This is a genomic window from Ramlibacter sp. P4_H7 (assembly GCF_056400765.1).
Genome location: NZ_JBFUKP010000022.1, coordinates 1 through 56223, shown reverse-complemented (window position 1 = coordinate 56223; position 56223 = coordinate 1). Strand labels below are relative to the sequence as shown.

General features: G+C 70.4%; 52 protein-coding genes (1 of these 52 only partly in view). 25 read left to right on the top strand and 27 right to left on the bottom strand.

The window, feature by feature from the left end; all coding sequences use genetic code 11:
* On the top strand, positions 1-1084 hold the final stretch of the coding sequence (locus AC1DSA_RS22880) for a sensor domain-containing protein (RefSeq protein ID WP_477893203.1). Its footprint begins 1400 nt before the window's first position; 1084 of the gene's 2484 nt are visible here — the last part of the coding sequence; its start codon lies beyond the left edge, outside the window; the stop codon is at positions 1082-1084.
* Here the strand turns inward: AC1DSA_RS22880 and AC1DSA_RS22875 are convergent.
* A complete protein-coding gene (locus AC1DSA_RS22875; protein WP_477893202.1) occupies positions 1053-1796 on the bottom strand; it encodes a hypothetical protein in 744 nt (247 codons plus the stop codon). The two genes, AC1DSA_RS22880 and AC1DSA_RS22875, sit on opposite strands and share 32 nt — an antisense overlap.
* 194 nt (positions 1797-1990) lie before the next feature.
* Here AC1DSA_RS22875 and AC1DSA_RS22870 point away from each other — a divergent pair, with 194 nt between their 5' ends.
* The 3 genes from AC1DSA_RS22870 (at position 1991) to AC1DSA_RS22860 (ending at position 6738) form a co-directional block, all read left to right on the top strand.
* Positions 1991-3049 (top strand): sensor histidine kinase, encoded by a 1059-nt coding sequence (locus AC1DSA_RS22870; protein ID WP_477893201.1) that lies wholly within the window; start codon positions 1991-1993, stop codon positions 3047-3049.
* Positions 3046-3693: a response regulator gene (locus AC1DSA_RS22865; RefSeq protein WP_477893200.1), complete on the top strand. Its 648-nt coding sequence runs from the start codon at positions 3046-3048 to the stop codon at positions 3691-3693. The genes AC1DSA_RS22870 and AC1DSA_RS22865 overlap by 4 nt, the downstream gene beginning before the upstream one ends.
* Before the next feature lie 228 nt (positions 3694-3921).
* Positions 3922-6738: a penicillin-binding protein 1A gene (locus AC1DSA_RS22860; protein ID WP_477893199.1), complete on the top strand. Its 2817-nt coding sequence runs from the start codon at positions 3922-3924 to the stop codon at positions 6736-6738.
* An 86-nt stretch (positions 6739-6824) separates the two neighbouring features.
* Here the strand turns inward: AC1DSA_RS22860 and AC1DSA_RS22855 are convergent, their stop codons facing one another.
* The 3 genes from AC1DSA_RS22855 to fnr all read right to left on the bottom strand — a co-directional run bounded on the left by AC1DSA_RS22855 (position 6825) and on the right by fnr (position 9258).
* A complete protein-coding gene (locus tag AC1DSA_RS22855) occupies positions 6825-7823 on the bottom strand; it encodes an ABC transporter substrate-binding protein (protein WP_477893198.1) in 999 nt (332 codons plus the stop codon).
* A gap of 248 nt (positions 7824-8071) precedes the next feature.
* A complete protein-coding gene (locus tag AC1DSA_RS22850) occupies positions 8072-8311 on the bottom strand; it encodes a CsbD family protein (RefSeq protein WP_477893197.1) in 240 nt (79 codons plus the stop codon).
* Between the two features lie 182 nt (positions 8312-8493).
* On the bottom strand, positions 8494-9258 hold the full coding sequence (gene fnr, locus AC1DSA_RS22845) for a fumarate/nitrate reduction transcriptional regulator Fnr (protein ID WP_477893196.1): 765 nt from the start codon (positions 9256-9258) through the stop codon (positions 8494-8496).
* Positions 9259-9399: 141 nt separating this feature from the next.
* Here fnr and hemN point away from each other — a divergent pair, with 141 nt between their 5' ends.
* The 11 genes from hemN (at position 9400) to AC1DSA_RS22790 (ending at position 18266) form a co-directional block, all read left to right on the top strand.
* Positions 9400-10785, top strand: a complete 1386-nt coding sequence (hemN, locus tag AC1DSA_RS22840) for an oxygen-independent coproporphyrinogen III oxidase (RefSeq protein ID WP_477893217.1) — start codon at positions 9400-9402, stop codon at positions 10783-10785.
* Positions 10786-10795: 10 nt separating this feature from the next.
* Entirely contained in the window at positions 10796-11476 is a 681-nt protein-coding gene (locus AC1DSA_RS22835; RefSeq protein ID WP_477893195.1) for a sulfite exporter TauE/SafE family protein, read from the top strand.
* A gap of 96 nt (positions 11477-11572) precedes the next feature.
* Entirely contained in the window at positions 11573-12196 is a 624-nt protein-coding gene (locus AC1DSA_RS22830) for a hydrolase (RefSeq protein ID WP_477893194.1), read from the top strand.
* A gap of 119 nt (positions 12197-12315) precedes the next feature.
* The gene (gene cax, locus AC1DSA_RS22825; RefSeq protein WP_477893193.1) at positions 12316-13425 is read left to right on the top strand and encodes a calcium/proton exchanger; all 1110 of its coding nucleotides are present in this window, start codon (positions 12316-12318) and stop codon (positions 13423-13425) included.
* Between the two features lie 60 nt (positions 13426-13485).
* Positions 13486-13956, top strand: a complete 471-nt coding sequence (locus tag AC1DSA_RS22820; RefSeq protein ID WP_477893192.1) for a pyridoxamine 5'-phosphate oxidase family protein — start codon at positions 13486-13488, stop codon at positions 13954-13956.
* Between the two features lie 115 nt (positions 13957-14071).
* Entirely contained in the window at positions 14072-14518 is a 447-nt protein-coding gene (locus tag AC1DSA_RS22815) for an SRPBCC family protein (RefSeq protein WP_477893191.1), read from the top strand.
* 11 nt (positions 14519-14529) lie between these two features.
* A complete protein-coding gene (locus AC1DSA_RS22810; protein ID WP_477893190.1) occupies positions 14530-14934 on the top strand; it encodes a VOC family protein in 405 nt (134 codons plus the stop codon).
* A 22-nt stretch (positions 14935-14956) separates the two neighbouring features.
* Positions 14957-15679 (top strand): sulfite exporter TauE/SafE family protein, encoded by a 723-nt coding sequence (locus AC1DSA_RS22805; protein ID WP_477893189.1) that lies wholly within the window; start codon positions 14957-14959, stop codon positions 15677-15679.
* Between the two features lie 132 nt (positions 15680-15811).
* Positions 15812-16240, top strand: a complete 429-nt coding sequence (locus AC1DSA_RS22800; RefSeq protein ID WP_477893188.1) for a PaaI family thioesterase — start codon at positions 15812-15814, stop codon at positions 16238-16240.
* A 130-nt stretch (positions 16241-16370) separates the two neighbouring features.
* The gene (gene murQ, locus AC1DSA_RS22795; RefSeq protein WP_477893187.1) at positions 16371-17327 is read left to right on the top strand and encodes an N-acetylmuramic acid 6-phosphate etherase; all 957 of its coding nucleotides are present in this window, start codon (positions 16371-16373) and stop codon (positions 17325-17327) included.
* Positions 17328-17393: 66 nt separating this feature from the next.
* Entirely contained in the window at positions 17394-18266 is an 873-nt protein-coding gene (locus AC1DSA_RS22790; protein WP_477893186.1) for a hypothetical protein, read from the top strand.
* 60 nt (positions 18267-18326) lie between these two features.
* On the opposite strand, the gene AC1DSA_RS22785 is transcribed toward AC1DSA_RS22790, so the two are convergent.
* From AC1DSA_RS22785 to AC1DSA_RS22775, 3 genes are read right to left on the bottom strand one after another with little or no spacing between them, the layout of a single operon-like run.
* Positions 18327-19316: a tripartite tricarboxylate transporter substrate binding protein gene (locus AC1DSA_RS22785; protein ID WP_477893185.1), complete on the bottom strand. Its 990-nt coding sequence runs from the start codon at positions 19314-19316 to the stop codon at positions 18327-18329.
* Positions 19317-19346: 30 nt separating this feature from the next.
* On the bottom strand, positions 19347-20378 hold the full coding sequence (locus tag AC1DSA_RS22780; protein WP_477893184.1) for a hydroxyacid dehydrogenase: 1032 nt from the start codon (positions 20376-20378) through the stop codon (positions 19347-19349).
* Positions 20379-20382: 4 nt separating this feature from the next.
* Positions 20383-21060: an RraA family protein gene (locus AC1DSA_RS22775; RefSeq protein WP_477893183.1), complete on the bottom strand. Its 678-nt coding sequence runs from the start codon at positions 21058-21060 to the stop codon at positions 20383-20385.
* A gap of 141 nt (positions 21061-21201) precedes the next feature.
* Here AC1DSA_RS22775 and AC1DSA_RS22770 point away from each other — a divergent pair, with 141 nt between their 5' ends.
* Positions 21202-21891, top strand: coding sequence for a GntR family transcriptional regulator (locus AC1DSA_RS22770; protein ID WP_477893182.1), 690 nt, complete (start codon positions 21202-21204; stop codon positions 21889-21891).
* On the opposite strand, the gene AC1DSA_RS22765 is transcribed toward AC1DSA_RS22770, so the two are convergent.
* From AC1DSA_RS22765 to AC1DSA_RS22740, 6 genes are all read right to left on the bottom strand, one after another.
* The gene (locus AC1DSA_RS22765) at positions 21869-23146 is read right to left on the bottom strand and encodes an alpha-hydroxy acid oxidase (protein ID WP_477893181.1); all 1278 of its coding nucleotides are present in this window, start codon (positions 23144-23146) and stop codon (positions 21869-21871) included. The two genes, AC1DSA_RS22770 and AC1DSA_RS22765, sit on opposite strands and share 23 nt — an antisense overlap.
* 87 nt (positions 23147-23233) lie before the next feature.
* Complete coding sequence (locus tag AC1DSA_RS22760) at positions 23234-23689, bottom strand: ion channel (protein ID WP_477893180.1); 456 nt, start codon at positions 23687-23689, stop codon at positions 23234-23236.
* Complete coding sequence (locus AC1DSA_RS22755; RefSeq protein ID WP_477893179.1) at positions 23686-24729, bottom strand: DUF2955 domain-containing protein; 1044 nt, start codon at positions 24727-24729, stop codon at positions 23686-23688. Before AC1DSA_RS22755 ends, AC1DSA_RS22760 begins: the two co-directional genes overlap by 4 nt.
* Before the next feature lie 9 nt (positions 24730-24738).
* Positions 24739-25890, bottom strand: coding sequence for an HlyD family secretion protein (locus AC1DSA_RS22750; RefSeq protein WP_477893178.1), 1152 nt, complete (start codon positions 25888-25890; stop codon positions 24739-24741).
* On the bottom strand, positions 25887-27446 hold the full coding sequence (locus AC1DSA_RS22745; protein ID WP_477893177.1) for an efflux transporter outer membrane subunit: 1560 nt from the start codon (positions 27444-27446) through the stop codon (positions 25887-25889). The genes AC1DSA_RS22750 and AC1DSA_RS22745 overlap by 4 nt, the downstream gene beginning before the upstream one ends.
* Before the next feature lie 4 nt (positions 27447-27450).
* Positions 27451-28581 carry an AI-2E family transporter gene (locus AC1DSA_RS22740; RefSeq protein ID WP_477893176.1) on the bottom strand — a complete coding sequence of 377 codons (1131 nt, stop codon included), beginning with the start codon at positions 28579-28581 and terminating at the stop codon, positions 27451-27453.
* A 274-nt stretch (positions 28582-28855) separates the two neighbouring features.
* Here AC1DSA_RS22740 and AC1DSA_RS22735 point away from each other — a divergent pair, with 274 nt between their 5' ends.
* Positions 28856-29773 (top strand): NAD(P)-dependent oxidoreductase, encoded by a 918-nt coding sequence (locus AC1DSA_RS22735; RefSeq protein WP_477893175.1) that lies wholly within the window; start codon positions 28856-28858, stop codon positions 29771-29773.
* 57 nt (positions 29774-29830) lie between these two features.
* On the opposite strand, the gene AC1DSA_RS22730 is transcribed toward AC1DSA_RS22735, so the two are convergent.
* A complete protein-coding gene (locus tag AC1DSA_RS22730; RefSeq protein WP_477893174.1) occupies positions 29831-30853 on the bottom strand; it encodes a hypothetical protein in 1023 nt (340 codons plus the stop codon).
* Between the two features lie 74 nt (positions 30854-30927).
* Here AC1DSA_RS22730 and AC1DSA_RS22725 point away from each other — a divergent pair, with 74 nt between their 5' ends.
* Entirely contained in the window at positions 30928-31869 is a 942-nt protein-coding gene (locus tag AC1DSA_RS22725; protein ID WP_477893173.1) for a LysR family transcriptional regulator, read from the top strand.
* A 66-nt stretch (positions 31870-31935) separates the two neighbouring features.
* Here the strand turns inward: AC1DSA_RS22725 and AC1DSA_RS22720 are convergent, their stop codons facing one another.
* From AC1DSA_RS22720 to AC1DSA_RS22680, 9 genes are all read right to left on the bottom strand, one after another.
* Entirely contained in the window at positions 31936-32928 is a 993-nt protein-coding gene (locus tag AC1DSA_RS22720) for a tripartite tricarboxylate transporter substrate binding protein (RefSeq protein WP_477893172.1), read from the bottom strand.
* A 5-nt stretch (positions 32929-32933) separates the two neighbouring features.
* Positions 32934-33848 (bottom strand): alpha/beta hydrolase, encoded by a 915-nt coding sequence (locus AC1DSA_RS22715; RefSeq protein ID WP_477893171.1) that lies wholly within the window; start codon positions 33846-33848, stop codon positions 32934-32936.
* A 108-nt stretch (positions 33849-33956) separates the two neighbouring features.
* On the bottom strand, positions 33957-34607 hold the full coding sequence (locus AC1DSA_RS22710) for a class II aldolase/adducin family protein (RefSeq protein ID WP_477893170.1): 651 nt from the start codon (positions 34605-34607) through the stop codon (positions 33957-33959).
* Positions 34604-35875 (bottom strand): 3-oxo-tetronate kinase, encoded by a 1272-nt coding sequence (otnK, locus tag AC1DSA_RS22705; protein ID WP_477893169.1) that lies wholly within the window; start codon positions 35873-35875, stop codon positions 34604-34606. The genes AC1DSA_RS22710 and otnK overlap by 4 nt, the downstream gene beginning before the upstream one ends.
* Positions 35876-35882: 7 nt before the next feature.
* Positions 35883-36500 carry a hypothetical protein gene (locus AC1DSA_RS22700; protein ID WP_477893168.1) on the bottom strand — a complete coding sequence of 206 codons (618 nt, stop codon included), beginning with the start codon at positions 36498-36500 and terminating at the stop codon, positions 35883-35885.
* Complete coding sequence (locus AC1DSA_RS22695; RefSeq protein ID WP_477893167.1) at positions 36497-38719, bottom strand: hybrid sensor histidine kinase/response regulator; 2223 nt, start codon at positions 38717-38719, stop codon at positions 36497-36499. The genes AC1DSA_RS22700 and AC1DSA_RS22695 overlap by 4 nt, the downstream gene beginning before the upstream one ends.
* Complete coding sequence (locus AC1DSA_RS22690) at positions 38716-39171, bottom strand: N-acetyltransferase family protein (RefSeq protein WP_477893166.1); 456 nt, start codon at positions 39169-39171, stop codon at positions 38716-38718. Before AC1DSA_RS22690 ends, AC1DSA_RS22695 begins: the two co-directional genes overlap by 4 nt.
* Positions 39168-42254: an FAD-binding and (Fe-S)-binding domain-containing protein gene (locus tag AC1DSA_RS22685; RefSeq protein WP_477893165.1), complete on the bottom strand. Its 3087-nt coding sequence runs from the start codon at positions 42252-42254 to the stop codon at positions 39168-39170. The genes AC1DSA_RS22690 and AC1DSA_RS22685 overlap by 4 nt, the downstream gene beginning before the upstream one ends.
* Positions 42255-42276: 22 nt before the next feature.
* Positions 42277-42960: a GntR family transcriptional regulator gene (locus AC1DSA_RS22680; protein ID WP_477893164.1), complete on the bottom strand. Its 684-nt coding sequence runs from the start codon at positions 42958-42960 to the stop codon at positions 42277-42279.
* A 115-nt stretch (positions 42961-43075) separates the two neighbouring features.
* On the opposite strand from AC1DSA_RS22680, the gene AC1DSA_RS22675 reads away from it, so the two are divergent.
* The 5 genes from AC1DSA_RS22675 to AC1DSA_RS22655 all read left to right on the top strand — a co-directional run bounded on the left by AC1DSA_RS22675 (position 43076) and on the right by AC1DSA_RS22655 (position 47331).
* Positions 43076-44305: a pyridoxal-phosphate-dependent aminotransferase family protein gene (locus AC1DSA_RS22675; protein ID WP_477893163.1), complete on the top strand. Its 1230-nt coding sequence runs from the start codon at positions 43076-43078 to the stop codon at positions 44303-44305.
* Positions 44306-44361: 56 nt separating this feature from the next.
* Positions 44362-45327 carry a Bug family tripartite tricarboxylate transporter substrate binding protein gene (locus tag AC1DSA_RS22670; RefSeq protein WP_477893162.1) on the top strand — a complete coding sequence of 322 codons (966 nt, stop codon included), beginning with the start codon at positions 44362-44364 and terminating at the stop codon, positions 45325-45327.
* Positions 45324-46100 carry an enoyl-CoA hydratase/isomerase family protein gene (locus tag AC1DSA_RS22665; RefSeq protein WP_477893161.1) on the top strand — a complete coding sequence of 259 codons (777 nt, stop codon included), beginning with the start codon at positions 45324-45326 and terminating at the stop codon, positions 46098-46100. Before AC1DSA_RS22670 ends, AC1DSA_RS22665 begins: the two co-directional genes overlap by 4 nt.
* Positions 46101-46356: 256 nt before the next feature.
* A complete protein-coding gene (locus tag AC1DSA_RS22660) occupies positions 46357-46530 on the top strand; it encodes a hypothetical protein (protein WP_477893160.1) in 174 nt (57 codons plus the stop codon).
* A 15-nt stretch (positions 46531-46545) separates the two neighbouring features.
* The gene (locus AC1DSA_RS22655; protein WP_477893159.1) at positions 46546-47331 is read left to right on the top strand and encodes an alpha/beta fold hydrolase; all 786 of its coding nucleotides are present in this window, start codon (positions 46546-46548) and stop codon (positions 47329-47331) included.
* 24 nt (positions 47332-47355) lie between these two features.
* Here AC1DSA_RS22655 and AC1DSA_RS22650 read toward each other — a convergent pair whose 3' ends face one another.
* The 4 genes from AC1DSA_RS22650 to AC1DSA_RS22635 form a co-directional block, all read right to left on the bottom strand.
* The gene (locus tag AC1DSA_RS22650; RefSeq protein WP_477893158.1) at positions 47356-47829 is read right to left on the bottom strand and encodes a hypothetical protein; all 474 of its coding nucleotides are present in this window, start codon (positions 47827-47829) and stop codon (positions 47356-47358) included.
* A 149-nt stretch (positions 47830-47978) separates the two neighbouring features.
* Positions 47979-48446 carry a GNAT family N-acetyltransferase gene (locus AC1DSA_RS22645; RefSeq protein WP_477893157.1) on the bottom strand — a complete coding sequence of 156 codons (468 nt, stop codon included), beginning with the start codon at positions 48444-48446 and terminating at the stop codon, positions 47979-47981.
* 58 nt (positions 48447-48504) lie between these two features.
* Positions 48505-48894 (bottom strand): DUF4345 family protein, encoded by a 390-nt coding sequence (locus AC1DSA_RS22640; RefSeq protein WP_477893156.1) that lies wholly within the window; start codon positions 48892-48894, stop codon positions 48505-48507.
* Between the two features lie 131 nt (positions 48895-49025).
* Positions 49026-49769, bottom strand: coding sequence for a Crp/Fnr family transcriptional regulator (locus tag AC1DSA_RS22635; protein WP_477893155.1), 744 nt, complete (start codon positions 49767-49769; stop codon positions 49026-49028).
* A gap of 128 nt (positions 49770-49897) precedes the next feature.
* Between AC1DSA_RS22635 and AC1DSA_RS22630 the strand changes: the two genes are divergently transcribed.
* Both AC1DSA_RS22630 and AC1DSA_RS22625 read left to right on the top strand, forming a co-directional pair.
* Entirely contained in the window at positions 49898-50029 is a 132-nt protein-coding gene (locus AC1DSA_RS22630) for a hypothetical protein (RefSeq protein ID WP_477893154.1), read from the top strand.
* 31 nt (positions 50030-50060) lie between these two features.
* Positions 50061-56223, top strand: a 6163-nt coding sequence (locus AC1DSA_RS22625; protein ID WP_477893153.1) for a glucoamylase family protein, incomplete at its 3' end; no start/stop codon positions are given.

The following is a 56223-nucleotide window of genomic DNA, read 5'->3' as shown; positions in this document are numbered from 1 at the left end:
GGAGAACACGCCGGAGAAGCCGCTCGACCCGCTGACGGCGGCGCAGGTCGTGAGCCAGCGCATCCTGGACGCCCTCGGCGAGTCGTATGTGCTGCCGGGCTACCTGCACCACAGCACCTGCAGCATCGGCGTCACGCTGTTCGGCCGCACGCCCTCCAGCGTGAGCGAGCTGCTGAAGCAGGCGGACCTGGCCATGTACCAGGCCAAGGCGGCGGGGCGCAACACGGTGCGCTTCTTCGATCCGGAGATGCAGGCGGTGGCGAGCGCCAACGCGGCGCTGGCGGCGGACCTGCGGCAGGCCTGGAACGACCGCCAGCTGCGCATCGAGTACCAGCCGCAGGTGGGCATGGACGGCCGCACGACGGGGGTGGAGGCGCTGCTGCGCTGGGAGCATCCGCTGCGCGGCGACGTGCCGCCCGGCCAGTTCGTCCCGACCGCGGAGGAGACCTCGCTGGTGGTGCCGATCGGCCAGTGGGTGCTGCAGGAGGCGTGCGCGCAGCTGGCCGCGTGGTCGCAGCGGCCGGATCGTGCGCACCTGGGCATCTCGGTCAACGTCAGCGTGCGCCAGTTCCGCGACCCCGAGTTCATCGACGAGGTGGTGGGCGCCGTGCGCCGCGCGGGCATCGCGCCGGGCAAGCTCAAGCTGGAACTGACCGAGAGCCTGCTGGCCGACCACCTCGACGCGACCATCGCCCGGATGCGCAACCTGAAGGAAGTGGGCGTGCGGCTGTCGGTCGACGACTTCGGCATCGGCTATTCCGCGCTGTCCTACCTGAAGCTGCTGCCGATCGACGAGCTCAAGATCGATCGCTCCTTCGTCAAGGACATCCTCACCGACGGCAACGATGCCGCCATCGCCGGCACGATCATCGGCCTGTGCCGCAACCTGGGGCTGGAGGTGATCGCCGAGGGGGTGGAGACGCCCGAGCAGCGCGACTTCCTCGCGCGGCAGGGCTGCCAGCGCTACCAAGGCTACCTGTTCTGCCGGCCGCTGCCACTCGACCAGCTGGAGGAATTCCTGGACGCCGCGCAGCGCGGCGCCCCGCCGGCCCTCACACCGGAACCATCTTCAGTGGCGTCGTGACCACTGCCCGCGGCAGGCGCAGGACGATCGCCGGGCCGTTGCGCAGCAGCTCCACGCCGTGCTGGGTGGCGAGCGCCTGCACCTCCACCCAGGACAGCGGGGCCTCGCCCGGTTCGTGCGGCTGGGTGAACGTGCCTTCCGGCAGCGGCAGGTAGTGCACCGCCACCACGCCGTGGGTGCTGGAGTGCTCGCTGCGCACCGCCACTTCGCCGGGCCCGGGCGCGCCGTCGGTGAGCGTCAGGATCGCCGCGGCCAGCAGGAAGCGCACGGCGCTGCGCGAAACCTCGATATCGCCGTCGCCCGGCTCGAAGCGCAGCGCGAAGCCGCGGAAATTGAGGCTGGTCGAAAGCAGCTGCACCACTTCCGAAACCGCTTCGCGCAGGGCGGTGGCGTCGTGTTCCGCCGGCTCCATCCACGTGCACACGTCAAGGCAGCGGGCGACCGCCTGCCGCGACAGGCGGTTGAGCCGGGAGACGGACGATTGGAGTTCGTCCGTCGGCACCGTCCTGCGTTCCATGCGCGCGGACAGCGCCTCGGCCATCAGGCCCAGCGACTGCAGGTGCACCACCATGTCGTGCCGCAGCGGCGGCGTCAGCCGGCGCAGGATGTCGTGCTGGGCGGCGCGCGCCAGGCTGCGCAGCCGCTGCGGGCCGGTGTCGCCGGCCGGCGGCACGGCCCCGGCGGGGGTGGGGAGGGTCGGTTCGATGGCCAACACGAAGGCTGTGGGAGTGGGTTGCCGCGCCGACACGACGGCGCTCGCGCCGAGAATGTCATGGCGCGGCCGCAGGGGGTGTAGGACGGCGGCGCGCCCCCGTGATGCAAGGCAGAGCTGGGGACTGGGGAGGGGGGCTCGGGGCGGGCCCTGCGGTTGTGCTGTAATTTCGGGGACCCGAAGAAAGACCCGCTGTGCCCTTTTCCCTGCTCGCCGACTCGAACGCCGCCAGCCGCCTCGCGGGGCTGCTGGACTCCGCGATGGACGGGATCATCAGCGTCAACGACGCCCAGCGCATCGTGATGTACAACCGCTCCGCCGAGAAGATGTTCGGCTGGACCGGCGAGGAAGTCCTGGGCAAGCCGCTGGACCTGCTGCTGCCCGAGCGCTACCGGGACGGCCACAACCAGCAGGTGCGGCGCTTCGGGGCCACCGGCACCACCTCCCGCCGGATGGGCGACCAGACCGTCCTGTACGGGCTGCGCAAGAACGGCACCGAATTCCCGATCGAAGCGTCCATCTCGCAGTTGCAGACGCCCGAGGGCAAGCTCTACACCGTCATCCTGCGCGACATCACGGAGCGCGTGCGCGCCCAGTCCGAACTGGCGTCCTTCGCCGCGGAATCCTCCGGTGTGCGCGAGCAGGAGAAATCGCGCATCGCCCGCGAACTGCACGACGAACTGGCGCAGTCGCTCACCGCGCTGAAGATGGACACCATCTGGATGCGCGACCACGTCGCCGAGGACAACGCCGTCGCCCGGGACAAGATCACCACCATGCTGTCCATGCTGGACACGGCGGTCGCTTCGGTGCGCCGGATCGCGGCCGACCTGCGCCCGCTGGTGCTGGACGACCTGGGCCTGGTGCCCGCCATCGAATGGGTGGCGCAGAACTTCACCCAGCGCACGGGCATTCCCTGCGAACTGCTGGTCGACGAAACGCTGGAGCTGGAAGAGCCCTTCGCCACCGGCGTGTTCCGCATCGTCCAGGAGTCGCTGGCCAACGTGGGCAAGCACGCGCGCGCCACCCGGGTGCAGGTGGGGCTCAAGATGCTGGGCGCCGACCTCGTGCTGTTCGTGCAGGACGACGGCATCGGCTTCCGGCCCACGGCGCCGCGCAAGCCGCAGTCGCTGGGGCTGGTGGGCCTGCGCGAACGGGCCATGCTGATGCGCGGCGACGTCAAGGTGGAAAGCGCGCCCGGCACCGGGACGCGGGTCGAGGCCCGCATCCCGATCGGGCAGCGCAAGCCATGACGGTGCGCATCGTCCTCGCCGACGACCACGCCATCGTCCGCGAGGGGCTCAAGCGCATCGTCGGGGACGTCGAGGATTTCCAGGTGGTGGGCGAGGCCGCCGACGGCACCGCCGTGATGAAGGCCGTGCGCGAGCTCGACTTCGACGTGCTGCTGCTGGACCTGTCCATGCCGGGCCGCAGCGGCATGGAGCTGATCAAGCTGGTGAAGGCCGAAAAGCCGCGCCTGCGCATCCTGGTGCTGAGCATGCACCAGGAGATGCAGTACGCGGTGCGCGCGATCAAGTCGGGCGCCAGCGGCTACCTCACCAAGGAAAGTGCGTCCGGCCAGCTGGAGCAGGCGATCCGCAAGATCGCCTCGGGCGGCGCCTACATCAGCGCGGAAGTGGCCGAACAGCTGGCGCTGGGTGCGATGCCGGGCGGCGGCGGCGGCGGCCTGCCGCACGAGACCCTGTCGGACCGCGAGTTCGAGGTGTTCCGGCTGCTGGTGGCGGGCGATGGGGTCACCGACATCGCCCACAAGCTGAATCTCTCGGTCAAGACCGTCAGCACGCACAAGGCCAACCTGATGCAGAAACTGGGGCTGGCCAACCAGACCGAGCTGGTGCGCTACGCCATCAAGAACGGGCTCGCCGACCCGGTCTGAGCGCGTCCGTCGCGCGGCGACACCGCGCGAATCCTACTTCCATCGCGAGTGCTTTCCATGGGCGCGGCATGCCTGGCTCTGCCGCGTAGTCGCCGCACGGCATCGGCTGGCGGCAAAGCCGCCGCTCCGTCGCGCAGCCGTCCTACAGTCGCGCCACCTGCCCGCCTTCTAGATTCGTGTTCTACCCAGCAAGGATGGACATGAAGCGAGCAATCGAGGGAGCGGTGCATGGCCAGGATCGGTGAGCGCCTGCGCCGCGCGGGCGCCTGGATCCGGCGGCATCCGGTCAAGACCGCGGCGGCGCTGCCCCTGGCGGTCGTGCTGTACGTCGCCGCCATCTATCCCTTCACCCCCGGCATCGGCGACATCCGCAAGTCCCGGCAGGAGTCGCCCTCGGTGGTGCTGTCCGCCGACGGCAAGGAGCTGGCGGTGTTCCGCCGCGCCAACCGCGACTGGGTGAAGCTCGCGGACATTTCGCCCAAGGTGGTTCAGGCGCTGCTGGCCACCGAGGACAAGCGCTTCTACAAGCACCACGGCATCGACCTCGTGCGCACCGGCAAGGCCGTGCTGAACACCGCGACGGGCGACGTGGAGGGCGGCTCCACGCTCACGCAGCAGCTCGCCCGCAACCTGTACCCGGAGCAGATCGGGCGCGAGCAGACCGTCACCCGCAAGGTCAAGGAGGCGATCACCGCGCTGAAGATCGAGGCGGTGTACAGCAAGGACGAGATCCTGGAGAGCTACCTGAACTCCGTGTCCTTCCTCTACAACGCGTGGGGCATCGAGATGGCCGCGCGCACCTACTTCGACAAGCCGGCGAAGAACCTGAACGAGGTGGAGGCCGCCACGCTGGTGGGCATGCTCAAGGGCACGGCGTACTACAACCCGGTGATGAATCCCGAGCGCGCCCTGCAGCGGCGCAACACCGTGCTGGCGATGATGGTCAAGGCGGACAAGCTGGACGCGGCGCGCTTCGAGCAGCTGAAGGCGCAGCCGCTGAAGCTCAATTTCGAGCGGCTGCAGGAGAGCACGGGCGACGCCCCGCACCTGGCCGAATACCTGCGCCGCTGGCTGCTCCAGTGGGCCGACCGGCACGACTACAACGTCTACTCGGACGGCCTGGTGGTGCGCACCACCATCGATTCGCGCCTGCAGGACATCGCCAACCAGGCCGTGCAGCGCCAGGGCAAGGCGCTGCAGGCGGTGGCGGACGTCGAATGGAGCGGCAAGAACGTGGCCGGCCTGGGCAGCGACCCCGCGGCCTACGTCGCCGCCCGCGGCCGCACGGCGCCGTTCGAATACTTCTGGAACAGCAACCGTGACCTGGTGAAGAGCTGGATCAAGGACTCGCTGGAATACCGGCAGGCGCGCGACAAGGGCGCGAGCGACGAGGAAGCGCTGCAGCAGCTGCAGGGCAACGCGGAATTCATGGCGGACCTGCGGCGGCAGAAGACCCAGCTGCAGGCCGGCTTCCTCGCCATCGAGCCGGCCACCGGCGCGGTGAAGGCCTGGGTGGGCAGCCGCGACTACGCCGCCGACAAGTTCGACCACGTGCAGCAGGCGCGCCGCCAGCCCGGATCGACCTTCAAGCCCTTCGTGTACGGCGCGGCGTTCGACATGGGCGTGCAGCCCAACGAGACCTTCATCGACGGGCCGGTGGAGATCCAGATCGACCGCAACAAGACCTGGCGCCCCACCGACATCCACGGGATGACCAACCAGCCGATGACGCTGCGCGACGGCCTGGCCCAGTCCAAGAACACCATCACGGCGCAGCTGATGATGCGCGTGGGGCCGTCCCGCGTGGCGGCGCTGGCGCGTTCCATGGGCGTGCGCCAGAGCAAGCTGGACGAGGTGCCGTCGCTGGCGCTGGGCACCAGCCCGGTGACGCTCAAGGAAATGGTCACCTCGTTCGCCACCATCGCCAACGGCGGCGGCTACATCGAGCCGCAGATCGTCACGGCGGTGGAGAGCCGGCAACACAACGTGCTGGAGAGCTTCGCCCCGCGGGCGCCGGAGCAGGCGCTGGCCAACAACGCCGCCCAGGTGCTGCTGGACGTGATGCGTGGCGTGATCGACGGCGGCACCGCCGCCGGCCTGCGCCCGCGCTTCGGGCTCAACGGGCTCGACCTCGCGGGCAAGACCGGCACCACCCAGGACAACACCGATGGCTGGTTCATCGCGATGCATCCCCAGCTGGTGGCCGGCGCCTGGATGGGCTTCAACGACAACCGCGTCACGATGCGCAGCGAATACTGGGGGCAGGGCGCGCACAACGCGCTGTTCATCGTCGGCGACTTCCTGCAGCAATCGGTCAAGGCCGGCAAGCTCGATCCCAAGGCCGCCTTCGCCGCCCCGCGCATCCAGGACGAACCCACGCTGCTCGATCGCGCCGGCGACTGGTGGAACAGCGTGTTCAGAACGCCGCCCACGGCCGGCGACCCCACGGTGGCGGCCGTGCCCGAGACGCAGCTGCCTGAGGTCAAGCTGGACCCGCCAGTGCTGGAGCCCCCGCCGCGGCCGGTCGACACCGCCGCGCAGGCACCCGTGGCCGGTCCGGCCGTGAGCCCCAACGCGCCCGTGGTGGTGGAGCCGCAGCGCGTGCCCGTGTTCCCGCGGCCGCTGGAGACGGCGCGTCCGGCGGACAGCGCGCGGCCGGTGGACACCATCCCGGGAACGCAGGTCTACCGCGCGCCGGAAGCCTCGGCCCGCACGACGACCGATCCCCTGGCTCCGGCGGACGCGGGCCGCGCCTCGGGTCCGAATGCACGCGTGGTGACGATCCCCTCGGGCTCGCCGTCCGCGACGGGATCGCCTTCGACGACGTCCGGCGCACCGACCTCGGCGATGGGCGCCAATCCCCGGGACGTGTTGACGGTCACTCCTGCCCGTCCCAACACGGCCACCAGCAGCACGGGCACGCAGCGTGCGCCCGCGGCGGCTGGCACCGCTGCCGGCGACGGCGACAGTGGCAGCGCCCCGGCCACGCCGGTGGCGCCGGTGGGCGCGGCCATCGGCAGCACGGGCGGCGACGCGTCGCAATAGGGGTCGCCAAGCAGCGGACCCTCTTCGCGAAGCATGACTTCCTCGCCGAGACGTTGCGACTGGTCACGCTCGCGCGAAGACTCGGCTCACTCGATGCGGCGATCCGCTCGGTCCACGATCGCCTTGGGAACCGTGAGGCCGATCTCCCTGGCTGTCTTCAGGTTGAGCACCAGTTCGCGGCGTGTCACCACTTCGACCGGCACGCTGCCGGGCGGGCTTCCGTTCACGATCCGTTGGGCGATCGCCGGCATGCGCGCCCAGGTATCGGCAACGGTCGTTCCATAGTTGAGCAAGCCCCCGGCGTCCGACGTGCCGCCGGGAAAGAGGCTTGGCATCCGATGGGACAGGGCCAGGCCGCCGATCTTCTGGCGGTGAAACAGCGTGACCGGCACTTCGAGCACCACGACGGCCTGCGCACCCTGCTGCGCCAGCTCGGAAAATAATCCGTCGAGATCAGGGGTCGGCCCCTTCAGCTTGATGACCCTGGCAGTGAAGCCGGAGTCCGCTGCGGCGGCGAGGTTGTCGCGTTCGATCGGCGCAAAGCCGCTGGCATCGGCTCCTGGGATGTCGGCATCGCTGAGAATCGCGACCCTGGAGATCGAGGGCGCGAGTTCGCGCAGCAGTTTCATCTGGGCACCCCCCTGGCCGGGGTCCAGATTCGTGATGCCCGTGACATTGCCGCCCGGCGCCTGCATCGACTGGACCAGGCCCAGCGCAACCGGGTCGGTGACGATCGAAAACACCACCGGGATCCTGCTGGTTGCATTGGCCGCAGCGCGCGCGGCGGGCCCGCCCAACGCAAAGATCAGGTCGACGTTGGCCTCGATCAATTCCTTCGCGAGGGCGGGATGGCGTTCGAGGCGGCCCGCCGCATACCCCACCCTGAGAGCGAGGCTTCGGCCCTCTTCGTACCCCAAGGCCGCAAACGATTGCCGAAGGGTCTTGAGAGCAGCTTCCGCCAGCGGCGTGCCGGCCTCGCCGTTGAGCAGTACGCCCACTTTCAGGGGCTGCTTCTCGTTGGCCCAGCCCGCTCGCGCGAATGCGGCGGCCGGCAGGGAAAGGAACAAGCGCCGGAGCAGGGCCATTCTTGTTTCTCCATGAGCTTCGATACGAGATGGATTAGGCGCCTGTCGCACACCGGGAGCAAGGGTGGGGAAAGGCCGGCAAACCCGGCAGGGCGCCCGGAGTTCTGCAAGACCTGCGACGGCATGCCCGCATCAAGCCGGGGGACGGCACGGCCTTACCCCTTGGTCCGGGGTGCGCCCTGCAGGATTCCCCCGTCGCAATGAAAGAAGCCGGGGATTTCCCGGCTTTTCTCCCTGGTTCCGCTGGCTCAGCGGTCGCGCTTGAGGGCGCGCTCGCGCTCGATGTCGCTCAACTCGCGCTCGTCGAGTTCACGCTCTTCGTGGCGCACCACTTCCTTGGCATCGCCCAGCCCCTGCTGCACGCGGCCCTTGACCTCCCGCGCCTCGCCGCGCGCCACGGTGCTGCTGTCGCCGGTGAGGCGGCCCACCTGCTGCTTGATCTCGCCGGTGACGCGGTTGGTCATGCCCTTGACTTGCTGCTTGTTCATGTCTGACTCCCATGAGTGGTTGATGCCTCTCATCTTGGGCCGCGGGCGGGGCCCGCACAGGGCAACGATGGCCTCTCCGGCCGTCCGCGAGGTCCTACAGCCGAGGACGCGGTGCGGCTGGGGCTGGTGTTGAAGGCAACGGCAGCCGGCGGTGAGGAGGAAGCTCTGCCGGTCCGGAGCCGCTAGACGCAGGTGCCGCCGGGCTGGGCCAGCACGGCCTTGAGCCGCTCGACGTCGACGATGCGCACGTGGCGCTGGTGCACGTCGATCATTCCTTCCTCGGCGAAGCGGGAGAAGGTGCGGCTGACGGTTTCCAGCTTCAGGCCCAGGTAGCTGCCGATTTCCTGGCGCGTCATGCGCAGCACCAGTTCGGAGCGGGAAAAGCCCCGCGTCTGCAGGCGCTGCACCAGGTTCAGCAGGAAGGCGGCCAGGCGCTCCTCGGCGCGCATGGTCCCCAGCAGCAGCATCACGCCGTGCTCCCGCACGATCTCGCGGCTCATGACACGGTGCAGGTGGTGCTGCAGCGCGCCCACCTCGCGCGACAGCTCGCCGATGCGGTCGAAGGGCAGCACGCACACCTCGGCGTCCTCCAGGGCGATCGCGTCGCAGGTGTGGTGGTCGTTGACGATGCCGTCCAGGCCCACGATCTCGCCCGCCATCTGGAAGCCGGTGACCTGGTCGCGCCCGTCCTCGGCCGTCACGGAGGTCTTGAAGACGCCGGTGCGGATGGCGTACAGCGCGTGGAATTTTTCGCCGTTGCGGAACAGGGCCGTCTTGCGCTTGATCTTGCGCCGGCTGGCGATCAGGTCGTCGATCTTGGCCAGCTCCTCCTCGGACAGTCCCATGGGCATGCACAGCTCGCGCAGGCTGCAGTTGGAGCAGGCCACCTTGACGCTGGCAGGAGTCAGCCGGGACGGGGCGGGGTCGTTGGCAGCGTTGAGGGGCATCGGTGTTCTCACGGGGGCGTGCATGGAAGGGCCTCTGACATGCGTCAAATTGTCCCGGGCGATCTGGCCCCGCGATTGACTCAGATCAACCGGGACGGCCTTCCCCTCCCGCACCATGAGGCCTCGATGGAAGCCCCCCACATGAATGCCCAGATCACCCCCGACCTGCTGCGCAAGTACGACGTGTCCGGACCGCGCTACACGTCCTATCCCACGGCAGACCGCTTCGTCGAGGCCTTCGGCCCCGGCGACTACATCCAGGCCCTGGCGCAGCGCCGCGATGGCCCGTCGGTGCTCGCCACGCCGCTGTCGCTGTACGTGCACATCCCGTTCTGCGAGCAGCTGTGCTACTACTGCGCCTGCAACAAGATCATCACCAAGCACCACGAGCGCGCCGCGCCCTACCTGCGCTACCTGAGCCGCGAGGTGGAACTGCACACCGAGGTGGTGGGCACCGGCCAGCCCGTGAGCCAGCTGCACCTGGGCGGCGGCTCGCCGACCTTCCTGACCGACGACGAACTGCGCCAGCTGATGGCGATGCTGCGGCGCAATTTCGCCGTCGCCCCGGGCGCCGAGTGCTCGATCGAGATCGACCCGCGCACCGTCACCAGCGAACGCCTGCAGGTGCTGGCCGACCTGGGCTTCAACCGCATCAGCTACGGGGTGCAGGACTTCGATCCCGACGTCCAGAAGGCGGTGCACCGCGTGCAGCCCTTCGAGCAGGTCGCGGCACTGATGGAAGACGCGCGCCGCATCGGCTTCGACTCGGTCAACGTGGACCTGATCTACGGGCTGCCGCGGCAGACGCCGGAATCCTTCGCCCGCACGCTGGCGCAGGTCGCGCAGCTGCGCCCGGACCGCATCGCGCTGTATGGCTACGCCCACCTGCCCGAGCGCTTCAAGCCGCAGCGCCGCATCATCGCCGTGGAGCTGCCCGGCGGGGGCGCCAAGATCAACATGCTGTCGCAGGCGCTGGCCGCCTTCATCAGCGCCGGCTATGTGTACATCGGCATGGACCACTTCGCCTTGCCGGGCGACGCACTGGCCGTGGCGAAGCGCCAGGGGCGCCTGCACCGCAACTTCCAGGGCTACAGCACGCAGGCCGACTGCGACCTGATCGCGCTGGGGGTCTCCTCCATCGGCAAGGTGGGCGCCACCTACAGCCAGAACGCCAAGACCATGGAGGAGTACTGCGACCTCCTCGACCAGGGCAAGCTGCCGGTGGTCCGCGGCCTGGCGTTGTCGCGCGACGACCTCGCGCGCCGCGCGGTGATCATGGCCCTGATGTGCCAGGGCCAGCTGGTGTTCGAATCGATCGAGACCGCCTGGCTGCTGGACTTCAAGAGCTACTTCGCCGCCGAGCTGGAGCAGATGAAGGAGCTGGAGGAACAGGGCATGGTCGTGATGGACGATGCCGGCATCCAGGTCACCGCGCAGGGCTGGTTCTTCGTGCGAGCCGTCGCCATGAAGTTCGACAAGTACCTGCAGGCCGACCGCAACCGCGCGCGCTTCTCCCGCATCATCTAAAGGGGCCTCCGTGACCCTCACCCTCGCGGGCACCGCTTTCCTCATGGGCCTGGTGGGCGGACCCCACTGCGTGGCCATGTGCGGCGCGGCCTGCGGCGGCGTGATCCGCGGCGTGGGCGCCAAGCCCGCGGCCGGCATGTGGACCTTCCAGGGCGGCCGGCTGGTCGGCTATGCCCTGGCCGGCGGTGCCGCCGGGCTCGCCGTGCAGGGCTTTGCCTGGCTCGCTTCGCACAGCGCCGCGCTCCAGCCCGTCTGGACCCTGTTCCACCTGGCCGTGCTGCTGTGGGGGCTGGTGCTGCTCGCCCAGGCGCGCCAGCCTGCCTGGGTCGAGTCGGCCGGCCGCACCGTGTGGTCGCGCGTGCGCCCGATGGCGCAGCGCCGCGGTGGCCTGCTCGCCACCGGTGCGCTGTGGGCCTTCATGCCCTGCGGGCTGCTGTACTCCGCCCTGCTGGTGGCATCACTTTCCGGCGGGCCGCTGGAAGGCGCGCTCAGCATGGCCCTGTTCGCCATCGGCAGCGGCATCTCGCTGGGCCTGGCCCCTTCGGCCCTGTGCAAGCTGCAGGCCCTGGGCAACAACCTGCGCAAGGACTGGGGCACCCGCATCGCCGGCGGGCTGCTGGCCCTCACGGCGGCCTGGGCGTTGTGGATGGACCTGGCGCACCGCATCGCGGTGTGGTGCGGCCTGGCCTGACGAGAGCGCGGGGCGGGGCTGGACCGCGCACCGGCTTCCGGCACGGCGGCGCAAGCTCCAGAATGGCGCTTTCCCCCGCTGCACAAGGAGCCCGCCATGGCCGACACCACCCCCATCCGCGATCCGAATACCGATGCCCTGATCACGCCCCAGAACGCCGTGCTGGCGCTGATCGATTACCAGCCCGAACAGTACGCGGGCGTGGGATCGGTGGACCACGCGTCGCTGCTGGCGCACGTGACCCTGCTCGGACGCGTCGCGACGATCTTCGCGCTGCCGGTGGTGCTGAGCACCGTGTACGTGAAGCACGGCATGACCGGCACCAATCCCGAACTGCGCGAGGTGCTTCCCGGCGTGCCGGAGATCGACCGCACCACGATGAATTCCTGGGAGGACCCGGACTTCCGCGCCGCGGTGGAAGCCACGGGACGCCGCAAGCTGATCCTGGCCGGCCTGTGGACCGAGGTGTGCGTCGCGTTTCCGGCGCTCGATGCGCTGGCGGCGGGCTACGAGGTCTACGTGGTGGCCGACGCGATCGGCGGCGTCAGCCGCACGGCGCACGAGTCCGCCATGCAGCGCATGACACAGGCGGGCGCCATTCCCATCAGCGTTCTCGGGCTGGCCTGCGAGCTGCAGCGTGACTGGGGCAGGGCGGGCGCCGACCGCCTGCGGACCGTCATGCGGGAGTACTTCGGCCGCATGCGTTCGCTGAAGGCCTGAGGGCCTGACGAAGATCAATTCCCCGCGTGCCGGGCCCGGCGGCTTCTGCCTGCCCCGGGCTAGACTGCCTTTCCCACGGATGACCTGGCCGCGCGTGCGGCCGGAACGGAAGGACACGCATGAAGCTGCTCTGGCACGAGATCCGCAGGAACCCGCTGCTCTGGCTGCTGGTGTTCGTACCCGTGGTGATGGTCGCGGAACATGCGCTGCACGCGAGCGGGCAGCTGCTGTTCGTCTTCTCCGTCCTCGCGATCATCCCCCTGGCCGCCCTGCTGAGCCACGCCACCGAGGCGGTGGCCGAGAAGACCGGCGATGCCGTCGGCGGGCTGCTGAATGCCACGCTGGGCAACCTGACCGAGCTGGTGATCGCGCTCACGGCGCTGGGCGCCGGCCAGTACACGCTGGTGAAGGCCTCCATCGCCGGCGCCATCGTCACCAACAGCCTGTTCATGCTCGGCGCGTCGTTGCTGCTGGGCGGCATGCGGCACCACACGCAGCAGTTCAACGCGGCCAGCGCCCGGCTGCAGGCGGGACAGCTGTTCCTGGCCACCGTCGCCTTGCTGGTGCCCTCGGTGGTCGCCGGCCGGGCCGACCTCGACGCGGCGGGACTGGCCTTCCTGCACAAGCTGAGCCTGGGCCTGGCGATCCTGCTGATCGTCACCTACGGGCTGGGCCTGCTGTTCTCCCTGAAGACCCACAAGGAATTCTTCGGCTCGGTCGAGCACGAGGAGGTGGCGGACGCGCATGCGGAGGAGCCCTGGCCGATGGGGCTGGCGCTGGCGGTGCTGGCCGGCGTCACCGTGCTGGTGGCGCTGGTCAGCGAGATCTTCGTCGCCTCGGTGCAGGAGGCCGCGGAGGGCATGGGCATGACGCCGGCGTTCGTCGGCTTCGTGGTCGTTGCGCTGGTGGGCGCCGCCGCCGAGATGACGGCCGCCTTCTCCGCCGCGCGCAAGAACCGGCTCGACCTGAGCGTCGGCATCGCGCTGGGCAGCGCCACGCAGATCGCCCTGTTCGTGGCGCCCGTGCTGGTGCTCGCGAGCTACTTCCTCGGCCCCACGCCGATGACGCTGGAGTTCTGGACGGGCGCGGTGGCGATGATGTTCCTCGCCACCCTGACCGTCGCGCTGGTCTGCAACGGCGGCCGCAGCGCCTGGTTCCTGGGCGTGCTGGTGCTCGCCGTGTACCTGACCTTCGCCACCACGCTGTACCTGCTGCCGCCCAAGGTGTAGCCATGGCGCCCGGGCGCCGGGCGCGGCAGAATGCCCGGGCATGAAGACCGGACCGCGCCGATGACACCCGACCAGGCCCAGGGCCTCAAGCAGCTGCTGCGCACCCAGGACATCGCCGCGCTCGGCACGCTGCACCGCGGCGAGCCTTTCGTTTCCATGGTGCCCTACGCATTGCTGGCCGACGGCCGGCTGGTGATCCACGTGAGCCAGCTGGCCACCCACACGCGCGACATGCAGGAGCATGCGGGCGTGAGCGTGATGGTGCTCGGTGCGCGCGCACCGGACGCGCTGCCGCAGGAGCAGCCGCGCGCCTCGCTGCAGGGTGTCGCGCAGCCGTGTCCGGAGGACGCCGCGGACTACGCGGCCGCACGGCAGGCCTACCTGGCGCGCTTTCCGCACAGCGAGGAAATGTTCGGCTTCGGCGACTTCTGGCTGGTCCTGATCACGCCGCGCTCGCTGCGCTTCGTGGCCGGCTTTGCCCAGGCCTGGTCCGTCACCGCGGCGGATTACGCCGCGCTCATGGCCGGCTAGCTGTGTCCCGCCGCCCAGCCTCGAGGGTTTCCCCCGCCGCGGCGGCTGTCGATTCCGTCCATCGTCCTTCGTCATGGCTGCAGAGGGCCGTCCTCTGCTTGAACAGGATCCCGCGATGACCACCACCACCGTCCGCCTGCACCGCATGCTGCGCGCCAAGCCCGACCGCATCTACCGCGCCTTCCTCGACGGCGACGCCATGGCCAAGTGGCTGCCGCCGAACGGCTTCACCGGCAAGGTCCACCAGATGGACGCGAAGGTGGGCGGCAGCTGGCGCATGTCCTTCACCAACTTCGGCACCGGCCACAGCCACTCCTTCGGCGGCAAGTACCTCGAGCTGGTGCCTGGAGAGCGCCTGCGCTACACGTCCGTCTTCGACGACCCCCACCTGCCCGGCGAGATGACCACGACGGTGGTCCTGCGCGACACGCCCTTCGGCACCGAGATGAACGTCACCCAGGAAGGCATCCCTGCCGTGATCCCGGCCGAAGCCTGCTACCTCGGCTGGCAGGAGTCCCTGGTGCTGCTGGCGCAACTGGTGCAGGCCGACATTCCCGATTGAGCGGAGGCCGCATGCACCGCAGCCGCCTGGGCACCATCGTGATCGACTGCCAGACGCAGGACGTCGCGTCGGCCACCGCGTTCTGGTCGCAGGCGCTGGGCTGGGCGGCGCGGCCGCTGGCCGATCCGGCGGACGCGACCTACCGGGTCTTCGCCGCGCCGCCCGACCAGCCGACCGTGCTGGTGCAGGCGGTCTCGCACCCGAGCCGCGTGCACATCGACATCGAGACCGACGACATCGAGGCCGAGGTGGCGCGCCTGGAAAAGCTGGGCGCGGTGCGCGTGCAGTTCGTCAAGCGCTGGTGGGTGATGGAAGCGCCCACTGGGCAACGCTTCTGCGTGGTGCGACCGCAGCGCGCGGACTTCGCCACGCAGGCCAACGTGTGGGACGAAGGGCAGGGGCGATCGGGCGGTTGAGCTGGCGGGTAAGCTCCGGCCCGTGGAGTACCTCCTCGTCCTCGTCGCCGGGCTGCTGGCGGGCACCCTGGGCGGCATCGTCGGCACCGGGTCCTCCCTCGTGCTCATGCCCATCCTGGTCGTCATGTTCGGTCCGCGCCAGGCCGTGCCCATCATGGCGGTGGCGGCCATCCTGGGCAACCTGGGGCGGGTGCTGGCCTGGCGGCGCGAGATCGACTGGCGCGCCTGCCTCGCCTACTGCTCCACGGCGGTGCCGGGCGCGATCCTCGGCGCGCGCACGCTGCTGGCCATCCCGCCCGGGGTGGCGGAGCTGGCGCTGGGCTTCTTCTTCCTGTCTCTGATCCCGCTGCGGCGCTGGCTTGCGCAGCACCAGCTCAAGCTGTCGCTGAAGCACCTCGCCCTGCTGGGCGGCCCGCTCGGCCTGCTCACGGGCCTGGTGGTCTCCACCGGTCCGCTGACCGTTCCGCTGTTCACCTTCTACGGCCTGGAGCGCGGCGCCTTCCTCGGCACCGAAGCGGCCGGCTCGATCGGCGTGTACCTGGCCAAGGTGGGCACCTTCCAGGTGCTGGGCGCACTGCCGCTGGAAGTGATCGCGCAGGGACTCACCGTGGGGCTGACGCTGATGGCGGGATCGTTCGCCGGGCGGGCGATCGTGCTGTCGTTGTCGCCGGGCGCGTTCCGCTGGCTGATCGACGGCCTGATGTTCTGCTCGGGGCTGTCGCTGCTCTGGGCGGCGTTCCGCTAGGACGCGCTGCGCCGCGCCGACTTGCTGGCTGTCGCTGCCGCGACGCCGCGTCGCCCGCGGGACCGCGCGTCGCCGCGACGACATGCGCGCGCCGCGGCCGCTCCTAGATTGCAGCGGTCCAAGGAGACCGCCATGCCCGAAGCCTCGTCCGACCCCCTCGCGCAGATCCGCGCCATCAATGCCAGCGCCGCCTTCAACCGCTGGTGCGGCATCGAGGTGCTCGCCGCCGGCGAAGGCCATGCGGAAATCGCGCTGGACTGGCGCGAGGACCTGGGCCAGTACGCCGGATTCCTGCACGCGGGCCTGGTCGGCGCGCTGATCGACACGGCCTGCGGGTTCGCCGCCGTCACGGTGGTGGGACGCGTGCTCGCTTCGCATTTCGCGGTCAACTGCCTGCGGCCCGCGGTCGGCCACCGCTTCATCGCCCGCGCGCGCGTGGTGAAGCCCGGCCGCACGCAGGTGTTCACCGCCTGCGAGCTGTTCGCGCTGACCGATGCGGGCGAGAAGCTGGTGGCGACCGGTGAAACGCTGCTGACGCCAGTCAGCGCCACCGGCGGCTGAGCCAGCGGTTGCGGCGCCGGCAACGCCGGAGCTCTGCGGCGGGGATACCACACGGGATCGCTGGCCCTTCCTACAGGAATCCCCCTTTCGTGGCGGGAGGATGGCATCACCTCTACCATGGGACATCCTCATGCCTGAAGTGAAGGCCGCACCGAACACCATGGACGCGCGCAAGCCGTCGCCCACCCCTGCCAGGCCGCCGCTCGACGCGCGGCTGACGGAGCAGCGCAACCCGCGCAGCATGCGCATCGACCAGCTGTCGTCGCTGGAGATCGTCGACCTGGTCAACGCCGAGGACCGCTTGGTCGCCGCCGCCGTGAGCGAGGAGCGCCTGCAGATCGCGCGGGCCATCGACCTCGTGGTGGACTGCTTCGGCCAGGGCGGCCGGCTGATCTACGTGGGCGCCGGCACCTCCGGACGCCTGGGGGTGCTGGACGCCTCCGAGATGCCGCCGACCTTCCGCACCCATCCCGACCTGGTGCAGGGCGTGATGGCCGGGGGCTACGAGGCGCTGCTGCGGGCGCAGGAAGGCGCCGAGGACCATCCGGAGGAAGGCGCCGCGGCGATGGACGAGCGCAGTGTCGACGGCAAGGATTTCGTGCTGGGCATTGCCGCGTCCGGCACCACGCCCTTCGTGCACGGGGCGCTGCAGCGCGCGCGCGCGCTGGGCGCGCGCACCGGTTTCCTGCTGTGCACCTACCCGTCGGAGGAACTGCTGCAGTCCCACGACGTCGTGATCGCGCCGCTGGTGGGACCCGAAGTGGTCACCGGGTCGACCCGCATGAAGGCCGGCACCGCCACCAAGATGATCCTGAACACGATCAGCACCGGCGCCATGGTGCGCACCGGCAAGGTGTTCGGCAACCTGATGGTGGACCTGCAGGTGACCTGCGAGAAGCTGCAGGACCGCGGCGAGCGAATCCTGATGGACACGCTGGGCGTGACGCGCGAGGCGGCCACGCAATTGCTCGATGCCTCGGGCGGCCACGTGAAGACCGCCATCGTGATGGCGCGGTACGGCGTGGACGCGGACGAGGCGCGCAAGCGGCTGGACAAGGTCGGAGGCTCCATCGCCTCGTTGAAATAGCCGGCGCCGGGTGTATGGTGCGCCTGTGGCAGCCGGCCGTCGCCGGCCCGTGTCCAGGAGGAAACCATGCGCGTGCGATCCCTCGTTCCCGTCCTCTCGGCAACCCTGGCGGCCGCATGCGTCGCGTGGCCCGCTCCTGCCGCCGCGCAGGAAGGCGCTGCGGCACTGCGTGCGTTCTACGAAAAGATCACTCCCAACCTGGCGAACAGCCCGTTCGGCCGGCCGGTCGTCCTGAGTTCGGCGGAAACGGAGAAGGGCCTGAAAGGCGAGGTGTACGGCGTGCTGGACCGTCCCCTGGCGGAGGTCAACCGCCTGCTGGACACGCCCACGCACTGGTGCGGGATGCTGATGCTGCACCTGAACAATCGCAAGTGCCACGCGGACGACGCGAAGCAGACGGTGACGCTCGGCGTGGTGCGGCGCTACGACATTTCCGTCGACGAGGCCGCCGACCTGACCTTCGACGTCCGCGGCAGCGCTCCCACCGCGGAATACTTCGATACCACGCTGACTTCGGGCAAGGGCCCCTACGGCACCAGCAACTACCGGATCTCGCTGCAGGGCATCCCGCTGGACAACGGCAAGTCCTTCATCCACTTCAGCTATGCCTACGACCAGAGCGGCTCGAGCACCCTGGCGTCCAAGGCCTACCTCACCACCTTCGGCAGCGGCAAGGTCGGATTCACGGTGGTCGGGAAGAACCGCGCCGGGGAGCCTGAGTTCATCGACGGCATGCTGGGGCTGATCGAGCGCAATGCGATGCGCTACTTCCTCGCGGTGGACGCGTACACGGCCGCTCCGGGCGATGTCGAGAAGCAGCTGGCACTCTGGCACGCGGGGGCGCAAAAGTATCCCCGGCAGCTGAATGACTACACCGAGGCGAACTATCTGAAGTTCAAGCGCGACGACCTGCAGCGCCAGGGCAAACCGCGTTCCTAAGGCACCGGCCGACCGCGGCTTCGTGTTGCCCGCAAGCAGGGCACGGGGCCGCGCGCAAACTCACTTCTCGCCCCAGGGCATGTCCTTCCACAGCTGGCGGAATCCAGTCTCCGCCTCGCGCAGTTCCACTTCGTAGCGGGCCGGCGCCAGGTAGCGCAGCGGCGCGAAGTAGTTGGCCGCCTTGGCCTGGAACTCCGGATCGGCGGCGGCCTTCTGCACCGCGTTGACCAGTTGTTCGCGCACCGCGGGCGGCAGGTTCCTGGGCGCGGCGATGCCGCGCAGCGAGGCCATCACGATGTCGTAGCCCTGTTCCTTGAAGGTGGGGATTGCGGGCGCGAGGTTGGTGCGGCTGGTGCTCATCTGCCCGAGCTGGCGCAGCGGCGAGCCGCCCTTGGCGTACTGCAGCGCCTCGCCGATGTTCATCGCCGCCATGAAGACCTGCTTGCTGGCCACCGCGTTGTGCACTTCGGCCGCGCCCTTGAAGGGCACGTGCGTCAGCTTCACGCCGGCGGCGCGCTCGAACATCAGCGCGGCGAGGTGGTCGTCGGAGCCGATGCCCGTGGTGCCGTAGCTCACCGCGCCCGGGTTCGCCTTGGCGTACGCGACCAGGTCCTTCAGGGTCTTGATCGGGCTGTCGGCATGCACCGAGAAGTTGCCGGGATCGTCGATCACGTTGCCCAGCAGGTCGAAGCCCTGCCAGTGGAAGCTGGCCTTGCGCTCGATCGGGATGGTCAGCACGTTGGGCGTGTTGATGAAGCCGATGGTGTAGCCGTCGGCCGGCGCGTTGGAGATTTCCGCAAAGCCGATGCCGCCACCCGCGCCGGGCCGGTTGACCACGACGATGCTGGCGTTGTTGCCCAGGTACTTGGCGATGTAGGGCGCCATCACGCGCGCGACGATGTCGGTGCCGCCGCCGGCGCCGTAGGCCACGATCATCTTGATCGGCTGCTCGGGGTAGGCGGCGCGGGCGATGCCGGGCGCGGCCACGGCGGCGGCCGACAGCAGCAGGGAAGGCAGCAGCTTGCGCAGCAGGGAAGGAAGGAACTGCATGGGGTCTCCGTGGGGTGGGGGTGCCGCGCTTCAGCCGAGGAGCCGGGCGCGTCGTTGTTCGAAGGCAGGCCAGACTTCGGGGTTGACCAGCCGCGGCGGACGCACGCCCGCTGCCAGGCCCGCGATCTGCTCCGCGGCGATGGCGGCCACGTTGCGGCGCGCCTCGTGGGTGACGCCCGCGATGTGGAAGCTGGCGAACACGTTGTCCATGGCCAGCAGCGGATGGTCCAGCGGCGGCGGCTCGGTGTCCCAGACGTCGATGCCGGCCCCGTACAGGTGGCCGGAGCGCAGCGCGTCGACCAGCGCCGACTCGTCGTGGATGCCACCGCGGGCGGTGGTGATGAAGATCGCGCCCTTCTTCATGCGGGCGAAGGCCGCGGCGTCGATCATCTTCAAGGTGCCGGGATCGCGCGGGCAGTGCAGCGACACGATGTCGGAGAGCGCCAGCAGTTCGTCCAGTCCCACGGCGCGGGCGCCGCGGCGGGCGATCTCCTCCGGCGACACGAACGGGTCGGTGGCGATCACGTCCAGGCCGAAGGCGCGCGACAGCCGCGCAACCCGCGAGCCGACCTCGCCGATGCCGACGATGCCGATGGTCTTGCCGCGCATCTCGTGGCCCATGATGTCCTCGCGCGTGAAGCCGTTCTCGCGGCGCATGCGGCGGTCGCATTCGATCATGCGGCGCGAGGTGGCGAGCATCATCGCCAGCGTGTGTTCCGCCACAGAGTCGGCGTTGCCGCCGGCCTGGTTGACCACGGCGACGCCCGCGGCGGTGCAGGCGGGCACGTCCACCGTGTCGTAGCCCGCGCCCGAGGACGACACGCACAGCAGGTTGGGGCAGCGCGCCAGCAGCTTCGCGTCGACGAACCACTCGCGCGGCAGTTCGTCCTTGGCCGCGGACACGTGGTACACGTGGGCGGCGGCCAGCAGGTCCCACGCCGCGGCGGCATTGCTGCGAGCGGGGAAGATCGCCAGGGACAGGCCGGGCTTGCCGGCCAGTCCCTGGTCGAAGGCCGGGTTGATCCAAAGGTCCGAGCGGACCACGCGCAGTGACTGGGTCATGGCGTCAGCGGGGCGTCGTGTCGCAGCCGATCGCCTTCAGGCGCGCGTCGACCCAGGAGGTGTCGTGCTTGCCGGCGGCGATATTGGCCAGCGTCACCTTCTCCTGCGCCACTTTCTCGCGCGAGGCGGCCAGCACCCGCTCGCAGTCCTCGAAGGGCACGCACAGCAGTCCGTCGGCGTCGCCGAGCACCAGGTCGCCGGCGTGGATCACCATGCCGTCGATGGCGATCGGCACGTTGATCTCGCCCGGGCCGTCCTTGTAGGGGCCACGGTGCGTGACGCCCGCGGCGTAGATCGGGAAGCTGCCCGCGGCGATGAAGTCGATGTCGCGCACGGCGCCGTTGAGCACGACGCCGCCCAGCTTGCGGCTGGCCGCGTAGCTCACCATGATCTCGCCGAACAGCGAGTTGGTGAGGTCGCCGCCTGCGTCCACGACGATCACGTCGCCGGGCTGCGCCAGGTCCAGCGCCTTGTGGATCATCAGGTTGTCGCCGGGGCGGCACTTCACCGTGAGGGCGGGACCGCCCATGCGGGCGCCGTCGTGCATCGGGCGCAGGCGCGGGCCGCCGGCCGTCATGCGCGTCATGCAGTCGCTCACGTTGGCGACGGGAATCTCGGCGAAGGCCTGCACGTAGCGCGCATCCACCTGGCGGGTGCGCTTGAGGATCTGGAGTCCGACCATGCTGTTGTCCGGGTTGGGGAATGAACGGATGGAATGTACAATAAAAAAACAATCCGAACTTGAATGACCTTGTGCGTTGCTCCGTATCAGGGGAAACCAGGCAAGGCAAGGCGGACGAGAGAGAACAATCCAGGAACAAAGATGCCGGCAGCCTCGGACAAGGCCTACGAACTCCTGAAGCAGCGACTGATCGGCGGCAGCTACGCCCCCGGCGCGCAGCTGAAGGAGGAGCACCTCGCGCGCGAGCTGGCGATCAGCCGCACGCCGGTGCGCGTCGCCCTCAAGCGGCTGGTGCAGGACGGGCTGGCCACCGCCGAAGTGGGACGCGGCGTGCGCGTGGCGGAATGGACCGAGTCCGACATCCAGGAGACCTACCACCTGCGCAGCCTGCTGGAAGGGCACGCGGCGGAGCTCGCCGCGCAGCGGGGCGGGGACGTGCTGGCGCGCCGGCTGGCGCAGCTGAACGACCAGATGGAGGCCGCGATCGCGAAGGGCGGCAGCGGCCTGGCGGCCCGGGCGCAGGACATCAACGCCGCGTTCCACCACGCGATCATGGACGCGAGCGGATCGCCTCGCCTGCGCAGCCTGCTGTCCACGCTGATCGACATGCCGGTGGTGACGCGCTCCTTCTTCATCAGCACGCCGGAGGACATGGCGCAGAGCCTGCAGCACCACCGGGACCTGGCCGCGGCGGTGGCCGTGGGCGATGCCGATCTCGCGCGCCAGGTGATGCAGCTGCACCTGCGGGTCGCCTCGCACCGCTTCCAGCAGCGCCGCAGCGAGTTCGCCGCGCGGGCCGCGGCGCCGCTCAAGCGCCGGGCTGCGTCCTGAGCAGGTAGCTCGCGTCCAGTTCCTCCAGGGTGTTCACGCCCAGCATGGCCATGTTGCGCGAGACCTCCTCGCGCAGCAGCGTGACCGCCTTGCGCACCCCGGCTTCGCCCGCCACCGAGGCGGCGTAGTTGAAGGGGCGGCCGACGAACACGAACTTCGCCCCCAGCGCCAGGGCCTTGAGCACGTCGGTGCCGCGGCGAAAGCCGCTGTCGATCATCACCGGCACCTCGGGGCAGGCCCCCACGATCTGTGGCAGCACGCGCAGGGGCGGCACCGTGCCATCGAGCTGGCGGCCACCGTGGTTGGAGACGATGATGCCGTCGGCACCGGCCGCCACGGCGATGCGCGCGTCGCGCACGTCCAGCAGGCCCTTGATCACCAGCTGCCCCGACCACATGCGTCGAATCATCCGGAAGTGCTGCCAGTTCAGGTGCCCGCGGTCGGAGAAGTCGCGTTCGACGCTGGCCGACAGGATGGGCGCGCCGCGCCGCGCGTGATTGTTCTCGAAGTGCGGCATGCCGTGCTGCGCGATCGTGCGCAGGAAGGTGCCGAACAGCCAGCGCGGGTGCGTCACGCCCTGCCACGCCAGCGACAGGCTGGGACGCAGCGGCGTCGAGAAGCCGGCCCGGATGTTGTTCTCGCGGTTGGAGGCGATGGAGGCATCCACCGTGACCACCAGCGTGCGGTAGCCGGCGGCCTGCACGCGCTGCACCAGCGCGACGATGCCGGCTTCGTCGCCGGGCAGGTAGGCCTGGAACCAGGCCGCGGGATTGGCCGCGACGATCTCCTCCATGCGGATCAGCGAGGAACCGCTCATGACCATAGTCACGTTCTCCACTGCCGCGGCCTGCGCGAGCACCAGGTCGCCGCGGTAGGCGGACAGCGCCGTGATGCCCATGGGCGCGATGCCGAAGGGCGCGGACCAGCGCTTGCCCAGCAGCGTGGTGGCCGTCGTGCGCTGCGAGATGTCCACCAGCATGCGCGGCACGAACTCGTACTGCGCGAAGGAGGCGGCGTTGGCCCGCAGCGAGTCGTTGCGCTCCACGGCGCCGGAGATGTAGGCGAACAGGGGCGCCGGCAGGTGGCGGCGTGCCGCGCGCTCGAAGTCGTCCAGGGACAGGATGTGGCCCAGGCGGGCGGGGAGGGCAATGGGCTGAGGCTTGGTGGTGCACAGCGGCTCTGCATGCGCAGCCGCGGTACCGACGGATGAAGCTGGCGCGGCTGACGCGCCGCCGGCGGGGGATTCGATCTGCATGGGAGCGAGAGTGTCCGCCAGGGTCGTCCTTGCGTCCAATACATCGTCGGTCCTGCATTGATGCCTGGCCGGCATCGGAAGGTGGTGCTAGCGACCGCCGCGCCCTGCCAGGATGGCGTCCTGCTGGGACTTGATCATGTGCTGCACGATCGCCATCAGTGCCGCCGCGGTCATGCCCAGCATCAGCACGCCGTTCACCGCCTCCAGCGGCCCGAGCAGCCTGCGCTCGGGGCTCATGACGATGTCGCCGTAGCCGAGCGAGCTGAAGTTCACCGCCGAGTGGTACATCGCTTCATAGGCTCGCGGGAATTCGCCGAGCCACAGGAACAGCCAGCCCCACAACGCGATCTCCACCAGGTTGCCGGTCATCATCACGATCGTGCAGATGACCAGCGGCCGGATGCCGGCCAGGAAGCCCGGTCTGCCCGTGTTGCCGATAGCCTGGCGCACGTAATACCGCACGGACCAGAACAGGGAGGCTGTCTGGGCGATGAGGCACAGCACCATCATCGGCATGCCGATGAGGAGGTTCTGGACGGTCATGGGGTCTCCTTCTGCAAGAGTTCGACGGTCGGCGTCCGCGGCGGCCTGGCGCGCCATCGTTCCAGGGCCCACACGGTCGCCCAGGCGTAGAACGCGACGCCTACGAACAAGCTGAGGCGCATCGCACTGCCCGCGAGCACACTCTTGCCGCTCGCGCTGTCTTCGATCGCCGGGCCGAAAAGAATCAGCGCGGTGATCAGCGCATTGCTCCAGAACGACGGGCGAAAGCGCGTGCGCCGGACGCCGAACAGGGCCGAGCCGGCCCACAACGCAGCGGCCATCAGCCACAGCACCAGCATCCACAGGCTGGGCCACAACGACAGGCCGAACCACGCAACCAGGGCCATCAGGGCCCCCATCAGGGTCGATCCGACCAGCTCGCGCCCGGCCGTGCGGGCCTGGGTTTCGCCGGCCTGCTGGCCGAGCGCCACCGTCTTCATGATGGCCGCCAGGTAGAGCGACGGGTTGGTCAGCGCGAGCACGAACACGGGCATGACGACCAGCGTGCCGCGCAAGGCGATCCAGCGGGCCGCGTCGCGATCGGGTGCGGCAGCGAGGTCCGCCGCCGCGGCAGGCCGCGGCGGGTCGGGGAAGAGGGCGTTGGAGACCGCGCTGACCACCGCGCCCACGAACAGGCCGACGCCGAGCGCCACGCTCAGCACGCTGACCAGGCCCTGCTCGGCCACGCCTGCGATGGGGATCAAGGTGAACGCGAGCACCAGCACCGTGGTCAGCGCCTGCTTGCGCAGCTGGCCGATGAAGAACAGCGCGAACAGCAGCACCGCGGTCAGCAGCACGCCGGCGAAGGCGTAGTGTTCCAGCAGCGGCACCATCAGGATGCCGGCGGCCACGAGCGCGGCGAACAGGAGCGCGACGACAGCCGCCTTGAGCAGCGGCAGCGGCGGACCCGGCTTGCACAGCACCAGCACCGCCATCACGCAAGCGACGTACGGGACCGGCAGCGCCAGCCCGTAGGCGATGAAGGTGGCCAGTCCCAGGCCGATCGCCAGTCGCAGTGCCGCCTTGTCGCGCGGGTGCATGGCCGGTCCTCAGTACAGGTAGGACAGCCAGCTGATCACGCGCATGTAGAGCGCGCCCAGCGGATTCATCAGCGAATGGTCGCCGGTGTAGACCAGCACGTCGGCCTGCCCACCGACCCGCGCCCCCTTCAGCCTGGGCACCTCGGCGGGGTCGAACTCCACCGCCACCGGGATGCGCTGCGCCTGGCGCAACCAGTCGCGGCTGTTCTCCACCGTCGGCAGCGATCCCGGCGCCGATTGCTGGCCGCTGCCGACGCCGCGCCCGAGGGAGCGCACGCGTCCCTTCAGCACTTCGCCCGGCATGGCGTCGAGCACGATCGCGACCTCGTTGCCAGGAATGACGTGGCCGATGTTGTTCTCGGTCAGGTCGGCGCTGATCCACAGGTCGTGCATGGCGATCAGGGTCATGACGGGCGCGCCGGGCTGCGCGAAATGGCCGACGTCGGTACGCAGGTCGGTCACCACGCCGCGCGCCGGCGCCAGCACGCGCGTGCGCGCCAGGTCCAGTTCGGCCTTCTCCACCGCCCCGATCGCGCTGCGCAATTCCGAATTGCCCTCGCCGCTTTCGCCCGCGGCCTCCTGCGCCTTGCGCAGGTCGGCCTGGGCGCGGTGAACCTTGCTGCGTGCCTCGTCCCGCGTCGACTGGGCCGTCTCCAGGCGGCGCACCGAAATCGCTCCGGAGTCCTCTTCGTACAGCTTCTCCAGGCGACTGGCGTCGCGCTGGGCCATGTCGTGGTTGGCTTCCGCCGCCGCCAGCGAAGCCCGCGCCGAGGCGACGCCGGCGACCGACGCCTTGACCGAACCGCGCACGGACTCGAGGTCGGCACGGGCACGGGCCAGCGCGATCCGGTAGGGCTCGGGGTGGATGTCGAACAGCCGCTGGCCGGGCTGCACTTCGTCGTTGTTGCGAACGTGCACGGCCATCACCTTGCCGGCGACTTCCGCTGCCACCGGCACGACGAAGGCCTGGATGCGCGCCTGCGAGGTGCTCGGCGTCAGGCGGGCGCCGATGAAGTACAAGAGAAGGCTCGCGACGATCAGCAGTGCGATCACGATGCCACCCAGGCGGGCGCCGGGGCCGGACCGGTCTGCGGGCGGAGCTGCGGGCGGAGCTACGGGGGGAGCTGCGGGCGTCGCGGCAGTGGCGGTGTGCTTCGTCATGGGGCGGGCGGGGAGTTCGGCAGGAACTCGGTCGAAGCGGGTGGCAGCGGCGCATCCAGCAGCTGGTTCCAGTCGCTGCGCGTGTTCAGCGTCTCGCGGGTCGCGTCGTCCAGCAGGGGCCTGGAACGGCCCGCCTGCCAGCCACCGCCCATGGCCTTGTACACGGCGATCAGGTACTGCACCACGCTGCCCTGGGTGATCACCAGGCGTTCCTGCTGGCTGAACAGGGAACGTTGCGAATCGAGCACCCGCTGGAAATCGACCAGCCCCTCGCGGTACTGGATGGTGGCGATGTCGAGCGAACGGCGTGCCGCCTGCGCCGCGTCGCGCAGGACGTCGATCTGCGCGCGGCTGTACGCGAAGTTCGTCGCTGCGTCGTCCAGCTCCCGCGCGGCGCGCAACACGGTGTCCTGGTACTGCTCGTACAACTGCTGGAAGCGTGCATCCTGCACCAGCACCTGGTTTTCGAGCCGGCCATGGTCGAACACGTTCCACACGAGCGCCGGGCCGAGGACCCAGTCGAGCCGGGTGGGCGTCGATGCCAGCGAGGTGGCCGACAGGCCGAGCGATCCGGTCAGCGCGATGGACGGGTAGAGCGCCGCCTTGCTGACGCCGATCTGCGCCGACTGTGCCGCCAGCTGCAATTCGGCGGCACGCACGTCGGGCCTGCGCCGCAACAGGTCCGCCGGCATGTCGGCGACCAGGTGCAACGCCACCTCTGGAATTTTTTCGGCTCCGCTGCTCAACTCGGGCAGCTCACCGGGCGGACGTGCCAGCAGCACGCTCAATGCGTTGTGGGTCTGGCGCAGGTTGCTGCGCAGCTCGGGGATGGAGGCCAGGGTGCTCAGGTACTGCGAACGGGCCTGTTGCACGTCGAGTTCGGATTCGACGCCGCTGCGGAACAGGCGTTCGGTGATCTCCAGGCTGCGCTTCTGGATCGCGGCGTTCTCCTGCACGATGCGAAGCCGCAATTCGGTGGTGCGGATGGACGCATAGAAGCTGGCCGCCTGCGCCGCCACGAGGACCTGGAGGTCGTCGTATTGCGCGATGCCGGCGAAGTACGCGGCATTGGCCGACTCGATGCCGCGCTTGAACTTGCCCCAGAAGTCCAGCTCCCACGCCAGGTCGAAGCCGGCGCTGGCGGCCCAGAGGCCGGTGCTGCTGCCGCCCGACTCGCGGCTGCCCGTGCGCACGACCGAGCCTGTCGCCTGCTGCAACTGCGGGTACAGCGCGCTGCCTGCGATGCCGAGCTGGGCACGCGCCTCCAGGATGCGCAGCCCGGCGGTGCGCACGCCGGGGTTCGCCCGCTGCGCCTCGGCCACCAGTTGGTCGAGCACGGGGTCGTTGAATTGCCGCCACCACGCGTCGTCGTGCTGCCCGGCGCTGCGTGACGACGGCGTGTCCACCACCGTCTGCAGCGCGCCGCCGGTCCATCCCTCCAGCCAGGGCACGGTCGGCCGCGTGAAGTCCGGGCCCAGCGTCGTGCAGGCGCACAGCACCAGTGGTGCGAGCAGCGCTGGTGCGCGGGCCGTCCGGCGCGTGCGTGCCGCGGGCACGGTGTCAGTCGGCTGCGGGCCTGTCGGTGGCGCTCCCCGCACGTTTGACATCCGGGTTGGCTGCCACCCAGCTCATGAAGACCTTGTAGCCCAGCGCCAGCAGCGTTGCACCGACGAACAGGCCGAGGATGCCGGCGGTCGCCATGCCGCCCAGGGCGCCGAGCAGGATGACCGGCATCGGCACATCGACGCCGCGGCCCAGCATCAGGGGCTTGAGCACGTTGTCCATCATGCCGACCAGGAGCAGCAGCACCGTATAGCCGGTGGCCGCGAGAGTGCTGTACTCGCCGGTCCACCAGATGTAGCCGATGGCCGGCAGCGTGACGATCAGGGCCGGCACCTGCGCGATGCCCAGCACGAGCACGATGGCCGTCAGCACTCCCGCCAGCGGCACGCCTGCGACCAGCAGGCTCAGGCCGACGGCGATGGCCTGCAGGAACGCGATGCCGATCACCCCCTGGGCGACGGCCCGGATGGTCGCCACCGACAGGACGGCGAGATCCTCACCGCGTTCGTAGCCGAAGATGCGCGCGAAGATCGCCTTGCTGGCGCGATCGCCGGCCTCGCCAAAGGCCATGATGATGGCCGCGATGATGAAGGCCGCCACGAACTTCAGGATGTCGGCCCCGATCCCGGCCACCATCGCGAGCGCCGCCTTGGCCACGTCGCCGATCTTCGGCTGCAGGCTCTGGACCGCCGCGGGCAGGTCGTTGTGCGCGGCTTCCCAGGCGGCGTGGACCTTCGGGCCGATGACGGGCCATTCGGCGACGCTGGCCTTCGGCGGCGGAATCTGCAGCGTGTTCTCCTGCACACCGGTGACGGCCCGCTGCACCGAGTCGCCCATCGAGTTCACCAGCACGGCCGCAGGCGCGACGATCAGCGCGATGCCGATCAAGGCGATCAGCGTGGCCGCCCAGCCCTGCCTGCCCCCCAGCTTCGCGGCCAGCGCCAGGTGCAAGGGGTACAGCGTCACCGCCAGGATCAGCGCCCATTCCATCAGCACGACGAAGGGCGAGAAGACCTGGTAGCACAACAGCACCAGGACCAGGATCAGGCCGGCACGAATGAGGACGTCGAGGAGGCGGCCAGCGACCTGCTGGTCGAGGTCGGGAGCGAGTCGTGTCGGTTTGTCCATGCTGATCCTCCTGTCGCGGCCGATGGCGGCGCGCCAGACACGACGGAGGGACGTCGGGCACTCGACTACAGTGCTTCGGGGTTCGCCAGCCGGACGACGCGGGTACGAATCTTCTGTATGGGATGAGGCCGATTGCTCAGCGGAGCGTCGCACTTGGCCTGGCGGCAGTCAACCCTTTTCTGGGCGGCGTCTGAGGTCGTCCGGCCTCGCCGCGCGCGGACAATGGGTCGCACGGCATGCCCCGGCGTGCGATTCACAACGTCAAGGAGTCTCCATGGCTGGTCCCGCTCCCGGCATTCCCCCGGCCTTCGGCAGGGACACGAACGTCGGCTTCATCGGCCTCGGCATCATGGGCAGCGGCATGGCGCACTGCCTGCTACGCGCGGGCTATGCGCTGCACGTGTTCGCGCGGCGCGACGAGGCGGCGCTTGGGCTGGTGCAGGCCGGGGCGCAGCGCGCGGCCACGGCGGCGGACGTGGGCCGGGCCTGCCCGCTGGTGTTCCTGTGCCTGTCGGACGATGCGGCGGTGGAGGAAGTCCTCTTCGGCCCGCAGGGGCTGGCGCAGGGTCTTGCGCCCGGCAGCTGCGTGGTCGACACCAGCACCATCGCCGCCAGCTCCGAGCGGCGCTTCTCGCAACGGCTGGCGGCGCAGGGCGTCACCTTGCTGGACGCGCCCATCAGCGGCGGCCAGCAGGGCGCGGAAAGCGGCACGCTGGCCTGCATGGTCGGCGGACCCGCGGCAGCCGTCGATGCCTGCCGCGGCGTGATGGGCGCTTTCTGCAAGGCCATCACGCACGTCGGCGAGGTGGGAGCAGGGCAGACGGTGAAGTGCTGCAACCAGGTGGCCGTCGCCGGCGCGCTGCTGGGCGTTGCCGATGCGATCGTGCTGGCGACCTCGCAGGGCGTCGATCCGCGTGTCATGCGCGAGGTGCTGCTGGGCGGAACGGCGCGCAGCTTCGTGCTGGAAAAGCACGGCGAGCGCGTGATCGCCGGTGACTTCAAGCCGGGCTTCCGCGCCCGCCTGATGCGCAAGGACCTGCGCATCGCGCTGGAGACCGCGCGCCAGGGCGGCGCCAGCTTGCAGGCCGCGCCGGTCGCCGAGCTGCTGCTCGGTGAACTGTGCGACGGCGGCCGCGGCGACCTGGACTGGGCCGCACTGGGGGCGCTGGTGCAGGAGAAGGCGGCACGCTGAGCGTCGTGCCGCAACGGCTTCGTCCGTGAGCCGGCGCCTGGGCGGCCGGCGATCGGATCAGGATTGCGCGACGGACGTGCAGCCGCTCTCCTGCTGCGTGCCGGAACTTTCCGGTGACGGGCGCGCCAGCGCGTTCAGCACCGAGGTCGCGGTGACCGCTGCGCTCGCCGAGGCCTCGACGATGACGTGGTGCGCCGCCACCAGCGACTGCAGCGAATCCGCCGCGAGCTCGCGGGTCGCGTCGCAGGGCGAGATGACATGGATGATGGGGGGATGGTCCAGCGCGCGCAGCAGGCGCGCCGTCTCCGCGAGCACGGCGCGCGCGCGGGTGTGTTCGCGCCCCACCAGCAGGACCAGGCGCTCCACGTGGCCCAGCCCCAGCAGCCGGATGCCGGCGGAGAGCGCGCGGCGCGACAGGCCCTGCACGCGGACCGTGGTCGTGAGGCTGGCGGCGAGGTCGGCGTAGGCCGCACCGACGTCGCAGCGCCGCAGTTCGCTGCCGGCATAGCGCTGGTAGGCGATGCGCGCCCCCGCCTGCTGCGCCACCGAGCGCACGAGCTCGATGGCGTCGTTGTCGTCCGAAGCCACGGCCAGCACCTGGCGCCGGCCGACGAATCCCAGGGACCCGTTGGCGTCCACCAGGCAAGGCGCGCTGAGCGCCTGCCAGACCTCGACCGGTTCGGCCGCCCAGCCCTGCTCGTGTTCGCGGGCGATGTAGTGCAGGCGGCGGGCGACGTCCGAGCTTTTCTCGGCGTGCAGGGACGCGATCTGCACCGGCTCGGCCAGCGACGACGGGCCGCGGCTGCGGTGCAGCAGCATCGGGCGGCCCGCGCCGGCATCCCGGGGCAGCTGATCCCAGGCTTCGTTCACGGCCTCCTCGGGGCCTTCCAGCCATTGCACCAGCCAGCCGGCGGTGGAAAGCAGGGCGGTGTGGACGTGGGTGGAGGCGGCGCTCTCCAGCAGCGCCGCGCGCTGCGCCAGCATGGCTTCGACCGCGGAACCCGCGTGAGTCCGGTGGGTGGCGCACAGCAGCCGGACGCATGGCGCGCCCACGCGCGAAGAAACGTCGATCGTTAGCATGCTTCAATTGTTCAGGCATGAAGCAAATGGGTCCAATGCATAATTAGTTCTAATCCAATGCAGCGGGTGCATCCATGGACCTTCGCCGCTATACGCACATCGTGGCGCTCGCCGAAGAAGGCAGCTTCAACGCCGCCGCGCAGCGCGTGCACCTGACCCAGCCGGCCTTCAGCCGCAGCATCCAGGCGGCGGAAAGCGAGCTGGGATTGCAGCTGTTCGTGCGCGGCGGCAAGCGCATCCGCTGCACGGCGGCGGGCAGTTTCGTCGTCGACCGGCTGCGCGGGCTGCTGCAGGCCAGCAGCAACCTGCATCGGGACGTCGGGATGTTCCGCGATGGGATGGTGGGTGACCTGCACTTCGGCATGGGCTCCTACCTCTGCGTCGCGTTCCTGCCGGCCCTGCTGGCCGACATGCGGCGGCACTTTCCCGCGGTGCGCATGCGCGGCGTGGTGCAGCACCCCCTGCTGCTGCTGGAGCGCCTGCGCCACCATGAACTGGAGTTCGTGGTGATCGAGCGCCGGTTCGCACCGGCGGACCTGGACACCGAGCCCCTCGCGCCCGTCCCCGGACAGTTCTACGTGCGCGCCGGCCATCCGCTGCTGGCCCGCGGCAAGGTGCGCATGCAGAACCTGGCGCCTTACGGTCTGGCCTCGGGCCGCATGCCGCGGCCGATGCAGGATGCGCTGCGGCGGGCCATGGAGCTGGCCGACCACGATGAACTGCCGTTCGCGCTGGAATGCGACGACACTTCCGCGCTCAAGGCCGTGACGCTCGCCTCCGACGCGGTGATGCCGGCCGCGCCCATGCTGCTGGAGCATGAGCTCGCCACCGGGGCCCTGCGCGAGCTGCCGGTGCAGGACCCGCCTCCCGGCCTGGAGTTGCAGCCGGCCATCGTCTCGGAACGCGGCCACATCCTCAGCCCCGCGGCGACCTATGCCGCGCAGTGCGTGCGCAACAACGCGCTGGAAGCGAAGGGAGCAGCCGGCCCGCGGCGTCCCCGGAAGAAGCCCACGTGACGCACCCGGGCGGGGATGCCGGCGATCGAATGCTTCGTGGTGGCGCTGCGTGTTGCAGCGCCTGCATCACTCCAGCTTGACGCCCGCTTCCTTCACCACCTTGCCCCAGCGCACCAGTTCCTGCGCGAGGTAGGCGGACATTTCCTCGGGCGTGGAGGGTGCGGGTTCGACGCCCGCATCGAACAGCGCCTTCTTCGTGTCCGGCGCGGCCATCAGCTTCGCCACTTCCGAATTCAGCTTGTGCACGATCTCCGGCGGCGTGCCGGCCGGGGCCAGCAACGCGAGCCACACGGACGCGTCGTAGCCGGCGACACCGGCCTCCTGCATGGTGGGCACGTCGGGCAGTTGCGGTGCGCGCTTCGCGGTGGTGACGGCCAGCGCCTTCAGCCGTCCCTGCGGCACCTGTGCCAGCGCGTTCGGCACCCCGGCAAAGCTGCTCTCCACCACGCCCGCGACCAGGTCGGTGGCGGCGCCCGAACTGCCGCGGTAGGGCACGTGCTTCAGCGGCGCGCCCGTCATGGCGGCGAACAGCCCGCCCATCAGGTGCTGCGCGCTGCCGTTGCCGGACGAGGCGTAGTGGATCTGCTCGGGTTGCGCCTTGGCCAGCGCGATGAACTCCTGCACGTTCTTCGCCGGCACCTTGGGATGCACCAGCAGCACGTAGGGCGAGTCGACCAGCTTGCCGACGGCGGCGAAGCTCTTCACCGGGTCGTAGCCGAGGTTCTTGTAGATCCAGGGGCTGATCACGTGCGTGCTCGACACCATCAGCAGCGTGTAGCCGTCGGGCGGCGACTTGGCCACGAAGTCGGTGCCGATGGTGGAGCCGGCACCGGCCTTGTTCTCGACGACGAACTGCTGGCCCATCGCCAGCGACAGCTTGACGCCCAGGATGCGCGCGACCACGTCGGTGAAGCCGCCGGGCGCGAACGGCACGATCAGCTTTACCGGCCGCGAAGGGTAGGCCTGCACCGCGGCCGCCGATGCGGCAGGGGATTGCGCCGAGGCCGGTCCCCACGCCAGCAGCAGGCCGAAGGCGAGGGCGGGAATTGCGTGCCGCATCGCCCTCACCCCGTGTAGACGGGATCCTGCAGCGTGTAGAACGCATGCAGGATCTGGTAGACCATCATGTAGTTCTTCTGCTGGAAGCTGGCGTGCGAGATGCCGCGCATCACGCTGAACTGCTTCTGCATGTTCGGCAGCCGCTGGAAGAAGGCCAGCAGGTCCTCGATGCTCGCGATGCCGTCCCACTGGCCGCGCAGCACGATGGTGGGCACGTCGATCTTCTCCGGGTCCACCAGCGGCAGCCGCGAACACATGTCGACGTAGGTGCCGGTGGGCATCGACGAATCCAGCGTGAGGATGGCGTCGGCGAAGGCTTCGATGGTCGCCTCGTCGGCCGTGCCCGGGTGGTCGCGGTTGAAGATGCTGTGCACGAAGGCGCGGTCGATCGGCCGCCGGTTCTTCGCCTGGAATTCCGGCAGCTTCTTGCGCCGCTGCTCCAGCGTCGGGCTGCCTTCGCCGGTCCACACGAAGGCATCGAGCGCCAGCTTCTCCACGCGCTCGGGATGGCGCTGCGCGAACAGCGCGGCCTTGAGCGCGCCGGAGGAGATGCCATAGAACAGCAGCTTCTTCGCACCGGTCGCCTGCAGCACGTACGCGCTGCCCACCGCGAGGTCATCCGCGCCGGTGCTGATGTCCGAGTTGATCGGGCGGTGCTTGTCGGAGCGCCCGTAGCCCTCGTTGTCCATGGTCCAGGTGTCGTAGCCCTGCTGGGCGAACCAGTCCATCGCCGACGAGAACGGGCGCCCGGGCACGTGCAGGTCGAACGTCGGCTGCGCCGCCATCGAGGAGCCGTGCACGAAGAAGAGCGTCCCCCGGTGGGGAACGCCCGGCGCGGCCTTCTTGTTCCAGAGGAACAGCTTGACGTCGCCCTTGCGCGTCCAGTGTTCCGTGCCGCCCGTCCATGTCACCTCGGTCATCGCGCCTGTCTCCTGGAGAGTGTTGGTATGCCACCATTCTGGAGGGAGCGCGCGGACCGGCGCAAGGAGGGATTCCCTCCGGGCGCCGCCACGGACGAGGCAGGGGCGCTACCAGCGCGCGCCGAAGGCCGTGCGCAGTTCCTGCAGGGCGTCGGCCGACAGCGGCTGCGGCGGCGGAGCCGAGAGGTGCCACAGCCTGGCCGTCTCCTCCAGCTCCTCCAGCACGGCCATCGCCTGCATGGGCGTGTCGTGCCACACGTTGGGGCCCAGCCGCGTCAGCATGACGGCGCGCAGGGGCGTGCCGCGCGCGGCGTAGCGACCGATCAGTTCGGCGACTGCCTCCGCCGCTTCGGGCGCGCCGGGCCGGTGGTAGGGCACCACCGGCACGTGGCCGACCTTCATCACGAAGTAGGGCGTGATCGGCGGCAGCAGGTCGCCGAACGGATCGGACAGCGTGAGCGCCACGCAGTGCGTGCTGTGCGTGTGGATCACGCAGCCGGCCCCGCGGCTGGCGCCGTAGATGCGACGGTGCAGCGCCAGCGTCTTGCTGGCCGGCGCGCCGGACACCTGGCGGCCGTCGGCATCCACCTTGGAGAGGGTCGCCGGATCGAGGAAGCCGAGGCAGGCGTCCGTCGGCGTGATGAGGAAGCCGTCGTCCAGCCGCACGCTGATGTTGCCGGCGGTGGCATGCGCGTAGCCGCGTTCGAACAGGCTGCAGCCGACGCGGCAGATTTCCTCGCGGGCCTGGGTTTCCGTCATGCGAGCACCTTGAAGGATTTGTGGAAGAAATCGGCGCTGCCGAAGTTGCCCGACTTGAGCGCCAGGTGCAGCTGTGCGTTGCAGGCGGTCGCGGTGGCGAAGCACCATGGCACGCCGGGATCGATCTGGGGGCCGATGCGCATCTGCTGCACGCCCAGCGCCTGCACGACCGCGCCGGAGGTTTCGCCGCCGGCCACCACGAGCTGGCGCACGCCGGCTTCCACCAGGCCGCGGCCGATGGCGGCCAGCGCCTGCTCCACCAGCGTGCCGGCGTCGTGCACGCCCAGGTGCTGCTGCACCGAGCGCACCGCGTCGGGGGTGGCCGTGGAATACACCAGCACCGGGCCGCTGGCCAGGCGCGGCCGCGCCCAGTCCAGCACCGCGGCGATCACCGCGTCGCGGCGCTGCGCCAGCTGCAGCGGCTCGATCACGTAGGAGGCGCCGCCGGCACGCTGGAAGTCGGCCACCTGCTGCTGGGTCGCCAGCGAGCAGCTGCCCGACACGATCGCGCGCAGGCCCGACGCGGGCGGCAGTGCGGCAGCCGCCGCCGAAGGCTGCAGGCCGTGGTTCTGCGGCAGGCCGATCGCCACGCCGGAACCGGCCACAACCAGCGGCGCGTCGGCGATGGCCCGACCCAGCGCGAGCAGGTCGGCGTTGTCCACCGCGTCGACGATGCCGAAGCGCACGCCGTCGGCGCGCAGCTGCGCGATGCGGGCGCGGATCGCCTCGCTGCCCGCGCGCACCACGGCATGGCCGACCAGGCCGACCTGGCCCTGCGACTGCGCCTGCATCACGCGCACCAGGCTGGGATCGGTCATCGGCGTGAGCGGGTGGTTGCGCATGCCCGATTCGCTCAGCAGCACGTCGCCCACGAACAGGTAGCCCTGGTAGACGGTGCGCGCGTTCTCCGGGAAGGCGGGCGTCACGCAGCAGAAATCCGCGCCCAGCTCCGCCAGCAGCGCCTCCGCGACCGGGCCGATGTTGCCCTGCGCGGTGGAGTCGAAGGTGGAGCAGACCTTGAAGTAGAACTGGCGGCAGCCCTGCGCGCGCAGCCAGCGCAGGGCGTCCAGCGATTGCGCCACCGCATCGGCCGCGGCGATGGTGCGCGACTTCAGCGCGACCACCACGGCATCGGCGTCGCCCACGGCCTGCGAGGGAACGCCGATGGTCTGCACGACCTGCATGCCGGCGCGCACGAGGTTGTTGGCGAGGTCGGTGGCGCCGGTGAAGTCGTCGGCGATGCAGCCGAGGAGGAGGGGACGGGGCATGGCGCTTTCAGTAAGGCGGCGCGAAGCCGTTGCGGCCCGCGTTCACGCGCACGACGGTGGGCTGGCCGTTGATCTCCTGCACGTTCAGCGCGACCGGCGCGCCGACCACCACCAGGCTGCGGTCGCCGGGGCGCGTGCTGATGATGGGGGTGTCGGGCGGCACGACGATGGTCTTGGTGCCGTCCTTGTACTTCAGCTCCAGCCGCTGGCCGCCGGTGATGGCGGTGACGTCGGCCACCGTCGCATTGGTCATCGTGCTTTGCGGCAGGAAATCGAACGGGCGGTGGCCTTCGCCGGTGCCGCGCAGGTTCTCGGGGAACAGCAGCACCGCGATCGCGCGCTGGCTGCCGTCCGGCTGCGGCATGGCGCCCACGCCCACGAAGCTGCCCGGCTTGATGTCGGAGAAGGCGATCGGGAACACCTCGGCGACGGTATAGGTGGGCGACAGCGCCAGCTCGGTGCGCTGGCCGCCGCGCTCGCGCAGCGTGAGCTTGCTGTCCGTCAGGGCCTCGATGGTGCCGCGCAGGCGCACGGTGGGCGCCTGCTGCGCGAAGCCGATGGCGGGCGCCAGCGTGGCCGCGGCCAGGGCGCCGAGCACGCGGCGGCGGGTAAAGGCTGTCTTCATGGGGAACTACCTCCTTGGTGCATCCCGTGGCGAATGGCCTCGAGCAGGGCCTGGGGCGGCGCCGGCTTGACGAGGTGCTGCTGGAAGCCCGCATCATGCGCCTTGACCACGTCCGCCGCCGTGCCGTAGCCGGTGAGGGCGACAAGATAGCAGTTCGCGCCGTTGCGGTGCGCGCGCACCCGCGCCGCCAGTTCGTAGCCGCTCATGCCGGGCAGCCCGATGTCCAGCACCGCGACGTCCGGCTGGAACGTGTCCAGCAGCGCCAGCGCCACCCCCGGGTCGTACGCCACCCGCACCTCGTAGCCGGCGATCTCGAGCAGGGCGGCAGCCGTGTCGGCCGCGTCCTGGTTGTCGTCCACCAGCAGCACGCGGCCTTCGCCCTTCGGCGCGGCGCTGCCGTCGCCGCCGGCCGCCGACGGCTCGGGCGGCGCGATGACGGGAAAGCGCAGGGTGAAGTTGCTGCCGCGGCCGTCGCCGGCGCTTTCCGCCTGCACCTGGCCCCCGTGCATCTCCACCAGGCTGCGCACGATCGCCAGCCCCAGGCCCAGGCCGCCGCGCGAGCGGTCGGCGCCCTGGGGTGCCTGGTAGAACAGCTCGAACACGTGCACCAGCACGTCCGGCGGCATGCCGAAGCCGTTGTCCGCCACCACGATCTCGGCCTGCGCGTCGCCGGCGCGCCGCAGGCCCAGCACGATGCGGCCTTCCGGCCCGGTGAACTTCACGGCGTTGCCCAGCAGGTTGTGCAGCACCTGCCCCAGCCGCACCTCGTCGCCCGCCATCCACAGGCTGCGCGCGTCCTCGTCGATCTGCAGCGCCAGCTGGCGCAGTCCCAGCACCGGCTGCACGGCCTGCGCCGCGTGCTCCACCAGCTCCGCGAGCCGCAGCGGCTGCATCCGCATTTCCAGTCGCTTGCCGGTGATGCGCGAAACGTCCAGCAGGTCGTCCACCAGCCGCTTCATGTGCGCCACCTGGCGCTCCATCACCTCGCGCTCGCTGCGGTTGGCCGGATCGCCGCGGCGCGCCATCAGGTGCAGCGCGGTTGCCATCGGCGCCAGCGGATTGCGCAACTCGTGGCCCAGCATGGCCAGGAACTCGTCCTTGCTGCGGCCCGCGTCCTCGGCGCGACGCAAGGCCTCGGTCACCTGGGCGAGCAGCTTCTCGCGCTCGCGGGCGGCCCGGTCGCGCTCGGCCGACGCGTGCTCCAGTGCCCGGCCCACGTCCTCCAGTTCGGCGATGCCCAGCGGCTGCAGCCGCACCGGCGCGCCGCGGCCCAGCGCCGCCGCGGCTTCCTTCAGGGTTTCGATCGGGTCGATCACGTCGCGCGAGAAGTACCAGGCGAGGAAGGCCGCCAGCGCCAGCGAGGCGAGCAGGCCAGCCGCAACCGCCCCGAGGACGCCATACAAGCCGCTGTTGGCGTCCTCGGCGGAGATGCCGGTGGCGACCACCCAGCCCCAGTTCTGCAGCCGGCTGAAGCCGGTGTGGCTGCGCATGCCCTCCAGCGTGGTGGTGACCCCCGTGCCCTCGACCGCGCCGGAACGCAGCATCGCTTCCAGCGAGGGCGCCGGGCGGTAGACGACGTTGGGGCGGGAGCGCGCGACACGGTGGAGGTTCTGGTCGAACACCGACACCACCGAGGTGGCAGGCACGTACTGGCGCAGCAGCACGGCCAGGATGTGGTCGGTGGGGATGACCGCCGACAGCACGTAGTGCAGCTCGCCCTGGCGCAGCACCGGCAGCCGCACCGCGAATGCGGGGCCGGCCCCGCGCTGTCCTTCCGCGACCGTTCCGACCACGGGCTCACGGCCTTCGACGGCCTTGGCCATGCTCACCGGATCGACCGGCGTGGGACCGACCGCGCCGAAGGGCTGGCTCGAGCTGAACAGCACCTTGCCGGTCGCGTCCGCCAGCACCACCGTGCGCCAGCCCGCGGCGGACGCGATGCGGCCGGAAAGGGCATGGAAGCCCCGCAGCCGGTCCGGCTGCAGCTCGTCGGACAACGCCATGCCTTGCAGCACGCCGATGGTGGCGCGCAGTTCCGAGTCGACCGCCGTGCCCAGCGCGCGCGACACGGCCAGCGCGGTCTGCTGCGCATCGCGCTGCCGTTCGTTCGTGAGGTACACCAGGACCACGGCCGCGACGATGGCCAGCGGAAGCAGCCCGCTCGCGGCCAGCAGGAACAGCCGGAAGCGCAACGGACGCCCGGTGTCCTCGGCTTTCATTTCTGCCGGATGACGTACCGGACGAACCCGTCCGCCTGAGCGAACCGGTCATAGAGGCGGCGCGCCTCGACGTTGTCGGCCTTCGTGAGCCAGTACAGGCGGGCCCAGCCTTCCGCGCGCATCGCGTTGCGCAGCCATTCGAGCAGCGCGCTGGCCACGCCGCGCCGCCGGGCCGAGCCGAGGACGAACAGGTCCTCCAGGTAGCAGATGGCCTGCGCCTCCCACGTGTTCTCGTGCACCACGCAGTTGGCGAACCCGTAGACCTGTCCGTCCACCTCGGCCACGATGCACATGATCTGCGAGTCGGGGTCGAGGATGCGCTTCCAGGTGCGGTCGGTCACCTCGTCGGGGACCTGCGCGTCGTAGAACTCGCAGTACGCCCGCCAGAGCTGGCGCCAGGTGGCCTCGTCGGCGGGCAGGGCGGCGCGGATGATGCAGGGCGTCGTCGTCACGCGGCCATTGTGCCTCTGGTGGCCTCCAGCTGTGCGGCCAGCACGACCGCGGCATGCAGGGCCTGCCGCTGGGCGCCGTCGTGGATCTGGTGGCGGCAGCTGGTGCCGTCGGCCACCACGATCGCGTCCGGCGCCGACCGCACCGCGGGCAGCAGGCTCAGCTCGGCCATTTCCATCGACACGGCGTGGTGCCTGGCCTCGTAGCCGAAGCTGCCCGCCATGCCGCAGCAGCTGGATTCGATCAGCTGCGGCTGCACCCCGGGAATGAGCTTGAGCACCTCCAGCACCGGCGACACCGCGCCGAAGGCCTTCTGGTGGCAATGGCCGTGCACCAGCACCGGCCGGGCCAAGGGCTTGAGCTGGCCCTTGAGCTGCTCCAGCCGGCCGGCGGCCGCTTCGCGGGCCAGGAATTCCTCCAGCAGCAGGGACTGGCCGGCCAGCACCCCGGCGCGCTCGCCCAGGCCCATGGTGGTCATCTCGTCGCGCATCGACAGCAGACAGGAAGGCTCCAGCCCGACGATGGCGATGCCGCGGGCCGCCAGCGGATGCAGTGCGTCCAGCAACTCGGTCGCCTTGGCCCGGGCCTCGTCGACCATGCCGCTCGCGAGGTAGGTCCGGCCGCAGCACAGGTGCTTGCCGTCGGCCTTCTGCTTGGCCGCGACGTGCACGGTGTAGCCGGCCGCCTGCAGCACCCGCAGGGCGGCGCGGGCGTTGTCGGACTCGAAGAAGCCGTTGAAGGTGTCGACGAACAGCACCACCGGCCGGGCCGCGGTGAGCAGCTCCTCGCGCGTGGCGCCCACGCTGCCGCTGTTGAAGAAGTGACGACCCTGCCACTCGGGGAGGCTGCGCTTGGCAGAGAGGCCCAGCACGCGCTCGCCCAGGGCGGCCAGCAGGCCGCTGCGGTTGCGCAGGTTCAGCACGCCGGCGAACTTGCTGGCCGTGGCGGCATAGTCGGGCAGCCGTGCGACCAGCTTGTCCTTGAGCGACCAGCCGTTCTTTCTGCCGTCGGCGTGGCGGAACTCGATCTTCATGCGCGCCATGTCGACGCCGGTCGGGCAGTCGCGCTTGCAGCCCTTGCAGCTCACGCAGAGTTCAAGCGCTTCCCGCACGGCATCGCTGGTGAGCCCGTCGGCCCCGAGCTGGCCGCTCACCGCCAGCCGCAGCGTGTTGGCGCGGCCGCGGGTGAGGTGCTGCTCGTCGCGCGTCACGCGGTAGCTCGGGCACATCGTGCCGGCGTCGAACTTGCGGCAGTGCCCGTTGTTGTTGCACATCTCCACCGCCTTGGCGAAACCGTGCGCGGGGTCGCCGCCGGTTCCGGGCGCGGTGGTCTTCTCGGTGGCGGGATCGTTCTGCACGTCCCAGGCGCTCCAGTCCAGCGCGGGCTGAAGCGGGATCACCTTGTAGGTCGGCGGAAAACGCATCAGCCGCGTGTCGTCCATGCGCGGCGGGTCGATGATGCGCTGGGGCGAGAGCAGGCCGATCGGGTCGAACAGGCGCTTGATCTCGCCGAAGGCCGCATCGATCTCGGAGCCGAACTGCCAGCGGATCCACTCGCCGCGGCACAGGCCGTCGCCGTGCTCGCCGGAGTAGGCGCCCTTGTACTTGCGCACCAGCGCCGACGCCTCCTCGGCGATCGCGCGCATCTCCGGCGCGCCGTTGCGCCGCATGTCCAGGATCGGCCGCACGTGCAGCGTGCCGACGGACGCGTGCGCGTACCAGGTGCCCTTGGTGCCGTGCTTGCGGAACACCTGCGTGAGCGCGTCCGTGTACTCGGCCAGGTGCTGCAGCGGCACCGCGCAGTCCTCGATGAAGGACACCGGCTTGCCGTCGCCCTTGAGGCTCATCATGATGTTGAGGCCGGCCTTGCGCACTTCCCACAGGTTCTTCTGCGGGGCGTCGTCGGCCATCAGCACCACCGAGCCGGGCAGGCCCAGGTCGCCCATCAGCTGTTCCAGGTCCTTCAGCTTGCGCAGCAGGGCTGCCTTGTCGGCGCCGGCGAACTCCACCAGCAGCAGGGCGTCGGGCGAGCCGATCAGCGCGGTGCGCACGGTCGGTGCGAACGCCGGGTTCTGCAGCGCCAGCTCGATCATCGTGCGGTCCACCAGTTCGACGGCGGTGAGCGTGCCGTCGGATCCGAGCTGCACGATGTGCTGCGCCGAGTCCATCGCCTTGTAGAAGGTCGGAAAGTTCACGACCCCCAGCGCCTTCGCCTTGGGCAGTTCGGACAGCTGCAGCTTGAGCGACTTCGTCAGCGCCAGCGTGCCCTCGCTGCCCACCAGCAGGTGCGCCAGGTTGACGCTGCCGTCGGCGGTGTAGGGCTTCTCGTTCTGGTTGTGGAAGACGTCGAGGTTGTAGCCGGCCACCCGGCGCAGCACCTTGGGCCAGCGCGCCTCGATCTCCGGCCGCAGCGCCTGCGCCAGGTCGCGCACGCTTTCGCCGAGCCGGCGCGCTTCGCCGCTGGCTGCTTCGAAGCGGCCGAAGCTGTGCAGCCGGCCGTCCGAAGTCCAGGCCTCGGCGCCGAGCACGTTGTGCACCATGTTGCCGTAGGCGATGCTGCGGCTGCCGCAGGAGTTGTTGCCGGCCATGCCGCCCAGCGTCGCCTGCGCCGCGGTGGACACGTCCACGGGGTACCACAGGCCCGTCTTCTTCAGGTGGGCGTTGAGGTGGTCAAGCACCAGGCCCGGCTCCACCGTGGCGGTGCGGTTGGCGGCATCGACCTCCAGCACCTGGCGCACGTGCTTGGAGAAGTCGATCACCAGGCCCGCGCCCACCGTCTGGCCACACTGGCTGGTGCCACCGCCGCGCGGGACGATCGGCACCTGCAGGTCGCGGCAGATGTCCAGGGCGATACGCGCGTCCTCGGCGCTGCGCGGCACGAACACGCCGACCGGAACCACCTGGTAGATCGACGCGTCGGTCGCGTAGCGGCCGCGGTCGGCGGGCGAGAACAGGACCTCGCCCTGGGTCTCGGCGGCCAGGCGTTGTGCCAGCCGGCCGGCGACTTCGTTGCTGGCGGCGGAGACCTGCTCGTAGGCGGAGTCCGCGGCCTCGCGCGTGATCTTCAGCGGCAGCGGCGCGTTCATCGGACAACCTTTCTTGCGGAGTTCACGACGCCTCCTTGCGTTGCGCCTCGCGCATCTGGTCCAGCACCACCTCGCGCTTGTTGCGCAGGTGGGCGAGCAGCACCTCGCGCATCGCGGCGCCGTCGTGTTTGGCCAGCGCTTCGATCATCTTTTCGTGTTCCTTCACGGCGCGCTTCCATTTCTCGCCGTCCTGGTTGGAGCGGAAGCGCAGCGCCTGCAGCCGCGCGTTGACCTGGGTGTAGACCTGCGCCAGCACCGGGTTCTTGGCGGCGGCGCTGATGGCCGCGTGGATCCGCGAATTGAGCGCGTAGTAGGTGGACAGGTCGCGCCGGGTGTAGGCGGCCATCATCTCGAAATGCATGGCCTGGATCTCGGCCAGTTCCTGCGGCGTGATGCGCTGCGCGGCCAGTTCGCCCGACTGCGCCTCCAGCCCCGCCATCACCTCGAAGGTGTCCAGGATGTCCTGCTCGGTGAGCTGCACGGCCACCGCGCCTCGGTTGGGCAGCAGCTCCACCAGTCCTTCGGCGGCCAGCATCTTGATCGCTTCGCGCAGCGGCGTGCGCGACACTTTGAGCAGTTCGGAGAGCTCGCGCTCATTGAGCTTGGAGCCCGGGCCGATGCGTCCTTCCACCAGCATCTGGCGCAGGCGCTGGGCCGCCTGCTCATGCAGGGCCGCCCGGGGGATGGGGATCACTTCTGCCGTCATGGAGCCGATTGTATGCAAAAAAGGGATGGCTCCAATTCCCTATTTGCGGGTGAAAGCTCTTGACATCGGAATTTTGTATGCAAAAAATGGCGGCCACACCAACCAACCCACCACCATGGTCACGCTCGACTTCCATCCCACCGGCCGCCACTTCCTGCAGATCCCCGGTCCGTCCCCGGTTCCCGACCGCATCCTGCGCGCGATGAGCTATCCGACGATCGACCACCGCGGCCCGGAGTTCGGCGTGCTGGGGCTGCGCGTGCTCAAGGGCATCCAGCAGATCTTCCAGACCAAGCACCCGGTGGTGATCTATCCGGCGTCCGGCACCGGCGCCTGGGAAGCGGCGCTGTCCAACTCGCTGAGCCCCGGCGACCACGTGCTGATGTACGAGACCGGCCACTTCGCCACCCTGTGGCAGAAGATGGCGACGCGCCTGGGCATCAAGCCGGAGTTCCTGGGCCTGCCCGGCGTGGAGGGCTGGCGGCGCGGCGTGCAGGCGCACCTGATCGAGGAGCGCCTGAAGGCCGACAAGGAACACAGCATCAAGGCGGTCTGCGTGGTGCACAACGAGACCTCCACCGGCGCCACCAGCAACATCGTGGCGGTGCGCCGTGCCATCGACGCGGCCAAGCATCCGGCGCTGCTGATGGTCGACTCCATCTCCGGCCTGGCCTCCGCCGAGTACAAGCATGACGAATGGGGCGTGGACGTCACCATCAGCGGCTCGCAGAAGGGCCTGATGCTGCCGCCCGGCATCAGCTTCAACGCGCTGTCGCCCAAGGCGATCGAGGCGAGCAAGTCCGCGAAGCTGCCCAAGGCCTTCTGGGCCTGGGACGAGATCGTCGAGATGAACAAGACCGGCTACTGGCCCTATACGCCCAACACCAACCTCCTGTATGGGTTGGCCGAAGCGATCGACATGCTGCTGGACCCGCACTTCGGCGGCCTGCAGGGCGTGTTCGCGCGGCACCAGCGCTGGGGCGAGGGCGTGCGCAGTGCCGTGCGGGCCTGGGGCCTGGAGATCCAGTGCGTGGAGGCCGCCACCCAGTCGCCGGTGCTGACCGGCGTGGTGATGCCCGAGGGCGTGGACGCCGACGCGGTACGCAAACTTATTTACGAACGGTTCGATCTGTCGCTGGGCACGGGCCTCGGCAAGGTGAAGGGCCGTATGTTCAGAATAGGGCACCTGGGGGATTGCAACGACCTCACCCTCATGGCAGCCTTGTCGGGTTGCGAGATGGGCCTGAAGCTGTCCGGCGTCAAGCTGGCGGGTTCGGGCGTCGCGGCAGCGATGGAGTATTTCGCGGGCCATCCGGCGCCGGTCGCCTTGCAGAAGGCGGCTTGAGCGCGGGAGGTTCCGCAAGGCATCTCGGACCCCTTTCAACCCTTGGAGACGACAACATGCAACGCAGAACCTTCGTGACGGGAGTCGCGGCTTCCATCGCCCTGCCGATGGCGCGCGCGCAGCAGCTGCCCACGCAGCCGGTGCGCATCATCGTGGGCTTCGCCCCCGGCGGCGGCACCGACCTGCTGGCCCGCGTGATCGGCCAGAAGCTGGCCGACATGTGGAAGACCACGGTCATCATCGAGAACAAGGCCGGCGCCTCCGGCACCATCGCCGCCGACTACGTGGCCAAGCAGCCGGCCGACGGCACCGTGCTGCACATGGCGCACATCAACAGCCACGCCATCGTCCCCAACCTGCAGAAACTGGGCTACGACGCCGAGAAGGACTTCCAGCCGATCGCCATGGTGGGCGTCACGCCCAACCTGCTGATCTGCGGCCAGATGCAACCGGCCAAGACGGTGAAGGACCTGGTCGCGCTGTGCAAGGCCAACCCCGGCAACATCAGCTTCGGCTCCGCCGGCGCGGGCTCGGCACAGCACCTGGCGCTGGAGATGTTCATGCTGCAGGCCGGCGTGAAGGCGATCCACGTGCCGTACAAGGGCTCCGGCCCCATGCTGACCGACCTGATCGGCGGCCAGGTGCAGTACAGCTTCGACACCATGACGGCGGCAACGCCGCACGTGAAGAACGGCAAGGCGGTCGCGATCGCGCAGACCCGCCTGAAGCGCGCGGCCGGCCACCCCAACGTGCCGACGATGGCCGAGTCCGGCTTCCCCGGCTTCGATGCGACCACCTGGTACGGCCTGGTCGGCCCCGGCAAGATGTCGCCCGCCCTGGCCAAGCGCATGAACGAGGACGTGAACAAGGCGCTGGTGATGCCCGACGTGATCGAGAAGCTCGAGGCCTCCGGCGCCGAAGACGGCGGCGGATCGCCCGAGAAGATGGCGCAGTTCATGCACACCGAGCTGGCCAAGTGGGCCAAGGTGATCAAGGAAGCCAACGTCAAAGTGGACGCGTGAGCCAAGAGGGCGCAGTCCACCTCGAGGTGTCCGGCGGCATTGCCTCCGTCACCTTCGACCGGCCCGAGGCACGCAATGCGATGACCTGGGCGATGTACGAGCGGCTGCGCGCGATCTGCGAGCAGCTGCGCGACGATCGCTCGGTGCGCGTGGTGCGCTTCCAGGGCGCCGGCGGCGAAGCTTTCGTCGCCGGCACCGACATCGCGCAGTTCCAGGACTTCGACGGCGAACGCGGCGTGCAGTACGAACGCCAGATCGACGGCACGATGCAGCTGCTGGCCGCCTTGCCCATGCCCACCGTGGCGGTGGTGCAGGGCTGGTGCATCGGCGGCGGCCTGGCCATCGCCAGCACCTGCGACTTCCGCCTGGCCACGCCGGCCAGCAAGTTCGGCGTGCCGATCGCGCGCACGCTGGGCAACTGCCTGTCGATCGCCAACGTGGCGGGTCTCGTGGCCGCCTTCGGCCGGCCGCGCGTGCAGCGCCTGCTGCTGCTGGCGGACCTGGTGGGCGCCGAGGAGGCGCAGGCCTGCGGCTACGTGATGGAGGTCGTCGCGCCCGAGGGCATCGAGGCCGCCGCGCAGAAGCTGTGCGGCAAGCTCGCGTCGCTGGCGCCGGTGACGCAGCAAGTCAGCAAGGAGGCGCTCAGCCGCCTGCTGCGCCACGACCTGCCGGAAGCCGAGGACCTGATCCGCCGCACCTACGGCAGCGAGGACTTCCGCGAAGGCGTGCAGGCCTTCGTGGCCAAGCGGCCGCCCGCCTGGAAAGGCCGCTGAGCTCGTCGGTCCCCTGGAGGGCTTTCGTCCTACGCAGCGCCGTGCTCGCGCTGCCTAGGATGGAAGCGATCACCGAGGGCGCACCATGGCCGGCACACCGAAAGATTCCCCGTCGGGCTCCCAGGCCCCCGTGCGTGGCAACGATCCCGACGATCTGCTGACCTCCGTCGCCGGCGAGGAGGATCCGGGAGCCTCGCTGGACCTTCCGGTTGGTCCACCCAGTCACTCCTCGCCACCCGCGGCCGCCGGTGCGCAAGTGCCCATCGGTGCCCAGCCGCCGATGGCGCCGGGCGACCAGGCGCTCGCCGGCACGCCCAGCACCGGGGAGAAGCCGTGCCCGCAATGCGGCGGCACCGGAAAACTGGGCGTGGCCCGCTGCCCCAACTGCCAGGGCACCGGCATCGTGATCGTGGGCATCGCCGGCGCCTGAGCGCGACGGGAGCGCATGCACCACTTCGCTCCCGGCCGCATCGGCGTCCTGCCGCCCATCCTCGCGCTGCAGACCCGCAGCGGGCGGCTCACGTACATGGTGTCCGGTGCCGGCGCACCCGCCATCCTGCTGTTCAGCGGCGCCGGCGTGAGCCTGCAGGGCTGGGGGCCGCTGTACCCGGACATCGAGCACCTGGGGCGGGTCTTCGGCTGGAACCGCTTCGGCATGCAGGGCAGTGACCCGCCGCGCGAGCGGCAAACAGGCGCACGGGTGCTCGGCGCGCTGCGCGAGCTGCTGGGCTACGCGGGTCTGGAGCCGCCCTATGTGCTGGTGGCGCACTCGCTGGGCGGCCTGTTCGCCAACCTGTACGCGCGCCTGTATCCGCAGGAGGTGGCCGGCGTGCTGTTCCTGGAAGCGACGCATCCCGACGACCACGCCGCGCTGAAGCAGCACGAGACGCAGCTGGTGCGCATGCTGGGCAAGATGCTCGTGCTGCCGCAGGTCTTCCTGCGCCGCAACGTCCACGGCGAGCTGGCCTGCGTGGAGGACACGGTGCGCGAGATCGCTTCCGCCGGTGATTTTCCGCAGGTGCCGGTGCGCGTGATCACCGGCGGCCTCACGCCGAAGGCCTGGCTGATGTCACCTGGCGCGGTGGGTGCGAAGCGCGCCAACCAGCAGGCCCTGGCGCGCCTGTCGCCGCTGGGCGAACAGGTGATCGCGCAGCGCAGTGGGCACTTCCCGCAGCTCACCGAGCCGTGGCTGGTGCTGCGGGAACTGCGCGAACTGGTCGGCCGCTCCTAGGCCCGTGCGCGCGCGTCGCGGCGCTCAGGGCTGGTAGCAGGCGCCCGATGCGTCGTGCTCGATCGTCACCAGGTCGCCACCGGCGCCGCCCCAGGCATTGCCGTCGGTGAAGATCAGGCAACCCTCGCCCTTGTACAGCACCTGCATGCGGCGCGCGTCGTTGCCGAAGTAGAACGGAATCCAGCGCTTGCCCGACTCGTAGGTGTGCAGGCGGTCGGGGGCGCGGCCGAACGCGTTCTGCACTTCCGACATCTGCATCCCGATCTGCAGCTTGGCGAACTTGCTCCCGGGGCGGGCCTGCCCGATCACTTCGCCTTCGAACTTGCCGTCGCGCGACTTGACGACCTTGCCCTTGGGCGATGCGGTGGTCGAGGCGGCGGTGGACGGCGCGGCGGCGGCCGGAGCAGCCGGCGCGCTTTCCTGCGCAGGCTGCTTGCTGGCGCAGGCCGCCAGCGAGAGCGCGGCGGCGAGGGTGAGGACGTGGACGGTGCGGTTCATGTGAAGCTTGGAACTCCCTGGTTGTTGGAATGGCTCTGCCGTGCGAATCCTAGGGGTGGCCCTGCGCGCAGGACAAGCAATGCGTGCCTTCGCGCTGTGCCGCGACAACAGCGCAGGGAATCGCTTAATGCTTCAGTTTGCGTCGCGCATCAAGGCGCGCGCTGCAGCCACTTTTCCAGCTGCACGCCATCGAGCACGCCGCTGTACATCGCGGGACGGATGACGCGCTCGTGGTAGCCGTGCTCGTTGTAGAAGCTGCGGGCCGCCACGTTGTCCCAGCGCGCTTCGAGCCGGATGCGCCGGCAGCCGGCGGTGCGCGCGACGTCCTCCAGCCACTGGAGCAGGGCGCTGCCCACGCCCAGGCGGCGGCGGTGGCGGTGCACCGCGAACAGCAGCAGGTGCGCGTCGTCGGCGCGGTAGGACATGATGCCGAAGGCGGCGAGCGCGCCCGGCTCGCCGATCACCGCCACGTTGGTGTCGCGGTCGCGGATCGCGCGGGCGACGCGCTCGGGACGCCAGCTCCACGGCAGCCCGTGCTCGATGGCCTCGCGCGACATGGCGGCGATGGCCGCTGCGTCGGCGGGGAGGGCGAGGCGGACGACGGCGTCGGTGAGCATCGGCGGGTTCCTGCGCCGCCATCGTACGGCAAGCGCGCGGTGCGCGCCGGTGCGCGGGTCAGGCCGCGGCAGCGCCCCGCCGCTGCGTCGCCCAGTGCGCCGCGGCGATGACGAAGGGGAACACCAGCTCGGGAATGAGGTAGGCCAGCCAGACCGCCGCCGGCTCGGGCAGCCCCACCTTGCTGATGGAGAGCAGGCGTCCGATGGCCGCCATCAGCACGCCGAACGCGATCAGGTAGACCAGCGTGCCCTGCTCGCGGATCGTCATCGCGGCCCAGAAACTGATCACGCCCATCGCCAGGTACACCCCCGCCATGAAGCGGTGCAAGTTGTCCAGCCGCGGCGAGGTCTCCGGCTGCCCGAGCGACATCTGCAGCGAACCTCCGAACAGGGCGATGAGCGCGACCAGGAACAGGCAGACCTGGACGATGCGTTGCGCAGTGGACATGGCGTACCTCGCGGGCAGGGGGCGAAGGCCATTGTGCGGCGGACGCCGCTACTTGCCCAGGATCTGCAACGCGACCATGGCCTGCGCCAGGAAGCCGGCGACGAAGGCCAGCGTCCGCACCCGACCGCGCTTCACGCCAGGGCCGGCCCCTTCATGCCCTGCGCATAGGAAGCACGGTCCGCGGCGTAGCAGCCGCAGGCAGCGGCCTGCAGGCCCGCGCGGTCCAGCACGGTCAGCACGCCGCGGTGGTAGGCGATGAGCTGCCGCCGCTGCAGCGTCGCCGCTGCGTGCGTGACGCCGGCGCGCCGCACGCCCAATGCGGCGGCGAGGAATTCGTGCGTCGCGTACACCGGGCCGCGGGGCGCACGGTCCTGCGTCATCAGCAGCCAGCGCGCAAGACGCTCCTCGACCCGGTGGTAGCGCGTGCACAGGGCCGCCTGCGCCAGTTGCGTGAGCGAGACCAGCACGTACTGCTGCATGCGCTCCCGGAAGGCCTCGCTGGAGCGCAACTGCAGGCGCAGCGGCGCCGCCGCGATGCGCAGGGCCGCGCCCGGCCGCACGACGGTCGCGCGCAGCGACGAGGCGTTCGAGCCCAGCAGCAGCGGAATGCCGACCATGCCTTCGGACCCGACCAGGCCCACTTCGAAGGAATGCTGCTCCCCGCCCTCGGCCATGCCCAGCGAGACGATGGCGTCGATCGGGAACCAGGCGTGCGTGGCGCGCACGCCGGGACGCATGAGCATCTGGCCGGCCTCCAGGTCGATGGGTTCGCAACTGGCCAGGAAGCGCTCGCGGTTCGACCCCGCCAGCCGATCCAGCAGGCGGTTCGCGCGGACGGCGGATCCGGGTTCCGGGGCCGGCGGGTTGTCCTTCATCGCGCCAGCGTGGACGCAAATGATGCCTGCGTCTGCGCGCTGGACCACATAGCGGCGTCCGTACGGTGGCGCACAGACGGACGGCGGGCCCGGCCCCAGAGTGAAGGGCGTGCAACAAGGAGATCGCAATGCCCAAGGGCCAACAACGCGGAAACAAGGAAGCCAAGAAGGAGAAGAAGAAGCCGGCGCCCGCGCCCGTCCCCGCCGTCGCCGCCCACGCGCCGGCACCGAACGCCGGGGCCCGCTGGCCCAAGAAGTAGGGCAGCCGGCCGTGACCTGGGGCAGCACCCGGTGACAGCCTGGGTCCGCTCCCGGCTGCGCCCGCGCCACGCGTTCGCGGGCATCGCGCCCTCGTGGGCCGCGGTGGACGAGGCCTACGGTGATGCGCCGCTGCGGGCGGAGGTGCTCAGCGCCGACCAGATGGAGCGGCACGGCCGCGCGCTGGCCGCCGCGCACGTCTGGGAACTCACGCGGGCGACCGATCGCCTGCTGCCCCGCCTGGCGGACAACCGCCGCACGCTCGCCGCCGTCTGTGCCCTCCTGTGCCAGCAACAGGGGCCGCAGTGCCGCACCACGCCGGCCGGCGAATGGCTGGTGGACAACAACTACCTGCTGCAGGAAGAGACCCGCACCGCGGCGCGCTTCCTGCCCACGGGCTACAGCCGCGAGCTGCCGCGCCTGCGCACGGGGCCGGGCGCCGGCCTGCCGCGCGTCTACGACCTCGCCGTGCAGTCGGTGGCGCACGGGGACGGCCGGCTGGAGCTGCCCTCGCTGACCGGCTTCGTCGCGGCCTACCAGACGGTCAGTCCGCTGCTGCTGGGCGAGCTGTGGGCCTTCCCGATCATGCTGCGGCTGGCGCTGATCGAGAACCTGCGGCGCGTCGCCGTGCAGGTGGCCGCCAGCCTGGCCGAACGCAATCTCGCGGCCCAGTGGTCGGACCGCATGTTCGAGGTGGCCGACCGCGATCCCAAGGGGCTGATCCTGGTGGTGGCCGACATGGCGCGCTCGGAGCCGCCGATGACCGCGCCGTTCGTGGCCGAACTGGTGCGCCGCCTGCATGGCCACAGTGCCGCCCTGGCGCTGCCACTCAGCTGGCTGGAACAGCAACTCGCCGAAAGCCACCAGCGCGCCGAACAGCTCGTGCAGATGGAAGCGCAGCACCAGGCGGCCGAACAGGTCTCGGTGAGCAACAGCATCGGCAGCCTGCGCCTGCTCGCCGCCACCGACTGGCGCGAGTTCGTCGAGAGCCTGTCGACGATGGAGCGCACGCTGCGCGGCGATCCGGCCGGCGTCTATCCCCACATGGACTTCGCCACCCGCGACGCCTACCGCCATGCGGTGGAGCGCATCGCCCGGCTCAGCGATGCCAGCGAGGACGCGGTGGCCGAGGCAGCGGTTGCGCTCGCCGCCGAAGCGCCGCGCGATGGCCCGGCCGACGATCCGCGCCAGTCGCACGTCGGTTACCACCTGGTCGGGCCCGGCAGGCCCGTCACGGAAGCCCGCGTCGGCATGCGCCTGGGTACCGCCGCCCGCCTGGGCCGCGCGGTCGCGCGCCACCCGCTCGCCTGGTATGGCGGCGGCATCGTCGGCGCGAGCCTGTTGCTGCCCGTCCTGCTGCTGTGGTGGGCCGGAGCCGGCGACTCCGTCGCGTGGCTGCGGGTGCGGCCCGGCACCTGGCTGGTCGCGGCGGGGCTGGTGCTGCTGCTGGCGGCCAGCCAGCTCGCCGTGAGCCTGGTGAACTGGCTGGTGGGCCTGCTGGTGCGGCCCAAGGCGCTGGCGCGCATGGATTTCTCGCGCGGGATCCCGGCGTCGGACCGCACCCTGGTGGTGGTGCCCACGATGCTGGGCAGCGAAGAGGGCATCGCCGCGCTCGTCGAAGCGCTGGAAGTGCGCTACCTCGCGAACCGCGACCCGCAACTGCGCTTCGCCCTGCTGACGGACTTCCAGGATGCGCGCACCGAACACGAGGCGCGCGACGGCGACCTGCTGCGCGCGGCGAGGTCCGGCATCGAGGCGCTGAACGACAAATATCCCGACGCCGGCTGCTTCTTCCTGTTCCACCGGCCGCGCCAATGGAACCCGGGCGAGGGCGTCTGGATGGGCTACGAGCGCAAGCGCGGCAAGCTCGCCGACGTCAATGCGCTGCTGCGCGAGGGCGACACGGGGCGCTTTGCCGCCGTGGTCGGCGAGCTCGCTCTGCTGGAGGACGTGCGCTACGTCATCACGCTCGACACCGACACCCAGCTGCCGCGCGACGCCGGCTGGAAGTTCGTCGCGACCATGGCGCACCCGCTGAACCGTCCGCGCTTCGGCGGGCCACCGGACGCGCCCCGCGTGGTGGAGGGCTACGGCATCCTGCAGCCGCGCGTGGGCGTCAGCCTGACCGCCGCCAACCGCTCCCTGTACGGGCGGCTGTTCGGCGGCGATCCCGGCGTCGACCCGTACACACGCGCGGTGAGCGACGTCTACCAGGACCTGTTCGGCGAGGGCTCGTTCATCGGCAAGGGCATCTACGACGTCCAGGCGTTCGAGCACGTGCTGGGCGGACGGCTGCCGGAGAACCTGGTCCTGAGCCACGACCTGCTGGAAGGCTGCTATGCGCGCAGCGGCCTGCTGAGCGATGTCGAACTGGTGGAGGATTCGCCCTCGCGCCACGACGCGGACGTGCGTCGGCGCCACCGCTGGATGCGCGGCGACTGGCAGATCGCCGGCTGGCTGCTGCCCCGCCTGCGCCTGCCGGTGGCCGACCCCGGCGACCCGGCGAGCCCGCGCATGGTCGCCGTGCCCAACCCGCTGTCGGCGCTGTCACGCTGCAAGATCCTGGACAACCTGCGGCGCAGCCTGGCCCCGGCCGCGCTCACCGCGCTGTTCGTGCTGGGCTGGACCGTCGTGCAGCCCGCCTGGCTGTGGACGCTGGCGGCGCTGGCCGTCTTCTTCCTGCCCGGGCTGCTGGACCTGGCCACCGACCTGGTGCGCAAGCCGGCGGACCTGCCGTGGTCGCAACACCTGGCGGCGCTGGCGCCCGCGACACTGCGCCGGACCGCGCAAGCGCTGCTCTCGCTGGCCTGCCTGCCCTACGAAGCCTGGGTCAGCCTCGACGCGATCCTGCGCACGGTCTGGCGGCTGCGGCTGTCGGGCCGCCGGCTGCTGGAGTGGCAGCCCTCGATCGAGGCGGAAGGCCGGCGCGCCGCATCGGCGGTGGGCGACCTGTTCGCGGGCTTGCGGCGCATGTGGATCGCGCCCGCCTTCGCGTTCACCGTGGCCATCGCCCTGGCGGCGTGGCATGCCGACGCACTGCCTGCCGCCTTCGCCGTGCTGGCGCTGTGGTTCGCCTCGCCCGCCATCGTCTGGTGGATCAGCCAGCCGCTGCCCCGGGCGCGCAGCGCGCTCAACGCCGCGCAGTCCGCCGAACTGCGCCAGCTGGCCCGCCGCACCTGGGCCTTCTTCGAAACCTTCGTCACCGCCGACGACCACTTCCTGCCGCCCGACAACATGCAGGAGGTGCCGGAGCAGCGCGTCGCGCACCGCACCTCGCCCACCAACATCGGCCTGTCGCTGCTGGCCAACCTGGCGGCGCGGGACTTCGGCTACCTCACCGAGCTCCAGCTGGTCGAACGCACCGCGGCCACCTTCGACACGATGGACCAGCTGGAGCGCTTCCACGGGCACTTCTACAACTGGTACGACACCCGTTCGCTGCAGCCGCTGCGCCCGGCCTACGTCTCCAGCGTGGACAGCGGCAACCTGGCCGGCCACCTGCTCACCCTGCGCGCCGGCCTGTTGCTGCTGGCCGAGGGCACGCCGCAGTGGCTGCGCCTGTTCGAGGGCTTGCGCGACACGCTGGGGGTGGCCCGCCAGCAGCTCACCGGCGGCGACCGGCCGGTGGCCTCCATGCTCCGCTTCGACACCCTGCTGGACACGCACACGGCGCTGGTGCAGGGGACGCCCGACCCGCACGCCTTCGACGAGCTGCGCCGCTGCGCCGTCGCCATCCTCGCCGAGTTCGGCCTGCGTCCGGCCGCGGAGCACGCCGAGGCCGATCGCTGGGTGCGCGCGCTCGTGGCGCAGTGCGCCGCGGCGGACGACGCGCTGCGGCAGCTCGAGCCGCAGGCGGCGCGCGCGCACGGCGTCGCCCTGGACCCGTCGGCGCTGCTCGCGCACCGCGAGGCGCTGCAGGCGCTGGCCGAGCGCGCCGGTGCGCTGGCCGAGATGGACGCCGCCTTCCTGTACGACCCAAGCTGCCACCTGCTGACCATCGGCTACAACGTGGACGACCGGCGCCGCGACAGCGGCTACTACGACCTGCTGGGCTCCGAGGTGCGGCTGGCGGTGTTCGTCGGGATCGCGCAATCGCAGCTGCCGCAACAGAGCTGGTTCTCGCTCGGACGCCAGTCCGCCTCCCTGGGCGGGCGCGCGGTGCTGCTGTCCTGGAGCGGCTCGATGTTCGAGTACCTGATGCCCATGCTGGTGATGCCGACCTACGAGAACACGCTTCTCGACCAGGCGGTGCGCGGCGCGGTGCAACGCCAGATCGACTACGGCCGGCAGCGCGGCGTGCCCTGGGGCCTGTCGGAGTCGGGCTACAACCTCACCGACGCGCACCTCAACTACCAGTACCGCGCCTTCGGTGCGCCGGGGCTGGGGCTGCAGCGGGGACTCGCGGAGGACCTGGTGGTGGCGCCGTATGCGACGGTGCTGGCCCTCATGGTGGATCCCGCCGCGGCGGTGCTCAACCTGCACCGGCTGGCCGGCGAGGGTGCGGCCGGCACCTACGGCTTCTACGAAGCGATCGACTACACGCCCTCGCGCCTGCGGCGCGGCGAGACGCGCGCCATCGTGCGCTCCTACATGGCGCACCACCAGGGCATGAGCCTGCTGGCGCTGGCGCAGGTGCTGCTCGACGGGCCGATGCAGCGGCGCTTCGAGTCCGAGCCGCGGCTGCGCGCCACGCTGCTGCTGCTGCAGGAGCGCATTCCCCGCGGCATCGAATTCCACCAGGAGTCCGCGGAACCGGCCGAGGACCGCGGCAACGTGGCCGGCGCCGAGACGCCCCTGCGCCTGATCACCACGCCCGACACGCCGGTGCCCGAGGTGCAGCTGCTGTCCAACGGTCGCTACCACGTGATGCTCACCAACGCGGGCAGCGGCTACAGCCGCTGGAAGGACCTGGCGGTCTCCCGCTGGCACGAGGACGGCACCGCCGACCCGTGGGGCACCTTCTGCTACCTGCGCGACGTGGAGACCGGCACCTTCTGGTCCGCCACGCACCAGCCCACGCGCTGGCGACCGGACCAGGACGAGACCATCTTCACCGAGGGCCGGGCCGAGTTCCGCCGGCGCGACCAGGGCATCGAGGCGTACACCGAGATCGTGGTCTCGCCCGAGGACGACATCGAGCTGCGCCGCCTGCGGCTGACCAACACGGGCCGGACGAGGCGAACCATCGAGGTGACCAGCTACACGGAGCCGGTGCTCGCGACCGCCGCGTCCGACGCGCAGCATCCGGCCTTCAGCAAGCTGTTCCTGCAGACCGAGATCGTCACCGAGCCGGCGGCGCTGCTGTGCACGCGCCGGCCGCGCTCGGCCGACGACCCGGTGCCTTCGATGTTCCACCTGGTCGCGGTGCATGGCGCCGACGCCGGCCCCGCCTCGCACGAGAGCGACCGCGCGCGCTTCATCGGCCGCGGCCGCAGCCTGCAGGCGCCGGCGGCGCTGTGCGACGCGACGCCGCTGTCCGGCAGCAGCGGCGCGGTGCTCGACCCGATCCTGGCGACCCGGCGGGTCGTCACGCTGGAGCCCGAGCAGACGGCGGTGATCGACCTGGTCTGGGGCGCCGCCGACAGCCGCGAGGCCTGCCTCGCGCTGGTGCGCAAGTACATGGACCGCCGGCTCGCCGACCGGGTGTTCGAACTGGCCTGGACCCACAGCCAGGTGAGCCTGCGCCAGCTCAATGCGAGCGAGGCCGACGCGCAGCTCTATGCCCGGCTGGCCAACAGCGTGGTCCATTCCGACGTCGCGCTGCGGGCGCAGGCCAGCGTGCTGGTGCGCAACCGGCGGGCCCAGTCGGGCCTGTGGGGCTATGCGATCTCCGGCGACCTGCCGATCGTGCTGCTGCAGGTCGGCGAGGCCGCCAACATCGCGCTGGTGCACCAGCTGGTGCAGGCGCACGCGTGGTGGCGACTGAAGGGCCTGCAGGTGGACCTGGTGATCTGGAACGAGGAACGCGACGTGTACCGCCAGCGCCTGCAGGACCACATCCTGGGGCTGATCGCCGGCAGCATCGAGTCGCACGAGGTCGACCGGCCCGGCGGCATCTTCGTGCGCCAGGCCGAGCAGATCGCGCTGGAAGACCGCGTGCTGCTGCAGTCGGTGGCGCGCGTCGTGCTGAGCGACCGGCTGGGCTCGCTGGCCGACCAGGTCGGCCGCAAGCGCGTGCCCGAGCGCCGGGTCGCGC

Coding starts and splice junctions, on each gene's coding strand:
- murQ (WP_477893187.1), top strand. CDS start 16,371: ATGCCTGAAGTGAAGGCCGCACCGAACACCATGGACGCGCGCAAGCCG.
- AC1DSA_RS22780 (WP_477893184.1), bottom strand. CDS start 20,378: ATGACCCAGTCACTGCGCGTGGTCCGCTCGGACCTTTGGATCAACCCG.
- AC1DSA_RS22760 (WP_477893180.1), bottom strand. CDS start 23,689: ATGACCGTCCAGAACCTCCTCATCGGCATGCCGATGATGGTGCTGTGC.
- AC1DSA_RS22865 (WP_477893200.1), top strand. CDS start 3,046: ATGACGGTGCGCATCGTCCTCGCCGACGACCACGCCATCGTCCGCGAG.
- AC1DSA_RS22855 (WP_477893198.1), bottom strand. CDS start 7,823: ATGGCCCTGCTCCGGCGCTTGTTCCTTTCCCTGCCGGCCGCCGCATTC.
- AC1DSA_RS22675 (WP_477893163.1), top strand. CDS start 43,076: ATGGTCACGCTCGACTTCCATCCCACCGGCCGCCACTTCCTGCAGATC.
- cax (WP_477893193.1), top strand. CDS start 12,316: ATGAAGCTGCTCTGGCACGAGATCCGCAGGAACCCGCTGCTCTGGCTG.
- AC1DSA_RS22735 (WP_477893175.1), top strand. CDS start 28,856: ATGGCTGGTCCCGCTCCCGGCATTCCCCCGGCCTTCGGCAGGGACACG.
- AC1DSA_RS22635 (WP_477893155.1), bottom strand. CDS start 49,769: ATGAAGGACAACCCGCCGGCCCCGGAACCCGGATCCGCCGTCCGCGCG.
- AC1DSA_RS22800 (WP_477893188.1), top strand. CDS start 15,812: ATGCCCGAAGCCTCGTCCGACCCCCTCGCGCAGATCCGCGCCATCAAT.
- AC1DSA_RS22650 (WP_477893158.1), bottom strand. CDS start 47,829: ATGAACCGCACCGTCCACGTCCTCACCCTCGCCGCCGCGCTCTCGCTG.
- AC1DSA_RS22815 (WP_477893191.1), top strand. CDS start 14,072: ATGACCACCACCACCGTCCGCCTGCACCGCATGCTGCGCGCCAAGCCC.
- AC1DSA_RS22765 (WP_477893181.1), bottom strand. CDS start 23,146: ATGCAGATCGAATCCCCCGCCGGCGGCGCGTCAGCCGCGCCAGCTTCA.
- AC1DSA_RS22710 (WP_477893170.1), bottom strand. CDS start 34,607: ATGACGGAAACCCAGGCCCGCGAGGAAATCTGCCGCGTCGGCTGCAGC.
- AC1DSA_RS22830 (WP_477893194.1), top strand. CDS start 11,573: ATGGCCGACACCACCCCCATCCGCGATCCGAATACCGATGCCCTGATC.
- AC1DSA_RS22630 (WP_477893154.1), top strand. CDS start 49,898: ATGCCCAAGGGCCAACAACGCGGAAACAAGGAAGCCAAGAAGGAGAAG.
- AC1DSA_RS22860 (WP_477893199.1), top strand. CDS start 3,922: ATGGCCAGGATCGGTGAGCGCCTGCGCCGCGCGGGCGCCTGGATCCGG.
- fnr (WP_477893196.1), bottom strand. CDS start 9,258: ATGCCCCTCAACGCTGCCAACGACCCCGCCCCGTCCCGGCTGACTCCT.
- AC1DSA_RS22645 (WP_477893157.1), bottom strand. CDS start 48,446: ATGCTCACCGACGCCGTCGTCCGCCTCGCCCTCCCCGCCGACGCAGCG.
- AC1DSA_RS22730 (WP_477893174.1), bottom strand. CDS start 30,853: ATGCTAACGATCGACGTTTCTTCGCGCGTGGGCGCGCCATGCGTCCGG.
- AC1DSA_RS22820 (WP_477893192.1), top strand. CDS start 13,486: ATGACACCCGACCAGGCCCAGGGCCTCAAGCAGCTGCTGCGCACCCAG.
- AC1DSA_RS22655 (WP_477893159.1), top strand. CDS start 46,546: ATGCACCACTTCGCTCCCGGCCGCATCGGCGTCCTGCCGCCCATCCTC.
- AC1DSA_RS22850 (WP_477893197.1), bottom strand. CDS start 8,311: ATGAACAAGCAGCAAGTCAAGGGCATGACCAACCGCGTCACCGGCGAG.
- AC1DSA_RS22685 (WP_477893165.1), bottom strand. CDS start 42,254: ATGAACGCGCCGCTGCCGCTGAAGATCACGCGCGAGGCCGCGGACTCC.
- AC1DSA_RS22755 (WP_477893179.1), bottom strand. CDS start 24,729: ATGCACCCGCGCGACAAGGCGGCACTGCGACTGGCGATCGGCCTGGGA.
- AC1DSA_RS22725 (WP_477893173.1), top strand. CDS start 30,928: ATGGACCTTCGCCGCTATACGCACATCGTGGCGCTCGCCGAAGAAGGC.
- AC1DSA_RS22770 (WP_477893182.1), top strand. CDS start 21,202: ATGCCGGCAGCCTCGGACAAGGCCTACGAACTCCTGAAGCAGCGACTG.
- AC1DSA_RS22700 (WP_477893168.1), bottom strand. CDS start 36,500: ATGAAGACAGCCTTTACCCGCCGCCGCGTGCTCGGCGCCCTGGCCGCG.
- AC1DSA_RS22775 (WP_477893183.1), bottom strand. CDS start 21,060: ATGGTCGGACTCCAGATCCTCAAGCGCACCCGCCAGGTGGATGCGCGC.
- hemN (WP_477893217.1), top strand. CDS start 9,400: ATGAATGCCCAGATCACCCCCGACCTGCTGCGCAAGTACGACGTGTCC.
- AC1DSA_RS22750 (WP_477893178.1), bottom strand. CDS start 25,890: ATGACGAAGCACACCGCCACTGCCGCGACGCCCGCAGCTCCCCCCGTA.
- AC1DSA_RS22785 (WP_477893185.1), bottom strand. CDS start 19,316: ATGCAGTTCCTTCCTTCCCTGCTGCGCAAGCTGCTGCCTTCCCTGCTG.
- AC1DSA_RS22740 (WP_477893176.1), bottom strand. CDS start 28,581: ATGGACAAACCGACACGACTCGCTCCCGACCTCGACCAGCAGGTCGCT.
- otnK (WP_477893169.1), bottom strand. CDS start 35,875: ATGCCCCGTCCCCTCCTCCTCGGCTGCATCGCCGACGACTTCACCGGC.
- AC1DSA_RS22715 (WP_477893171.1), bottom strand. CDS start 33,848: ATGACCGAGGTGACATGGACGGGCGGCACGGAACACTGGACGCGCAAG.
- AC1DSA_RS22790 (WP_477893186.1), top strand. CDS start 17,394: ATGCGCGTGCGATCCCTCGTTCCCGTCCTCTCGGCAACCCTGGCGGCC.
- AC1DSA_RS22670 (WP_477893162.1), top strand. CDS start 44,362: ATGCAACGCAGAACCTTCGTGACGGGAGTCGCGGCTTCCATCGCCCTG.
- AC1DSA_RS22640 (WP_477893156.1), bottom strand. CDS start 48,894: ATGTCCACTGCGCAACGCATCGTCCAGGTCTGCCTGTTCCTGGTCGCG.
- AC1DSA_RS22810 (WP_477893190.1), top strand. CDS start 14,530: ATGCACCGCAGCCGCCTGGGCACCATCGTGATCGACTGCCAGACGCAG.
- AC1DSA_RS22720 (WP_477893172.1), bottom strand. CDS start 32,928: ATGCGGCACGCAATTCCCGCCCTCGCCTTCGGCCTGCTGCTGGCGTGG.
- AC1DSA_RS22695 (WP_477893167.1), bottom strand. CDS start 38,719: ATGAAAGCCGAGGACACCGGGCGTCCGTTGCGCTTCCGGCTGTTCCTG.
- AC1DSA_RS22680 (WP_477893164.1), bottom strand. CDS start 42,960: ATGACGGCAGAAGTGATCCCCATCCCCCGGGCGGCCCTGCATGAGCAG.